The sequence below is a fragment of the Arenibacter troitsensis genome (genome assembly GCF_900177645.1).
GTDB classification, from domain to species: domain Bacteria; phylum Bacteroidota; class Bacteroidia; order Flavobacteriales; family Flavobacteriaceae; genus Arenibacter; species Arenibacter troitsensis.
Genome location: NZ_FXAO01000005.1, coordinates 201814 through 259484, shown reverse-complemented (window position 1 = coordinate 259484; position 57671 = coordinate 201814). Strand labels below are relative to the sequence as shown.

Genomic DNA, 57671 nt, shown 5'->3' with positions numbered 1-57671 from the left:
CGCCACGGTGTTGGATTTTACTATTGGCTATTTACATTGGACCTTTTTGGGAGTCATTAGTGTGGCCATATTTTTCTTTTTGGAATTTTTTGGATTGATAAAATTGTCCAAAATGGCCATTGCCATGTATTTGGGTGGTTTTCTTCTCACAGAAGGCCTTATATTTTATAGGGGGATGGCCGCATGGTTGGGTTGGCCCCTGTTTGAAGATTATTCACAATTCCTGGCCTTTGGAAGTCTATTAATTCCGCTAGCCCTAATTTTGGTCCTATGGCCCAACAAAGTCAGTTGGGAAAAGACGGAAGATTAATGGTTCTTGGTCCTGTGTTGATAGATGTTCATGTATAGCATGGTGGACATTTTCTGTGCCCTATTTTTTGCTATCCAGGCCACTTCCCCTTCAAAAAGCTCATCAATAGTGGCAAACCATTCGTTAAGCCAAAGTCCAAAATGTTCCGGGGTAATGGTATGGTTCATTTTCTTGTCCACCTCTTGGTGAACGGCAATAGGGTTGCCTATATATTTACGTTTTAAGAGTAATTGACTCTCCCAAAAATCGGTCAATAATTCCAAGTGACTGTCCCAGTCTTTGATTATGCCATTAAAAATGGGCCCCAATATTTGATGCTCCCTAATCTTGGCGTAAAAACTAACCACCAATAGGTTCACATCCTGTCTCTCCTTAATTTCCGATTTTAATAGCATAAGTTTAATCTAACTCTTTAAGGAATACCGTAAAGGTAGTCCGTTGAATTTGTATTTTACAATAATTGGTTATGTGGAATAGGTATTGGCAATCGTTCAAACCCACACAGGCATTCCATAATTTCTTGTGCTTTCATGTTTGTGGATTACTTTGATCCGTAATCATTTTCCGTTATAACCTTAAAAACTAAATTATGTAGCTCCGCATTGACGGGAATTTGGCATGCCAATCTACTTTGGGCGCAGGCATCGTCAAGATGGGACAAGGTCTGTTTTTCTTCTTGTTGCATTTTCGAACTTAAATATCCTTCAAGAATTTGTATATGACAAGTTCCGCACCATGCCCTTCCCTTACAGTCTCCCCATTCCTGCAAATATTTGTCAAAAAGAAGTTCCATGAGGCTATGGTATTCGTTTTGCCCACAAGCGGCGGAATTGGTGTGTCCAAATTCGTCGATATAAGTAAAAGTGTAGGGTTCCGGCTTCATTAATTTTAAATAAGAATCCCTACAATGGTCAAGATACTGAAAATGACGCTCAAAACTAATAGGTTAAAGGTAGTTTTAGAGCTTAATCTAGCCAAAACCGCAGCGTTATAGGCCATGCATAAAATTGTTACCAAGAAGAGCAAGGTCAATTTGATCGCCTCGGGCATAGGGTTCATTAGGACTACCATGGCAGCCACAGATCCAATACAACTTTGCCCAATAATGGCAATGGTGGAATACCCTGTCTGTTCCCTTTTAAATTCGTTTAGCAGTTGATTGTAAAGTCTCATAATCATCATATTTTAGTGTTATTCCCAAAACCTATCTGTGGTGTTTTCCAAAAATTTGGTTTCCTTATGATGTTCTAAAATAAATTGCAATTGCTGTTCGTTGGCCACCTTCTGAATTTCATTGAACAGTACCCTTTCCTCAAAACGTATATGTTGTTCCAGTTCTTCCTCTATGTGGTTTAGGGACTTTTTTAATTCGGTGGTGCTATGGAAAAGGCGATCCAGCCTACGATGTTGCGCAATGGCTTTTTTTACCATAATATGGTTATTTCCAAGTATGGGGAAAATGTGTTTTTCTTCCTCTTCGAAATGTGGGGTCAAATAGGTTTTGAAAAACCAATCGGCATAAGTTTTTATCCGATCAACGGATACTCCTTTGGAAAGACCGGTCCTAATTTTCCAGGATAGCAATAAACCTTGATGGTGTTCCCTGCTCAATGGTTGTATGGCTTTATGTCTTTTTATGGGTTTAACTTTCATATCCAGTTGTTTAATTATGGTTAGGGCCAATTTTAAAGGTCATCCTATTCATGTTTGTATAGTAGAGGTTGGCGGTATTGTAATCCAATGAGGCACGGCGGGGGAAGACTATTTAAAGTATTGTGCCGCACCTTATTGGTTACAAAATGGGTTGTCTGGTAGGCTCTAAGCACTTAACTCCTTTTCCAGCGCAATAGCTTTTGGAAAGAGAATGTTATTCTCTAAATGTATGTGCCTATGTAGGTCTTCTTCAAACTCCTGTAATAGGGAAAATGCGACTCTATAGGTGTTGCAGGCATCGGCAGGTGGATTGTAGTTGTTGCTCAACCCATCAATAAGTCGAAATCGGTCCCCTTCATTTTCATGTTCCTGCATCATCATGTGTATGGGGTTTTGAATGGTGCCAAAATGTTGTTCCGCCAGGACATTACCGTATTGTTTGCTCTGTATCATTTTGTGTACGGCAGGGAAGACGATGAGTTCCTCTTTTTTCATGTGCATGGCCAGTTCACCTGCGCATTTATTAAAATGCTCCGTAATTTCAAAAAGCTCTGGATGCCGGTCGCCATGTACCCGGCATAGTTTTGCTAAATATTGGTTTAAAATTGGTATTTGTGCCTCAACGTATCTATGATGTTTTTTCTCTATATAGTCTGCCAAGAGGTCTAAAGGCCATGTTTTAAAATCGATATTGTCATCATTGGTTTGGTGCTGTACCGTTTCAATTTCCTGTAAGAGAAGATTAGGGTCCAGCTTACTATTTTCCGCTACCTCTACAATACTCCGGTTTCCCTTGCAACAAAAATCTATTTTATGATTTTTAAATACCTGGGCCGTACGATAGTTCTCTGCTACTATTTCGCCAATATTCTTGGTCATTAAATTTTCCATAGTTATTAATTGTTAAAATTTATAATTGAATCCGTTGCCATAATGGCAACTGCTTTAAAATCCTTTATTATGGTAAGACTATGTTTCAATCCTGCAGGAACCAACATGGTAGATCCTTTCCTCAGTATGTAATTAGTGTCCTTGGTTTTAAGTATGGCTTTGCCTTCTTGGACAACAATGACCGCTTCATGGGAGCTACTGTGTTCTGGCATACCCGTATCCGCCACGGCCTCAATTTGTAATACTTTTAGATTTTCACCTACCTGTAGGTGTGTCAATTGTGGTCTGTTCAATACTTCCATATTGTTCATTTTTATGATTAATTCCCCAGTTTTGTTTTTCTGTTTCCGTCCATAAGCTTGGAAAGAATTTGCGTTGCTGATATTTTGGATGGAGGTATTTTTTCCAATCCGAACCACCAGTAGCCTGTTTGTTTTCGCCTTGTTTGTCCAAATAGTGTTCGGCAGTGCTTAAATGGACCATGGGCCAATCAATATTGTACAGCTTGTCGAAGGTGCGAAGCCTGTTCCTAAGTGCATCCGGGACATAGGGTAGTTGATCCAACTTATCTTCCAAGGTATGGCCCATGACAGTTTTGGCAGTTTCCGTCAAGCTGGAGAGATATTTTTCCTCAAAAAGTTGAAGTGTCAAGGTCTTTTTGCCAGTTTTGGGATCTGTTCCGGCATCTTTCCAATAAATATGTTCAAAACATTCCCTTAAATCGGGATTGCTGGAACGTTCTTTTTTAAATCTATGGCTAATTAGGTTTGCCAGGGAGGTGCAATGCAATTCTATAAACCGGAATTGAGCAGATTGAAAACCACTGGCAGGGGTCAAAGTTTTTCTAAAGGTGTTGTAATCCTCATAGTCCATACCAACCTTCATGATATCAAAAGAACTGATCAGCATGGAGGTATAATGTATAAGTCGGTCCACTTTGTCTATAAGAAAGCGGGTAGTTGGTGCTTTTTCTTCTACTACCTGCTGTAATTCATGCAGCATCATCTTTAGGTATAATTCGGTCACCTGATGGTACATTATAAAAATGGACTCATCCTTAAAATGGGTTCGCGGTCTTTGAAGGGAAAGCAGGGTTTCTACTTCTACATAATCCCAATAGGTAATTGGTTTTGCATGAAGTAGGCCCTCCAGATACGTGTCGGGATTTTCCCCAAGGGCCTGGTATTTTTCTACTAATTTCTTGGTAATGTTTAACATGGATAGATTATTGTTGATTTAATGGTATAATGGACAACACGGTTCGCTAGTTAAAGATTTTAAGACCTTTTTATCTTTTATTTATGTAAAATTTTATCGTTTTAGGTGGGTTAGACCAATTTCCAATCCTGTTGCCAATTCATAGAGACTGGTATTTTGTAACATTATCTTTAGATTGTCCCTGATACCCACAAATTTATCATGAACGGGACAAGGTTGCCTGGCATCACATTGTTCCAGACCCAGACCACAGCCACTGAATATTTTGTCACCGTCTATGGCATGTACTATATCGTGTAATTTTATAGTGTCTATTTTAGATTCCTCGATCTGAAATCCCCCTGTTGGGCCCTTGTGGGAATCTATGATCCCGTTTTTGGCCAAGGATTGCAATATTTTAGCGGTAAATGCCACAGGCGAATCTACCTCTTCCGCTATCTCTTTAAGGCTTACGCGCTCCTGCCGCATAGATTTTACAGCTATGTAGATGGTTGCTTTAATTCCGTACTCGCAGGCCTTTGAAAACATATTGTTTTATATATTAAATCGTTACAAATATAATGCTTATTCTTATTTCGGACAAATTTATCCTAAATAATGTTCATGACACTTTTTTAATCAGGGTCAATGGGTTTTAATACTAATGCTCCCCGTAACCTATATTGTCCATTTTCCCTTTAAATACCCTATACTGAATAAATATATAGGCAATTAGGAGGATAACGGCAAATATAAACCAATTTATGCCTACTGAAAGGCCATATTCATCTGCCGCTACATTGTAAACGGTCAAAGATGGATTTACTGTATTGGTAGACGGTAGGAGCTTTGGAAAAATAGACGCTGCGGTGGAGGCAAAACCTCCAAGGATAAAAAGGGAGGAGAATATAAAGCCCGTTCCATCCTTTTTAAAGGTCCTAATCAGAAATAGTCCGAAAAGGCCAATGAGGGTCAATATTGGAAAAATCCACAGCCATGGCGTTTCAATAAAATTATGAAAGGGCTTTGGGGCTATAACATGCCAAACAACCAGGGATAGGACTACCAGAGCGAGTAGGACGAAATTGAGTCTAAAAATAACGGTTCTTAAGGTATTGTTGAGGTCAGAATTGGTCTTGTAAATGATCCAATTGGCGCCATGGATGGTTAGTATGACCACCCCGACCAGCCCCAATAAAATGGTGAACCAATCAATAATTCCAAGATGTTCTGCGGTTGGACTGAAAGTGGGATTCCACAAAGGGAGAAAAAAATAATGGGCCTCGTGGGCAGAGACACCGTTTTCTACCATGCCCAAATTTACGCCCCTAACAACATTGCCCAAGGCAATGCCAAAGAAAAGGGCCAAGAGGAAACTGGCTATTCCAAAGGCTTTGTCCCAGACTGCCTCCCATAATCTGTTATGGATCTGACCTCTTAGTTCCAAGCCTATCGCCCTAAAGATAAGCAGCCACAGAATCATGATCAAGGGCAGGTAGAACCCGCTAAATGAAGAGGCATATAAGGTAGGGAAAGCAAAGAAAAGAACACCTCCCGAGGCGATGAGCCAAACCTCGTTGGCATCCCAGAACGGGCCAATGGCATTGGTAATGGCCTTTTTGTCCTTTTCTTTTTTTGCGAAAAATAAATGTACTATTCCCGCTCCAAAATCATAACCATCCAAAACTACATAGATGGCCAACATACTCATTAAAACAATGTACCAGAATAATTCCATAGTTAAGCTTCTGCGGTTACAGGTCCTTTATTTATAATTTTACCTACAAGTATTAAAAATAGCATTCCCAAAAGAAGATATAATCCAATAAATCCCAATAAGGTGAACAAGGTATTTCCGGAGGATACCGTTGGGGAAATTCCTTCAGAAGTGCGCATTAGGTTATATACCAACCAGGGCTGTCTCCCCAATTCCGCAGTATACCAACCAGTGGTATTGGCAATATAGGGAAAGGGGAGGAAGAATAGCAGGGACCACAAAATCCATTTGGTACTGTATAATTTTTTACGCCATAGCTGAAAGGCTCCCAACGCCATTATCCCTATAAATAAGGTGCCCAGACCTACCATAATGTGATAGGCATAATATAATCCAGGTATATTGGTGGGGTAGTTTTCCGGTTCAAATTCGTTCAATCCTCTTATTTCTGCATCCCATTTTTGATAGGTTAAAAAGCTTAGTACATTGGGAACTGCAATTTTGTTGTCCAATTTTTTGTCGACCACGTTGGGCTGCCCAATCAACACAATTTCCGATCCGCCATCCTGGGTTTCAAATAATCCTTCCATGGCCGCAAAAGTAACAGGCTGATGTTCCACCACATTTTTTGCTGCCCAATCTCCCGTTGGGAAGGCTACCAATACAGAGGATATAAGCCCAAATATTACCCCGGTCTTAACAAATAGCTTACCAAAACTACTGTGCTTGTCGTTCAAAATATAAAATGCCCCAATGGAGGCCATTACAAATGATGCGGTTACCAAACTGGCCAATTGATTGTGCAAATAGGAGGGCAAGAGCCAAGGATTAGTGAACAAGGCACTAAAATTATTCAAAACAAATTTGCCATTGCTCAATATTTCATATCCTACAGGATGCTGCATCCAGGAATGGGTGGCAATGATTAAAAAACCACTGGCCCAGGAACCTAAAAAGACCAGGAAACCTGTTACAAAGTGCAATTTGTGTCCCAATAATTTCTCGCCGAACAAAAACAGACCCAAAAAGGAGGATTCAAGAAAAAAGGAGAACATTCCTTCCATGGCCAAGGTCTGCCCAATGATTCCCCCCGTCAATTCGGAAAACTTGGCCCAATTGGTCCCAAATTGAAATTCCATCGGTATTCCGGTAACCACCCCCATGGCAAAATTAAGGGCAAAGATCCGCATCCAGAATTTGGCGGCATCATTGTAATGATCAATTCGGGTTCTGAGGAATTTCCACTTAAAATAAACGATGATCAGGGAGAGGCCCATGGTGAGTTGTGGAAACAAATAGTGGAAGGTGATAGTAAAGGCAAATTGCATTCTATCATAAAAGAGCATATCCTCCATGAAAAAAACTTAAGGTTTATTTTGCCTTAAAATTAAATAACAAAAAATTAAATTAGGTAACTGTGGTTATATTATTACTTATTTAAATTGAATAAAAACAAATAGGTCCAATACCTGACAATTGTCATCTTTTTATGAATTAAATATGCACTATATTTGTGCAGTATTTTAAATATTGCAGTCTTTCGTCATGAGGGATGGCATCAATTTAAAAATCAATAATGAAACATTTAATCCTATTTGTAGCGATAATCATGCTGGTAAAGCCACTTTGGCCTTTAGCTGAGTATGCTGTAAATTACGATTATATTGTGGAGAATCTTTGTGAAAATAGGGCCACCCCTTCCTTACATTGCGATGGTAAATGTTATTTGGCAAAACAATTGGCCAAAGAATCGGAGGGAAGCGATAAAAATCCGTTTGAAGGCAAACGGTTCAATTTGGAAATCCAGTACCTTTCTTCATTCGACTCATTATTCGTTCTTGGATCGGCCAATGAATACGACGATACCGTTCAAAATAATTATAAGGGAATCCAAACTTTGATTCCCGGACTATATACTACAGATATTGCACAGCCACCTGAGCTGGGATAATTCAATTACCGTCAATGGACAGCTAAGTCCTTTTTGCTGACCCATGACGTCTTAAAGGAATTGTATTATCTAAATAAATCAAATGAACATTTATAAATGTATCCATAAGGTGTGTACAATACTTATGGAAACAAGCAGATCTATATGCATTTGGGTGTTGTTGTTGGTGATATTTATTTTTCCCATTAACATTGGTGCACAGGAATTGGTCTTGCCAAAGGATTCGATCATAACGATCAATTTGGACGAAGTTATACTTATTTCGGCCAAAAAGACTTTGGATTACCACCGCCAGCCCAAACCCCTCTCTACCTTGGACGAGTATTTGGAATCCTCTAAAAAGGTAGATATGGTGAAACGTGGAGCTTATGCCTGGGAACCGACTCTGAACAATATGTTTTCGGAACGTCTTTCGGTAACTATTGATGGGATGAGAATTTTTGGTGCATGTACGGACAAGATGGACCCCGTAACTTCCTATGTGGATGTGTCCAATTTATCACAGGCGCATATAGCTTCCGGACAGCAGGGCACCGAACACGGAAATACCATTGGTGGGGCCATTAATTTGGAGCTGGACAGGGGTAATTTTAAGGAAACAGGACTATATGGTGGAGTGGAGATGGGTTTTGAGAGCAACAACCAAATGGGTGTTGTTGGGGCCGAACTTAATTATTCCAATTCCAATTTCTACGTGGATACGGATGTTATTTATCGCAAGGCAGAAAATTATTTTGCCGGGGGCGATGAAGAAGTGGAGTTCTCCCAATTTGAGAAATATAATTTCTCCGCCAATGGGGGCTATAAAATTGCCGAAGATCAAGCACTGACAGCTAGTCTTATTTACGATGAGGCCAGGGATGTAGGTTATCCTGCATTGACTATGGACGTTTCCTTGGCAAGGGCCATCATTGCCTCTGTGGGCTTTGAGCAGGATGCTTTATGGGGCAGTTTAAACAATTGGAAATCCAAGCTGTATTTTAATAAGGTAACCCATGTCATGGACGATACCAAACGGCCAGACGTACCCATCCATATGGATATGCCCGGTTGGAGCGATACCTATGGCTTTTATTCCCAAGCAGCATTACAGGCCAAAAAACATCAATTTTTATTTAAGGTAGACGGGTATTACAATAAGTCCTTGGCAGAAATGACAATGTACCCCAATGACCCAAACGAGTTGCCCATGTTTATGCTAACCTGGCCCGATGTACGTACGGCCAATGCTGGGGTCTATGCGGAGGATGAGCTGGATCTAAATGGTAGTTTTCTTAAAATAGCGACTAGGATGACCGTTCAGAACCAGAATGTTGCGGACGAGTTTGGGCTGAATAGTCTAAAGATTTTTTATCCGGAGATGGAGAAATCCAAAACAAGGTTTCTAAAAAGTATTTCTGGGCAATGGCACAAAATGTGGATGCCTTGGCATTTCAATGCCGGACTTTCCTATGGGGATAGAGCTCCTTCCGTGACCGAAGGCTATGGGTTTTATTTGTTCAACAGTTTTGATAACCATGACTATATTGGGGATCCAGGCCTTGCCAACGAAAAATCTATGGAGGCCAATACCAAGATCTCTTGGGAAAAATCCAAGCTAAAGCTAAGTGCCGAGGCTAATTTTTTCCACATCGCCGATTATATCATTGGGGAAATTGATCCTTCCCTGAGTGTGATGACCATAGGGGCAGAGGGGGTAAAGATTTACAAGAACTTGGAGTATGCCAATTTGTTCAACACTTCCTTGGATATGGAGTACGCCATTCTACCGGAACTGAAATGGTCCGGATTGATCTCCTATCATCGTGGTACGGACAACAATGGTGACAATATACCTTTTATAAGTCCATTTTCTTACCGATCCGGTCTTCAGTTTGACAATAGGTCATTTTCAGCGGCCTTTAGAATTACCGGAGCTGGGAAACAAGTGAACTACAACCCCGAATTCGGGGAAGATCAAACACAGGCCTATACGGTTTGTTCCTTGACCTTTGGCAAGACTTTTAAGTTTAACAACGATTCCATGTACGCGAAGTTCGGGGTAGAGAATATTTTTGACGAAAACTACTCCACCTATACCGATTGGAAAAATATCCCAAGAATGGGGCGAAACTTTTTTTTAACACTTTCTTATTCAATTAATTAATAACAATATTCATATGAAAACAATAAAACTAGGTCTAGTAACAATATTAGCTGCTGTAGGGATGATATCATGCTCATCCGATGGGGACGATTCACCAAAAAATGATGTTAATCCTTTGGCCGAATTTAACTTGATAGCAAATATTGAGGCCAATGGCCATAGTTTGGAACTGTATTCCGAGGGGAAAACGGGTTTTACCACCGGATACAACGAACTTTTTGTGCGTATAAAAAATAATGCGGATGATACGTATTATACCAATCCTGAAATTACATGGCTGCCTGTAATGCATATGATGAGTATGAATCATTCCTGTCCAATATCCGAACTAAGCATTTCAGATGATTACGACACGGTGGCTACGGGATATATCGTATTCCAGATGCCTGGAAATACCGATGAATTTTGGGACATAACGTTTACCTATGAGGTAGAGGGACAGGAATTTTCGGTGACGGAGACCATAGACGTTACAGCACCAAGCGATGGTAAACAAGCGGTTTCTTCATTTATGGGAAGTGATGATGTAAGGTACGTTTTGGCAATGGTAGAACCAACAGATCCAAAGGTTGCCGTTAACGATATAAAGGCCATGTTGTTTAAAATGGAAAGTATGATGAGCTTTCCCATCGTGGAAAACTATTCCGTGGCACTTGATCCACGTATGCCTAGTATGGGCAACCACAGTTCCCCCAACAATGAAGATTTAACCTATGACGCTGTTACCAAAGCGTATAACGGAAAACTGTCCTTGACCATGACAGGATATTGGAAACTTAATCTAAAATTGTTGAACAGTACAGGAGAAGTATTAAAAGGTGAGGATATTACCGACGAGAACGAAGCAAGTAGTCTATACTTTGAATTGGAATTTTAAATAGTACTAGCTTATAGGATATAAAAAAGGCTGCCCATTGGGCAGCCTTTTTGTATTGTAAACTCTTGGTGTTTAAAAATGGTAGCGAACAAATGCTTCCATGGCAGCGTAATGTGCCAATCCCAATTCATCGTATTTGGTAGCAGTTTCTTTGTTCCTGTCCTCTGCACGTTGCCAAAATTCCCGTGAATCCGATCCTTGGAATACCACTCCGTCTTTTTGGGACTGGTGTTTGAAAATTCCATAACGCTTGGCCAAAACCTGGCTTGGACTCATAGGTACAGCCATTTCAATATCCTCTATATCCCATTCTTGCCATGCTCCACGGTACAACCATAACCAACAATCCTTCATGTAGGATTTAGTCTTAAGGCGTTTTAGGGCTTCAAAAATTATGTCCAAACACACCTTGTGGGTACCATGTGGGTCTGCCAAATCGCCGGCGGCATAGATTTGGTGAGGTTTAATTTTTTCTATCAAATCCATGGTAATTTTGATATCTTCCTCTCCCGGAGGATTCTTCTCAATGGTACCGGTTTCGTAGAAAGGCAGATCGTTAAAATGTATCTGTTCGTCCGTAAGTCCAACGTAATAACTAGTTGCCCTAGCCTCACTTCTACGAATAAGACCCTTTATGTTTCTTACTTCTTCAATGTCTATTTCACTGGTCTTTTTGTTCTTGATGAACTCCGTTGCCTTTTTGTATATCTCAATGGATTTTCTGTTGTCCAGACCAAAGGAGCGGTTGTAATCGATCACGAAATCCGAGAATCGCAGTGCTTCGTCATCGGCTACGGCTATATTTCCGGAAGTCTGATAAGCTACATGCACTTCATGGCCTTGGTTTTGTAGGCGCATGAACGTACCTCCCATACTAATGATATCATCATCTGGGTGCGGACTAAAAATAAGTACGCGTTTTTTGGCCGGATTTGCTCTTTCCGGTCTGTTGCTGTCATCGGCATTTGGCTTTCCTCCAGGCCAACCGGTAATGGTATGTTGTAGTTTATTAAAAATTCTAATGTTGATATCGTAGGCATCCCCAACTTCCGTCAACAAATCGCTCATCCCGTTTTCAATATAGTCCGCCTCGGTCAACATTAAGACTGGTTTCTCCAATCGCAACGCCAGTCCAACTACGGCTTTCTTGATCATTTTTTCATTCCACTCTACTTTCTCAACGATCCATGGGGTACTTACCCTGGTAAGTTTTGAGGATGATCCATTGTCAAGGATAAAAACACTGTTTGGATGTTCCTGTAAGTAGGATGCCGGTACCTGTTCGGTAATAGGTCCCTCAACAGAAGCTTTAATGATAGAGGATTTTCCTTCCCCCCAAGCCATAAGGATAACTTGCTTGGCCTGCATTATTTGCTTTATACCAAGTGTAATGGCCGTTTTTGGAGTATTGTACAATCCTTGAAAATCTTTACTGGCTGCCACCCTGGTAATATGGTCCAAAGTAACCAGTCTGGTCTTGGAGTTGGGGAGCGATCCGGATTCGTTAAAACCTATATGTCCATTGCCACCTATACCCAAGATCTGTAGATCGATGCCACCCAAAGCATCTATTTTGGCTTCATACTCCTTACAATAATCCGCAATATCCTTTTTCTCCAAAGTGCCATCGGGAATATGATAATTTTCTGGTTCAATGTCCACATGGTTAAAGAGCAATTCCTTCATAAAACGCACATAACTTTGTATGGCGTCCGGTTCCATGGGGTAATATTCATCCAGGTTGAAGGCTATTACATTTTTAAAGCTAAGGTTTTCTTCCTTGTGCAAACGTACGAGTTCTGCATACAGTCTTTTTGGTGTGGAACCCGTGGCAAGCCCAAGTACGCACATCTCCTTGGCCTTTTGTTTTTTCTTTATTAATGTCGCAATTTCAGCTGCTGCTGCCTTGGACGCAACCTCGGAAGACTCGAAGATTACCGTGTTGATTTTTTCAAACCGTTTTTCAAAACTGGTAACCTTGTCGATTTTACTTTTAATCATGGAGAGCTAGATTTTTTGTTCATTTTTGGTTGAATCGATAAAAGTAGTACAAAGTATTTAAATGGCTAAAAAAGATAAGGAATTTTAATCAAGTTTAAGAATAAAACATATTTTGTGATACTTTTTTAAACTTGCATAAATTGGTAAGTGCAATACTTTTAAAATTAATATCTTGGTAAATTATTTACTTAAGAGACCTGTGGTCAAAAAAATTGTCGCAATGCCGCCAATAGAGTAATGTTTTATTTTTAAAAATTATATCAATGAGTTTGACTTTAGAAAATACATGGAGATGGTACGGGCCCAAAGATCCTGTTTCTTTAATGGATATTAAACAGTCCGGAGCTACAGGAGTGGTTACTGCCCTACATCATATTGCCAATGGGGAAATATGGCCCGTGGAGGAAATTAAAAAGAGAAAGGCGGAGATCGAGGCGGTGGGCTTGACCTGGTCTGTGGTAGAAAGTGTTCCCATTCATGAAAGTATTAAGACGCAACAAGGCAATTTCCAAAAGTACGTGGAAAACTATAAGACCACCATCACCAATTTAGGATCCTGTGGGATTGATACTATCTGTTATAATTTTATGCCAGTATTGGATTGGACGCGTACCAACTTGGATTATGGGTTGGAGGACGGGTCTACCGCTTTGAGATTTGAAAAGGACGCCTTTGCCGCCTTTGAACTCTTTTTATTAAAACGTCCGGGGGCCGAAAAATCGTATACCGTGGAAGAGCAGAAAGCGGCCAAGGAATATTTGGAAAAAACTTCGGAGAAGGATCAAAAGAAATTGGTCAAGAATATTATAGCTGGATTGCCTGGGGCGGAAGAAGGATATAGCTTAAAGGAGTTCAATCAGATTTTGGCAACCTATGACCAAATTGGAGCAAAGGAACTGAAGCAACATCTGTTTTCCTTTTTACAAAGCATTATTCCAATTGCCGAAGAGGCAGGGGTGCGTATGTGCATACATCCAGATGACCCTCCATATCCCATTCTGGGATTGCCAAGGGTGGTAAGTACGGAGCAGGACATTCTAGATCTTTATAATGCAGTGGATAGTCCCAACAACGGACTCACTTTTTGTACGGGGTCTTTTGGGGTTAGGGCCGATAATGATTTGGTAGGCATGGTGAAGCGCTTGGGGCATCGCATACATTTTATGCACCTGAGAAGTACGCAGCGGGATGAAAAAGGTAATTTTCACGAAGCCGATCATTTGGCCGGGGATGTAGACATGTACGGGGTGCTAAAAGCTTTGGTGGAAGAGCAACAGAAGAGAAGTGCTGCAGGAAGAAAGGATTTGAGGATGCCGATGCGGCCAGATCACGGTCATAAAATGTTGGATGACCTTAAGAAGAAAACAAACCCTGGCTATTCTGCCATAGGAAGGCTTAGGGGTCTTGCAGAGTTAAGGGGGCTGGAATTGGGAATAAGGAGGTCCCTATAAAAAAGTGAACCTTCCTTTTCTGGATAAACTATATTTGATTTTATAAAAAAAACCTCTGATTTTCAACGATCGGAGGTTTTAATTTTATAATGTGCCTTAGGCAGGCAGATGACGGGTATTGTCATTAGCCCCGTATTCTTTTAATGAGGGCCAATGTTTCCCTTACCGATTGCTCCAAGCCACTGTAATCCTTGTTTTCCACTACCGCTTTACTAATGAGGTTGGAACCCATACCTACACAGGTAACGCCTGCATTGAACCATCCTTTTAAATTGGATTCTTCCAAGGTTACACCGCCGGTTGGCATAACACTGGTCCATGGTTGCGGTCCTTTAATGGCTTTTACAAAGTCTGGTCCAAAATTGGCGCCAGGGAATAATTTTATAATTTCGCAGCCCATTTCTTCGGCTTTGTTAATTTCCGTAAGGGAACCACACCCCGGACTCCATAATACTTTTCTTCTGTTACAGGCAATGGCAATATCTTCGCGCAGGGAAGGGGTTACAATGAAATTGGCTCCCATTTGCATATAAAGTGATGCCGCTGCCGCATCGGTAACCGACCCTACACCTACGGCCATTTCCGGTAATTCCTTTATAACGAATTTATTTAGTTCGGCAAAAACTTCATGGGCGAAATCCCCCCTTGCCGTAAATTCTATTAATCGGGCACCACCATTATAGCAGGCTGTTAATATTTTTTTTCCCAAGTCCACATCAGGATGATAGAATAAGGGTACAAGACCCGTTTCTTTCATTAATGCAGCTACTTCAATTCTAGAAAACTGTGACATAAGTTATAATTGTTTTACCGACTTACTTTTCCAGAGGAATTTCCTCCTGCCAATTGCTCAATTTCGTCAAGTGTGGCCAAGTTGAAATCACCTGTAATCGTATGCTTGATACAGCAGGCAGCTGCAGCAAAATCTATTGTTTGTTGATTATCTATTCTATCCTGTAAGAGGCCGTATATCAAGCCTCCCATAAAGGCATCGCCACTACCTACCCGGTCAACTACAGGGGTAACCTCCCTTATTTTTGCGTAGTGTATTTTTTTTCCGTCATATAAAATTCCACCTATTTTTTGATGGGAGGCATTTACGGAATAACGTAAAGTTGTAGCTACATAACTTAGGTCTGGAGAACCTTTGTACAGTAGGTCGTACAGTTCCGGTAAGGAATCCATATCCTGATAGTCCGGGTCCTGTGTCTCTTGGCCAGTCATAAAAAAGGCCGTGTCCAAATCCCCTAGTATTACATTGCTGTACTTTAAGAGTTCGGGCATAATATCTTTTGGCTCTTTTCCATATTTCCATAATTTGGAACGATAATTCAAGTCCGATGAAATGGTAATCCCCATTTTATGGGCTGCCTTGACCGCTTCTAAACATACGGCCGCAGCCTTAGCGGAAATTGCAGGGGTAACCCCGCTCCAGTGAAACCAATCGGCATCCTTGAATACCGCTTTCCAATCTATGCTATTCGGCTCTATTTCCGCAATGGCACTATTGGCCCTATCATAAACCACTTTGCTTCCCCTGGTACCGGCACCCGTTTCCAAAAAATAAATGCCAAGACGGTCTCCCCCAAATTGTATGTTGGTAGTGGCCACATTGTGTTTTCTAATTTCCTGAAGGGCGCATTCTCCTATGTCATTTTTCGGTAAACGTGTAACGAATTCGGCGTTAAAACCATAATTGGCCAAGGATACCGCTACGTTAAACTCCCCGCCACCGTAGGTAGCATTAAAATTGGTGGCTTGTGAAAAACGAAGGTGTCTTTCGGTTGAGAGTCTTAGCAGGATTTCCCCGAAAGTAATAACTTTCTTCATACTAATTTTTTTGTTTGCTGGATAAATGTACCAAAGTAAAACGAAAACCCGAAAAGAAAATACATTTAGACATTTATAACTATTATCCTATTTTTTGTTTTGGGAATAATCCTGAATGTTAAATAAAAGTATAATCTGGAGGTAAGTTAAAGAAAAATGCATCAATTTGCTGATTTTCGACCAATTTGGAATGCTGATTGATAATACTGATATTTTCTGGATATTACCTTTAACAAATAAGGAGAGTCCTACAATCAAACAATTTTAAAGAACAAATGAAAACTATAGTATTTATATTTTGTTGCCTTTTTATCTTTGAAGGCTGTGCCTCCCAGTCCTCGCCTGAACTGATCAATTCCGAAATGGAGGTTGTTACCTCCGAAACCCTTAGGTATTACCTATATTACCCAGGTAATTATGAGGTAAATCCGGAAGAGAAGTTTCCCCTGTTGCTATTTTTACATGGCGGGGGGGAGTCTGGCGGAAATTTAAAATCCGTGAAACGAAATGGCCCTCCAAAACTTATTTCTGGAGGCAAGAAATTTCCTTTTCTCATCTTGGCACCACAGAATCCAGAAGAAAAAATGTGGTGGAACACAAGGGCCGTTAACCGCCTCTTGGATAGTATCGTTGCCACCAATAAAGTGGACGAAAATAGAATATACCTAACCGGTCTTAGTAGGGGTGGGGGTGCTGCGTGGGAAATGGCTGTCCAATATCCTGATAAATTTGCCGCTTTGGCCGTGGTTTGTGGAATGACTCCTGTGCCCTATGCCTCCTGGATAAATAAAAATTTGCCCATTAGGGTCTTTCATGGTGACCAGGATAAGTCGATCCCCATAACGGAATCCATTGAAATGGTGGCCAAATTAAAGGAGATGGGATACAATGTGGATTTTACCATTTACAAGGGTGTAGGTCATAATGCCTGGGACAGGGCCTATGAAAACGATGAACTATATGACTGGTTTTTGGCCCAGAAAAAGCAGGTCCCCATTGAAAATTAACATTTTAACGCGCGTAGAACTTTATTCAAATCTAGGATAATTGAATTCAATTGTTGTATTTTTCAAGACTGAACCATTTTTGCATTTTATGACCCGAAATATGTGCCTTAGGCTTTCTCTTTATAATCTTTTTTTATTGATGGCAATTATCCTATTTTCTTGCTCAGATATAAAGGGTCAGAAAAGCGACCATAAATATACCAATGATCTTATAAATGAGACTAGCCCCTATTTATTGCAGCATGCCCATAATCCTGTAAATTGGAGGCCTTGGAGCCCAAATGCTTTGGAAGATGCCAAAAAACAGGACAAGCTGGTATTGGTAAGCGTTGGTTATTCTTCCTGCCATTGGTGCCACGTCATGGAGGAGGAGACCTTTGAAGATGAGGAAGTGGCTAAATTGATGAATGAAAACTTTATAAATATTAAAGTGGATAGGGAGGAAAGACCCGATGTAGACCATGTTTATATGACCGCTTTGCAGCTTATTAAAGGGAACGGAGGTTGGCCTCTGAACGTAATTACCCTGCCCAATGGCAAGCCCATTTATGGGGGCACTTACCATACTAAGGAACAGTGGAACCAAGTTTTGTCGCAGGTAAGCAAACTATACAGGGAGGATCCCAAAAAGGCCAATGAATATGCCGATATGGTGGCCAAAGGCATTCAGGAAGTTAATATTATAAAACCGGTCTCCGACTTGGGGATGTTGACTCCTGAGGTCTTAAAAAATAGCATTGATAAATGGAAGGACAGTTGGGACCTGAAATGGGGAGGAAATAAAGGGTCGCAGAAATTTATGATTCCTGTAAATCTGGATTTCTTGTTGGATTATGCCGTTTTAACTGAGGATAATGAAGCTAAGGTTTTTGTTAAAACCACTTTGGATCGAATTGCTTGGGGAGGTGTTTATGATCATATTGCGGGCGGATTCTATAGGTATAGTACCGATGCGCAATGGAAGGTGCCACACTTTGAGAAAATGCTCTATGACAATGCGCAATTATTGAGCCTTTATTCCAAAGCCTATAAGGTGTTTAAGGAACCTATGTATAAGAAGGTTGTAGAAGAGACTATTGCTTTTTTGGATAGGGAGATGAAAAATCCAGAGGGTGGCTATTATGCAGCCATTGATGCAGATAGTGAAGGGGAGGAAGGTAAATTTTACGTTTGGAAAGAAGAGGAGTTAAAGTCGGTTTTGGGATCCGATTTCGAAACTTTTGCCAAATATTACAATATTAAGCGCTCCAACATTTGGGAAAATGATTCCTATGTTCTTTTTAGGACTACCGGTGACGAAGATTTTGTTAAGGAGAACGATATCTCCTGGGAGGAGTGGGCAGAATATCAGGAACGTTGGCAAAAGAAAATTTTGACGGCAAGGAACAAAAGAATTAGGCCCAATACCGATGACAAAATCATTACCTCATGGAACGCTTTGTTGATCAATGGGTTTGTGGATGCCTACAATGTTTTTCAGGAAACTGCCTATTTGGAAAAAGCCGAGGAGGTATTCCGATTTATTGAAAAAAATAGTCTGGACAAAGATCGATTGATCCATACCTATAAAAAAGGAAGTAAAAAAAGCGACGGATTTTTGGAAGATTATTCCTTTTTGGCCAATGCTTCCTTAAAATTGTACAGTACAACAATGTCCGTTTCTTATTTGGACTTTGCCAAAAAAATGAATCAAATAGCCAAGGACAAATTCGCGGATGAAAATTCAGGGATGTTCAGCTTTAACTCCAACGATGAATTAATTGCCAAAATAATTAAAACCGATGATGGGGTATTGCCTTCACCCAATGCAATTATGGCAGAAAACCTGTTTCTTTTGGGACATATAGATTATGATAAGGAAGCTACTCAAAAAGCAAGGGCCATGCTTTCCTCCATGATTTCGGTGTTGGAGGAAAGCGCTTATAATTATTCCAAATGGAATTCCCTGCTGTTAAAAACGGCATATCCCTTTTATGAAATTGCTGTTGTAGGCACGGATGCCAAACAGTTGTTAGCTGAATTACAACAGCAAAATTTGCCCAATACCTTAATTGTGGGCAGTGATAGGCATAGTAATATGCCCTTGTTCAAAGGGCGTTATGCGGATGATGGGACCTATATTTACGTTTGTCAGGATCATACCTGTAAGCTTCCGGTAGCTACCACTAAGGAAGCTTTGGAGCAATTGAAGAATTTTTAAGGATAGGATTTCCATTTTTAAGGGGTGGACTAAAAGTCACAGTTCTGGAAATTAATCCTGAATTCATATTTGTGTTAGGTGTGCAGGCCTATAATATTTTATCAATTATCCTTTGTTTTGTGTCAAATTACATGAATTTTCGGGTTGTTCGGATAAAAAATTTTAATTTAATATTGATTTAAACTTATATTGAGCTTCAAAATTAATTCTCTTTAGTATGCAGATAAAAGAATCATCAACTATTTATGATGTTATTATAGTTGGGTCCGGTGCCGGTGGTGGTATGGCCACAAAAGTATTGTCCGAGGCAGGGTTAAAAGTGGCCGTGGTAGAAGCGGGTCCATTTTTTGATCCTAAAAATCCGGAACAAATTACACAGTTGAAATGGCCATATGAATCTCCCCGCAGAGGCGCAAGTACAACCAGGGCATTTGGGGAATATGATGCTGCATATGGCGGTTGGGAAATTGAAGGGGAACCTTATACCCAAAAAAATGGATCAAAATTTAATTGGTTCAGATCGCGTATGTTGGGGGGTAGAACAAATCACTGGGGACGCATCTCTTTGCGTTTCAGTCAACGCGATTTTAAACACAAGGATATTGATGGTCTTGGAGAAAACTGGCCTATTGGCTATGAGGATGTAAAACCTTACTATGACAAGGTAGACAAGTTAATTGGTGTTTTTGGGTCTAAAGAAGGCTTGGAGAATGAGCCGGACGGGTTTTTTCTTCCTGCGCCAAAACCTAGATTACATGAGCTGTATTATATAGATGGTGCTAGGAAATCCAATATTCCTGTCATCCCTTCAAGGATGTCCATGGTTACAAAAAAGATTAACAACGATCGCGGGGTCTGCTTTTATTGTGGACAATGTGGTAGATCTTGTCAGATATATGCCGATTTTTCATCAGGGAGTTGTTTAATCTTCCCTGCGCAAAAAAATGGTGGTCAAATAGACCTTTTTGTGAACGCCATGGTGCGGGAGGTAACTACCAATGATGAAGGTAAGGCTACAGGGGTGCTTTATGTTAATAAGGAAGATAGAAAGGAATATGGATTAAAGGGAAAAATTGTGGTGCTTGCGGCATCGGCCTGTAGTACCGCAAGAATCCTGTTAAATTCCAAAAGCAAGCAGCATCCGGCCGGACTGGGCAATAGTAGCGGTGTGGTAGGGAAATACCTGCACGACTCCACTGGGGGAGGAATGACCGGATTTGTCCCTGAATTGATGAATAGAAAGACATACAACGAAGATGGTGTAGGAGGGATGCATGTCTATACTCCTTGGTGGTTGGACAATAAGAAGCTCGATTTCGCCAGAGGTTATCACATAGAAATATGGGGTGGAATGGGGATGCCAAGCTACGGTTTCGGATTTAACCCCAATGCCATGAACGAGTTCTTTGGTGAAAAAGTTGGTGGCTATGGCAATGTCCTTAGGGAGGACGTAAAGAAATACTACGGGGCAATGATCGGTTTTGCAGGTCGTGGCGAATCCATTGCCATGGAAAGCAACTATTGTGAAATAGATCCAGGAAAAGTGGATGAATTTGGTATTCCAGTATTGCGCTTTAACTACCAGTGGTCAGATCACGAACGTTTACAAGCCAAGCATATGCAGGAAACCTTTGCGGAAATAATCCACAACATGGGCGGACAGGTTATAGGCAAACCGGCAGGAAAGGATAGGGATTATGGTCTGCTTAATCCAGGAGAAATAATCCACGAAGTAGGTACCACAAGGATGGGAGATGATCCTAGAACTTCTGTTGTTAATAAATGGGAGCAAATGCACGATGTGGATAATGTATTTATTGTTGATGCGGGCCCCTTTGTTTCCCAAGCGGATAAGAACCCTACATGGACCATCTTGGCACTTGCCTGGAGAACATCAGATTATATAGTTGAGCAATTGAAAAAACAAAATATCTAGTATTATGGATAGAAGAAAAAGTATAAAATCCATTATTCTTGGAGGTGTAGCAGGTGGATTGGCAATAAATGGATGTAAGCCTGGAACAGAAGGGGAAGCTGGAGCTGCAGAAGCCCTGGTTCAGGAAGAAAAACATTTCGGGAGGACCCCAGAGGAAAAGGAGTTGTTGAAAAAACTCTACGCAGAACAGTTTTTTAATGAACATGAAATGGCAACTTTGGGTGTTTTATGCGCCTTAATTTTGCCCGCCAACGGAACCTATGGTAGTGCTACCGATGCGGGAGTTCCCGATTTTATTGAATTCATGGCCAAGGATATCCCTGCCTATCAGACGCCCTTGCAAGGTGGTTTAATGTGGTTGGACCATAAAAGTAATAAGGATTACGGAGTGGAATTTAAAACGGCTACCGAGGCACAGCAGAAAGAGATTTTGGATGCCATTGCCTTTCCGGACAAGGAAAATCCAACATACGAGCAACAATTCTTTTCCCTGATTCGCAATTTAACCGTTACCGGATACTATACTTCCAAGGAAGGTATTGAGGATTTGGGGTATAAAGGTAATTCCCCTAATGTTTGGGACGGAGTACCGGAAGATGTTTTGGCCAAGCATGGAAAATCCTATGATCCCGAATGGCTTGCCAAATGTGTGGACCAAAGTAAGCGCAACGATATGGCAGAATGGGATGACGAAGGTAATTTACTTACCTAGACGTCAGGAAGTGGCATTGGAATTTAAGTAATTAAATAAAATATGAAAAAATTACAGCTCCTAGGGTTATTTTTAATAGCCATGATTTTTTTCGGAACTACTAATGTAACGGCCCAAGAGGTGGGGTTGCAATTGTATAGCCTAAGAAATCAGTTTAAGGAAGATATTCCAAGCACCTTAAAATTAATAAATGACTGGGGTATTACTGTTGTGGAAGGAGGGGATAGCTACGGAATGCCCGAGGAGGAGTTTAAGGGGCTGCTTGCCAAAAACAATTTAAAAGTCGTTAGTATAGGTGCCGGATTCAACGAATTGGCAAATGCACCGGAGCAGGTTGTAAAAAAGGCCAAAAGTTACGGTGCTACTTATGTGATGTGTGCGTGGATTCCACACGATGGCAACAATTTTGGTATAGAGGATACCCAAAAGGCTGTTGAGGTATTCAATAGCGCAGGAAAGATTCTAAGGGATAACGGATTACAATTGGCGTATCACGCCCATGGATTTGAATTCAGGCCCTATAAGGATGGGACCTTATTTGATTATATGGCGGAGCATGCCAAGTATTTCGATTTTGAAATGGATGTGTATTGGGTACATCACGGAGGTGAGGATCCCCTTAAATTACTTAGAAAGTACCCCTCCAAATTCATTTTATTGCATTTAAAGGATATGGAAAAAGGAACCAAGAAAGATAATACCGGTCACGCGGATGTGGAAACCAATGTGGTTTTGGGAACAGGAGAAGTGGATATTGCCGGTGTTGTGGCCGAAGCCAAAAAAATGGGCATAAAGTATATGTTCATCGAGGACGAATGTTCCAGGGTGGTGGATCAGGTTCCCAAGAGTTTAAGGTATTTGGAAGGTTTAAAATAATTAAGTTTCCATTTATGGATATAGACCATAAAGGCCTCCGCTAGGAGGCCTTTTGTTTGTTCCTAGGGTTTTAAAAAAAGGAATGGGCCGTATTTTTAAAGGTCACTTACAAGGAATTGACCCTTGTAATGACATTTTATCAATTGTTGATGGTTTTGTATCAAAATACATGAATTTTCAGGTTGTTTGGATAAAAAATTCTAATTTAATTTCGTTTTTAAATTTATATTGAAGTTCATAATTAATTCATTCCAAAATGCAGATAAAAGAATCCTCAGAAATTTATGATGTTATAATCGTTGGTTCGGGTGCAGGTGGCGGTATGGCCACAAAGCAATTGGCCGATGCCGGACTCAATGTTGCAGTGGTCGAGGCTGGGCCATTTTTTGATCCGGCAGATCCGAAAACCATGAATCAGTTAAAATGGAATTATGAATCTCCAAGAAGGGGTGCCAATACAACTAGGGCTTTTGGAGAATTTGATGCTGCATATGGTGGTTGGGAAATAGAAGGGGAGCCATATACCCATGAACCCGGTACCGAATTCCATTGGTTCCGGTCACATATGCTGGGAGGACGTACCAACCATTGGGGTAGGATTTCCCTGCGATTTGGTCCAAAGGATTTTAAGGGCAAGACCAGGGACGGTCATGGTGACGACTGGCCTATAGGGTATGAGGATGTGAAACCCTATTATGACAAAGTAGATAAACTAATAGGGGTGTTTGGTACCAACGAAGGTTTGGAGAATGATCCCGATGGGTTTTTCTTGCCTCCGCCAAAACCAAGATTACACGAGATTTTCTATATAAATGGGGCCAAAAAGGCAGGAATACCTACTATTCCTGGAAGGCTTTCCATGCTTACAAAAAGAATTAATACAGAACGTGGTGTTTGTTTTTACTGCGGACAATGTTCACGATCCTGTTCGGTCTATGCCGATTTCTCATCGGGAAGTTGTTTAATATTCCCTGCCCAAAAAAATGGTGGACGAATTAAATTATATGTCAATTGTGTAGTGCGGGAAGTTACTACTAATGAAGAGGGTAAGGCAACAGGTGTTTCCTACATTAGTAAGGACGATAGAAAGGAGTACAAATTAAGGGGCAAGGTTGTGGTTTTGGCAGCTTCCGCCTGTAGTTCGGCCCGTATTCTCTTGAATTCGAAAAGTAAACAACATCCTAACGGATTAGGTAATAGCAGTGACCTCGTTGGTAAATACTTGCACGATTCCACTGGAGCCAGTAGAGCTGCTTTTGTTCCGGCATTGATGAACAGAAAGGTATCGTATAATGAAGACGGGGTAGGCAGTAACCATGTTTACTCCCCTTGGTGGGGAGATAACTCCAAGTTGGATTTTCCTAGGGGGTATCATATTGAAGTTGGTGGGGGCATGAAGATGCCAGGCTATGGCTTCAGTTTTAATCCCAATGAATTCAATAAATTTTTTGGACTCAAAGTGGGTGGATATGGGGATAGTTTACGAGACGATGTAAAAAAGTATTACGGTTCCGTATTAGGGGTTGCCGGAAGGGGCGAATCTATTGCCCGCAAGGAAAATTACTGTGAAATAGATCCTACCACCGTGGATCAATTTGGTATTCCCGTATTGAAGTTTAATTATAAATGGTCCGATTTAGAGTTAAAACAGGCTAAGCATATGCAGGACACCTTTGAGGAGATTTTCCACAATATAGGGGCAGAGCCTTTAGGGGATAAGCCAGGAAAAGATCGCGATTATGGACTGGAAGCGCCAGGGCGTATTATCCATGAAGTAGGGACCACCAGAATGGGCAATGATCCGAAAACATCGGTTACTAATAAATTTAATCAGTTGCACGATGTGGACAATGTATTTATTGTGGATGCCGGACCTTTTACCTCCCAAGCGGATAAGAACTGTACCTGGACCATTTTGGCATTGTCTTGGCGCGCCAGTGATTATATTATAGAACAATTAAAACAGCAAAATATCTAGACCATGGATAGAAGAAAGAGTATACAAACAATAATTCTCGGTGCAGGTGCCTCTGCCTTGGCCTTTCATGGGTGTAAGACCGATGGGCCCGATACGGCAAAGGAAGCCGTAGCCGCGGCAGAAAACACCCATTATTTTGGTCGTACCCCTGAGGAGTTGGAGCTGATTGAAAAATTAAATGCAGAACAGCTTTTTACGGAACACGAAATGGAAACCATAGCGGTATTGAGTACCGTAATACTTCCTCCCAGGGAGCCTAATGGAGGCCCCATAGAGGCGGAGGTGCCAGAATTTATAGAGTTTATGGGCAAGGATATCCCTGAGTTGCAGTTGACCCTTAAAGGGGGTCTAATGTGGTTGGACCATAAGAGCAATAGCGATTTCGGAACCGAGTTTAAGCTGGCTACATTGGATCAGCAAAAGCAGATATTGGATACCATCTGTTATCACGATATAGAAAAACCGTTGGACGTTCAACCCCTCGAAATACAATTTTTCTATCTAATGCGAGGATTAACCATTTGTGGCTATTATTCCTCCAAGGTAGGAATTGCCGAATTGGGCTATAAGGGAAATACGCCCAATGTGTGGGATGGTGTTCCGGACGATGTGTTGGCACAGCATGGGGTATCCTACGATCCTGAATGGGTAGCCAAATGTATCGATCAAAGTACGAGAAACGAGATCGCTACTTGGGATGAAAACGGCAAGCTCTTAACCTAATACCATTATTTTTGGTAATTGGGAGATTTCATTAATTTTTCAATATCCTCTGAAGAATAAAATAAGCCCCCATTTCGGGGGTTTTTTGTTTATTTGTTGTGGGGGACCATATGTACCCCTAAGATTAATAGGGTAATAATTGCTACAGGAAGATATGAATTGGAAGTGTACAGTTTTTAATGGAATGGCCATTTTGGCAATGGCGCTTCATTTTGGGTGTAAGGAGACGACTGTAAACAAGGATTTACGGAATGATGTTGAAACCGAATTGGAGGTTGGGGATATCAAAAAAATAAAAATCGAAAAGAAAGAAGAAGAGCAAATACCAAAACTAAAATCCCTTGACGGCCTTGCGGATACTCTGTTTGTAAGGTTGGCAGATTATAGTGATGATTTTGCATACGACCTTCGTTATGCCACAGAAAATAATTTTTTAAAGGCCAAGGTCTACGATTGTGCGGAATGTTACACCAGGGTTAAAACGGCCAGGGCACTGCTTTTGGCCAATAAGGAATTTATGGACAAAGGATTTAAAATTAAGTTTTTCGACTGTTATAGACCCAATGACGTACAATATAAAATGTGGGCCATTGTGCCCAACCCACAATATGTAGCCAATCCTGTTAAGGGATCAATCCATAATAAAGGCGGTGCTGTAGATATTACGTTGACCACCTTGGAGGGGGAAGAATTGGATATGGGAACGGATTTTGATTTTTTTGGAAAAAGGGCCTACCATGACAATTTGGATTTGCCCAGGAATATCCTGGATAATAGGCTGCTGTTAAAGGAAACCATGGAAAAACATGGATTTTGGTCCATTAGAACGGAGTGGTGGCATTACAATTTAGGTATTGCCTCCAATGATAAAGTAGCCAATTTTAAATGGGATTGTGATTGAAATTGTTTAAGTGATTCAAAGATCATTTATGTAACTCCATGTGAAATCTAGACTTCACTTGAACAGAGCGAAGAATGAGCGACGAGAAGTCTCAAATATTAGGCTACTTAATTGTAGCTATAGAATGCTGCGTACTGCCCTTATAATTTATGACAATAAACAACAATTTTTTCACCTTCCGGATTAGTGGTAAAAAACAAATACGCTTCCCCTCCATCCTTAATTTTAAACCTTTTTCTTATTTCTGCCACGCTGATCGGAAAATTCCGAATGGTAATATTTGCTTTTTTTACGTCCAGTTTTTGTAATTCTTTTTTATTGAAGGGAATGGACCTTACAACTTTGAACCTCCTGCCGGGAAAATCCAATAATTGATCGTGGGTGTATAAATGGGAGTGATCATGTAACTTGTGCATATTGAATTTATCGCCTAGGGTTTTAAAAGCCCCAGACTTTAGTATGGCCGAATTGGGCTCGTATAAATACTCCAAGGGATCGGAGTAGTTGGAGATCGCTAATTTTTCATCTTCAAGGGAAAAGCTGAACTGTTCCATTGCCGATCCGTTTAGGTTTACCGTTTTTACCAATACCTCATTTTTATAGCCTCGTTCCAATATCCATAGTATTTCCTTCACTTCATTTTTAACCGCAACAATATGTATTTCCTTAACGAAGTGCAACTCCCGTAGGCCAGCCGATAGGTCTAGAAGTGGCGAGGTTTTTATCATAATATTGTTCGCCTTGGCCAAAATAATATCTAGATTATCCGGTACATTCGGAATACAATCGGACAGCAAAAAAACCTTTCCTTTGGCATCATGTCTACGGGAGGGGTCAATAAATACCCAATCGAAATCGACTTCCGAGCTTTTTAAAAAATCTATGCCATCCATGGCATGGCAATGGATATTGGTCCTGCCCAAGGTCTTAAAATTATGTGTGGCTATTTGGGACAGATCCTTGTTAATTTCACAATGATGCACCTGTCCTATGTTGAAACTGAAAAAATAACTGTCAACCCCAAAGCCGCCGGTCATGTCCAACAGCGCTTTCCCACTTATCATCCCGGCCTTGTATTGGGCGGTGTTTTCTGAGGATGTCTGTTCTATATTTAGTTTGTTGGGGTAGTAGATATTGTCTGAGCGGTACCAAGTTGGGAGTTTGTCCTTGCACTTGTTCTTGGCTTCGATTTGTTCTGTGATTTCCTTGTTGGTAACACCATCCAAATTTAAAGGCTTTAATAAAAGGGCAATAGGATCCGTTCCTAAATTTTCGCTTATAAAATTTTGAATTTGAGATGTTAATATGTTCTTGTTCAAGGTGGGATTATAAATTTTTTGTAAGCGATTTTACAATTTTATTCTCGGAGAAAAATTCCTTAAGGATTACCTTTATGGCCGTATAGCCCGGAACCGCTATAATCATTCCGGTTACTCCCAAGAGCAATCCTCCAATGATGATGATGAGGAAAATTTCCAAGGGGTGCGATTTTACGCTGCTAGAGAATATAAAAGGCTGGGAGAAAAAGTTGTCTACCAATTGGCCTATAATAAACCCAATCATTACATAACCGGTTTTGGGCAAAATAACGCTACTAAAATCGGCTCCCACATTACTGGTCATGGTTAAAACCGCCATTAAAATCCCTCCAATAATGGGGCCTATATAAGGGATAAGGTTGAGAAGGGCACAGAGAAAGGCGATTACTATGGCATTTTCGATTCCAAAAACGAAAAGGACAATGGAATAAATGACAAAGAGGATCAAGATTTGGAACACCAGGCCTACAAAGTACCGGGATAGCAAATTTTTGATGGTTTCCATGGAATGTTGAAATCTATTTTCCTTATTGTCAGGGATTAGGGTGAGTATGGATTCTTCAAAAAGTTTACTGTCCTTTAAAAAAAAGAAGGCTATAAAGAGTACGGAAAACAGTCCTACGCTAAGACTCCCCAATATGCCGATTATGGAGTTTAGGAAATCTGGAAGTATTCCAAAGTTAAGATTGGAAAATAAATGTGAATCTTTAATGCTTTGTTCCAAATCCTCGGATTTAACTCCGATATATTGCAGTAACTGGCGGTACAAGTCCTCCAAATTGGTCTGTAAGGCATCGATGTTGAGAAGGGATAGGTTCTGACCCTGTTGAATAAGTAAGGGCACAAATAGGGCAATGACGCCCGCAACTACCCCAACAAGGAATATCATAGTTATGATTACCGCCACGGTATTGTTGAATTTTAACTTCTGACGAAAAAATAAAACAATGGGGCGGCCTATCAAACTGGCAACTGCCGCTATGGCTATGTATATTAAAACCGCACTAATTTTATACAGGAAAGCAAGAAGGATTGCTATGGCTAGAATAACGCCCAGAGCCCTTAGAATACCTTCTGCAATGGTCTTTGATGTCATATTTTAACTTTTAAAAACATAGGAGATTATATTGGCCCCCATTTGTAAAGCCTTAAGACGTACATCTTGGGGGTCGTTATGCACTTCTGGGTCTTCCCATCCGTCCCCAAGGTCGCTTTCAAATGTAAAAAGAAGGATAAGGCGGTTCTGTTCAAAGATGCCAAACGCCTGCGGCCTTTTGCCATCATGCTCATGTATCTTGGGCAATCCTTTTGGAAATTGGAATTGTTGGCTAAATATGGGGTGGTCCGTACCTAATTCCGTGAGTTCCTTTTCCGGAAATACTTTGGCGAGTTCTTTGCGCAGGTAGGGTTCCATGCCATAATTGTCATCTATGTGTAAAAATCCTCCTGCCAATAAATAGGTTCTTAAGTTTTCAGCTTCCTCTTCGGAAAAGAATATGTTTCCATGCCCAGTCATATGTATAAATGGATATTGAAAAATATTGGAGCTGCCTACCTCCACGGTTTGCGGCTTGGGCGCTATGGTAGTCCTTAGTTGTTGGTTGCAGAATTTAATTAGGTTGGGAAGTCCTGTTGGGTTGGCGTACCAATCACCGCCACCCCCATATTTTAATGTGGCAATTTCCTGAGCATATGCACTTTCTGCCAAATAAAAATTGAAAATCAATAATATTATAACTAGCTGCTTCATGTACACTCGGACTATTAGGGTATTCAAATTTAAGAATATTAACCAGTTAAAAAACTAAAAGGGCTACGGATAACATTCCTTGTTTTGGTAAAAAATAAATTAACTAGTAGTATACCTTCCCAAGAAATCTGCTAACCGCGTATTATAGATTAATTAGGGCAATGGTGGTACAGGCCACTATGGCCGCGGTTTCCGTACGCAATCTTGTGTTTCCCAAAGCAACCGCTTCAAATCCGTTGTCCAAGGCCAACTGTATCTCTTCAGAAGAAAAATCGCCTTCAGGGCCAATTAATATGGTAGTATTTTTCTTGGCCACTGCACAATGGGACAGTTCCTTTTTTTTGTCTTCCTCGCAATGGGCTATGTACAATTCCCCATTCTTGGGTAGGGCCATATATTCTTTAAAGGAAATGGCAGGATTTAACTGAGGCAAATAGGATTGGAGCGATTGTTTCATGGCGGCTTGGATCACCTTCTCCATTCTGTCCATTTTAATGACCTTTCTCTCGGAATGGTCACAAATAATGGGGGTAATTTGATGAACTCCAATTTCCGTAGCTTTCTCCAAAAACCATTCAAAGCGGTCGTTGAGTTTTGTTGGAGCCACTGCCATATGCAGTTGATATGGTTTTGGCGGTACCTGGGTTTGTGAAATTATTTTTGCCCTACATTTTTTATGGTCGGGAACAAGTATTTCGGCTTCAAACCAAAGCCCTTTTCCATTGGTGATCTGCAAAATATCGCCCGAACTTTTTCGCAAAACTTTGGAAATATGCCGACTTTCATCGGGTGGAAAAATAAATTGTTCGGTCTTGGCTTCTAATTCGGGATGGTAGAAAAGTTGCATGCGCTAGTAGTGATATTTACAGTTCGTTCAATTTTTGTTTGGCGTGTTCCAGTCCTAATTCAATGTAATTTAATAATTGCTCCTCGGTGGCAATTCCCTCTTGGGAAACATAGACAAATTCCTTCATGGGGCGTTTTGCAAAATCCATGGGCCTTACATGTTCTGTACTTAGGATCCTATCCATTTTACTGGAGACGACCCTTACCATAAGATTTTCTTTTATAATACCTACGGTCATTTTGCCACAGTACAAAAAGGCAATTCCTCCAAACATTTTCTTTTCGGTAATATTTGTTCGGACGTCTTGGGGCTGCAATTCAAAACTAGCCCTGATTCTCTGTGCAAATTGTTCGTCGTATGCCATATTATTTTAAATTTTCAAGATACGAATTCCAAAAATGCTTGAACCGGATTCCGGATTAACCGGAAATTTAAATCAAGTAATCAGTAAGCCCTTGAACTGCCTACGTTTTTATTGGATTACATATCTTGCCTTGGCAGTAATACTTTGATCTACAAAGTCCATTTCTTTGTATTTTAAATATCCTACAATGCCGATCATGGCTGCATTATCCGTGCAATATTCAAATTTAGGGATGTAGGTATTCCATCCCCATTTTTCCTCTGCTTTTTTAAGGGCCTGTCTAATGCCCGAATTTGCAGATACTCCACCCCCAATGGCTACTTGTGTTATTCCAGTCTGCTTTGCGGCCTTCTTTATTTTATCCATTAGTATGTTGATGATGGTATATTGGATGGAGGCACAGATATCGTTCAAATTTTCGGCAATAAAATTGGGGTTGTTTTTTGTTTCTCGTTGTATGAAGTACAGAATACTCGTCTTTAGACCGCTAAAACTAAAGTTTAGTCCATCTACCTTGGGTTTGGGAAAAGGGAAAGCTTTGGGGTTTCCCAACTGTGCATATTTGTCTACCAAGGGTCCACCTGGATACGGTAGTCCCAATATTTTTGCACTCTTGTCATAGGCTTCGCCTACTGCATCATCCAAGGATTCGCCTAAAATTTCCATGTCGAAGTAATCCTTTACCAGTACTATTTGCGTATGTCCTCCACTAATGGTCATTGCCAAAAAGGGAAAGGAGGGCATTTTATAATTTTCTTCCTCAATAAAGTGCGATAAAATATGGGCTTGCATATGGTTTACCTCAATTAAAGGAATACCCAATCCCAAGGATAGGGATTTGGCAAAAGAGGTTCCTACCAATAAAGATCCCATAAGTCCTGGTCCGCGTGTAAAAGCTATGGCGGATAACTGTTTTTTATCGATATTTGCTTTGGCTAATGCTTGGTGCACCACAGGGACTATGTTTTGTTGGTGTGCCCGTGAGGCAAGTTCGGGAACAACCCCGCCGTATTCCTCATGTATTTTTTGCGTGGCCACAATATTGCTTAGTTTCCTATTGTTGCACAATACGGCGGCAGAAGTGTCATCGCACGAGGATTCAATGGCTAAAATATAAATAGTTTTATTATCCACTTTGTTTGGAATAAAATTTGAATGTACAAAGGTAAAACATAAAGCCCTATCAAAAAATTAAGAAAAATTCTGGTCAGAGTATTTTTGGTGCTCGTTCTTATTTGCGTTTTGGGCAGTGTTATACTTTCCTTGCCATTTGTCCAGACCCGTTTTGCCAAGTATGCTACCGCGGAGATCAATAAGGAATTTGGTACCAATATTAATATAGATCGTTTAAGGATTTCATTAATTTCATGGGATACCTCGCTTAAAGGGGTTTATATTGAGGATTATAAACAGGATACCCTGTTCTATATAGATAATCTAAGTACCTCCATCCTTAACGTTCGCAATTTGGTGAACGGTAAATTGGAATTTGGCGATATAGCCATTGAGCGACTCAATTTTAAGTTGAGGACCTATCAGGATGACCAGAGTACCAATCTTGAGGTATTTATTGACAAGTTGGATGATAAAAAACCTAGGGCCCCAGGTACGCCCCCCTTTTATTTTTCTTCCTCAGATGTAGAAATAAGCGATAGTAAATTTAGGCTCATAGACGAAAATAGGGAGACTGCCGAAATGTTGAATTTTGTGGATCTTAATATTTCCGCTTCCGATTTTACCATTGTTGGTCCGGATGTTACATCCAATATTGAAAAAATGTCCTTCAATAGTAAAAGAGGGGTGGTAGTTAATGAAATGGCCACCGAATTTAAGTATACCAAACAGCAGATGCGTTTTGACTCCCTGAGCATCAAAACCCCTCAATCCCATTTATCTGGCAAGGTGATATTCAATTATGAACGGGAAGATTTTAAGGACTTTTTGAATAAGGTAAGGATTGATGCCGAATTCGTGGAATCTACGGTGGCCTTAAATGAAGTGAACTTACTCTATAATGAATTTGGGAGTGATATTGTAGTTTCGTTCTCCACTATGGTTGATGGGGTGCTGAACGATTTGAATACGAACGATCTGTTTTTAACAACGGATAATACGGGAATTCGTGGAGATTTTAATTTCAAGAACCTGTTTACGAAGGATGTCGGCTTTGAGCTAGAGGCCAATATGAAGAACGTTACCTCCAGTTACTATGAGCTCAGGGCCTTGCTCCCCAATATTCTTGACGTGTTGCCCTCCTCGATTCAGAAATTGGGTCAGTTTACGGTTAGGGGAGATGCCCTTATCACGGAATCTTCCATAAATACCAAGGCCAACATCAATACCCTTATTGGAAGTAGTTATGTGGACCTGGAACTTACCGATATTGATCATATAGACGATGCCTCCTATAAGGGTTTTGTGTCTTTGATCGATTTTGATCTTGGAAATTTAATCGAATCCGCTAAGGTGGGTATTACAAATCTGGATTTTAATGTGGAAGGCAAGGGGATGGTCATGGAATATTTAAACACCGAGGTAATAGGGCAGGTGTATTCCATAAATTTTAATGGCTACGACTATAAGGATGTCAACGTGTCCGGTATAATTAAAGAGCAGCTTTTTGATGGTTCCCTGCTGTGCAGTGATGAAAATATTCAATTTAGCTTTAAGGGATTGGCCGATTTTGCGGAAAACAGGAATAATTTCAATTTTATCGCTTCGGTAGACTATGCAGATCTTAAAAGGATAAATTTTATAAATGATAGTGTGTCCATTTTTAAGGGTGATATAAATATGGATATCAGTGGTAATTCCTTGGACAATATTGTTGGGGATATAAAATTTACCAAAACCAATTACCAGAACAAGAACGAGACCTACTATTTTGAGGATTTTAAGGTCTCGTCTACCTTTGAAAACGACAGTACCCGAATTATCGATATTAATTCGCCCGATATTATTACCGGTTATTTGAAGGGTAATTTTAAAGTCAAGGAGCTCGGTAGGTTGCTGCAAAATTCCTTGGGAAGTATTTACACCAATTATAGACCGTTCAATATATCGGCAAATCAGCGACTGGCATTCAATTTCAAAATTTACAACAAGATTGTGGATGTGTTTTTTCCAGAGGTGAAGTTTGATCCCAATACTTTTATTAGGGGCAATATCATTGCCGATGAAGGGGATTTTAAACTAACGTTCAAATCGCCCAGTATAGTGGCCTATGGTAATGAATTGGATAGTATAGACGTTAAGATAGACAACAAAAACCCATTATTCAATACCTACGTTTCTATTGGGGATCTGGCAACTCCCTATTATGATGTAAAAGATTTTAATCTGATCAATACTACCTTAAAGGATACCCTGTTTTTTAGAACGGAATTTAAAGGGGGTAGTGAATATAATGATAGTTACAATCTCAATTTCTACCATACCTTCAACAAGGAGAACAAATCTGTTATTGGTCTAAAAACTTCCGATATTAGTTTTAAGGGAAACAAATGGATACTCAATAAGGATGGGAACAATAAGAATAAGGTAATCCTCAATAAAACCTTGGATAGCATTACCATTGAGGAAGTGGTAATGAACAATAATGAACAGGAACAGATTCGTTTAAGGGGGCAATTGGCCGATTCTACTTATAAGGATGTTGAGCTGCAATTTAAGATAGTAACCCTTGGTAAGATTACGCCCGCTATAGATAGTCTTAAGTTGCATGGGGAGGTGAACGGTACCTTGAACGTGTTACAGAAAGACAATGTTTACCTGCCGTCCTCCAATTTGAATATCAAGAACTTTGGGGTCAACAATATAACCTTGGGAGATTTGGCGATAGGTATAGTGGGCAATAGGGATTTGACAGATTTTGTGGTAAACACTACCTTAGTGGATAAGGGGGCCGAGAAGCTCAGTATAGTTGGGAATATCTCCAATCGGGAAGAAATTCCCCAGGCAAATCTCATAGTGGATTTCAATAAGTTCAATTTAGAGCCGTTTAGTCCGTTGGGCGAGGGTATCATCACCAATATTAGGGGGCTGTTGCAGGGAAGTGCCATTCTTAAGGGGCCAATTAATAATCCTAATTGGAGTGGTGTACTCTCTTTGAATGAAGCTGGTATTGCCATTCCATATTTAAATGTAGATTACAGTTTTGCGCCATACTCCAGGGTAAAATTATCCGACCAAACCTTTAATTTTCAGAAGATCAAACTTACCGATGTGGATATGAAGACCAAGGCAACCTTGGATGGTACCATTACACATAGGCTATTTAAGGATTGGAGTTTGGATTTGGATGTAGATACCAACAATGATCGTTTTCTAATACTTAATACGCCATTTAAGGAAGAGGTATTGTACTATGGTGCCGGTTATTTAAATGGTACGGGAAGAATATTTGGACCTACCAATGCCCTTACTATCAATGTAGATGGGGAAACGGCACGCGGTACGTCCTTAAAAATCCCAATAAGTGATGTGGTTAGCGTTGGAGATTTTTCATTTATCAATTTTGTAGGTAAGAAAGTCGAGGAAACGGAAAAGGGCCAAAGGGTTTTAAAGGAGGTGGAGGGTCTTGAGCTGGCCTTTAACCTGGATGTTACCCCGGATGCGGAGGTTGAGATCGTTGTAGATACCAAAACTGGCAGTTCCTTAAAGGGGACAGGTGCGGGAATTTTGTTTATTGAAATCAATACCAACGGTAAATTTAACATGTACGGTGACTTTGTGGTAGTAACTGGGCAGTTTCGCTATAAGTTTGGTGGTATTGTGGACAAGACTTTTAAAGTGAAACCAGGAGGTAACATTACATGGGAAAGGGAGCCCTTGGCGGCACAGTTAAATATGGAAGCCGTTTATTCCTTAAATGCAAACCCCGCTCCGCTTTTGGATAATCCTGGATATACAAGACGTATACCCACCGATGTAGTGGTAAGGCTAACCGGTGAATTGGAAAGTCCGGTTATAGATTGGAGGATAGAGTTCCCGGGTACCAATTCCATTGTTAAATCCGAATTGGAATACAGATTGCAGGATCCTACCATTGCCGAAAAAAATGCCCTTTTTCTATTGGCACAAGGCTCTTTTGTAAATGAACAGACGAGTATAAACCAACAGGCCGTTACGGGAAACCTACTTCAATCTGCCTCCGGGATACTCAACTCCTTATTGGCGGGCGACAACGACAAATTAAATTTTGGATTGTCTTATGAACAAGGAATTTTGGATAGGAGCACGGATATTCAGACAGAGAATAGGCTAGGGGTAACCCTGTCTACCCAGATCAGTGACAGGGTCTTGCTCAATGGAAGGGTAGGGGTCCCCGTTGGTGGCGTATCGGAAACGGTGGTTGCTGGAGATGTGGAAGTGCAGATTTTGTTGAACGAAGAAGGTACCCTAAGTGCCAAAATTTTCAATAGGGAAAATGAAATCCAACAATTTTTGGCAGATCGTCAGGGATATACACAGGGTGTCGGACTTTCCTATCAAGTGGACTTCGATAGCTTTAAAGAGCTATTGCGTAAAATTCTAGGCAAGAAATAAAGGTCGATTTTGGTTCTTTTGGGTTGTCTTGTCCAATTTCGAAATAATCACTTTTCCTGAGTAATTGATTATGAATTTAACAATTTCCAAGAAATTATTCAACGAAAACGTTGGAGTGGTCCGTTGTTGTCAAATTAAAGCCAAAGTCGGGTAATTATTGAAATAAGTTTGCTAGTTTTGTTTTTTTAAAATTTTTATGGCTTCAGCAATAAAAAAAATTGGTGTTTTTACATCAGGAGGAGACTCACCGGGAATGAATGCTGCTATTAGGGCAGTAGTACGTACATGTGCCTACTTAAAGGTTGAATGCGTTGGTATCTATAGAGGATATGAAGGCATGATGGAGGGCGATTTTAAGGTAATGGATGCGCGTAGTGTGAACAACATTATAAACAAGGGAGGTACCATCCTTAAATCTGCCCGTTGTTTGCCTTTTAGGACCAAGGAAGGTCGGCAAGTGGCTTACGACCAATTAAAAAAAGCAGGTATAGATGCATTTGTAGTAATTGGGGGCGATGGTAGCTTTACGGGTGCCTTAACCTTTAATAAGGAATTTGATTTTCCTGTAATCGGAATCCCTGGTACTATAGATAACGATATTTTTGGCACTACTTATACCTTAGGATTTGACACGGCCTTGAATACCGCTGTAGAATGTATAGATAAGATTAGGGATACCGCCAGTTCGCACAACAGGCTATTCTTTGTAGAGGTTATGGGTCGTGATGTAGGCCACATTGCCTTAAATGCAGGAGTTGGTGCAGGAGCGGAAGAGATTTTGATTCCTGAGGAAAATTTGGGACTTGAAAGATTGTTGGAATCTTTGAAGCGCAGTAAGCAATCCGGAAAATCATCCAGTATTGTGGTGGTAGCGGAAGGCGACAAAACCGGTAAGAATGTTTTCGAGCTAAAAGAATATGTAGAGGAACATCTGCCCATATATGATGTGCGTGTATCCGTTTTGGGACATATGCAAAGAGGTGGGGCACCATCCTGTTTTGATCGTGTACTGGCCAGTAGAATGGGTGTTAAGGCGGTAGAGGCATTATTGGAAGGAAAGACCAACTTAATGGTGGGTATACAGGATAATACAATTACCCTGACACCGATCAGTAAGGCAATAAAAGGACATACAAAAATTGATAAGGAGCTTATGAGGGTTTCCGATATCATGACAACATAATTTTAAACATTAAAAACAATAGAAATGTCAAACTTGAAAATAGGGATTAACGGTTTCGGTAGAATTGGAAGATTGGTCTTCAGGGCTACCGTAGAAAGGGATAATGTAGATGTAGTTGCTATTAACGATTTGCTGGATGTGGAACATCTTGCTTATTTGTTGGAATATGATTCGGTTCATGGAAAATTTAATGGTACCGTTGAAGTAAAGGATGGTAATTTGGTAGTTAACGGTAAAACAGTTAGGATTACTGCTGAAAGAGATCCAAAGAATTTGAAGTGGGATGAGGTTGGTGCCGATATCGTTGCTGAATGTACCGGTATTTTCACTACTTTGGAAACGGCACAATATCACATAGATGGTGGGGCCAAAAAAGTGGTTATTTCAGCTCCTTCCAGCAATGCGCCTATGTTTGTAATGGGAGTTAACCATAAAGAGGTTAAAGCTTCCGATAAGATTGTTTCCAATGCTTCCTGTACTACCAACTGTTTGGCTCCAATGGCAAAAGTATTGAACGATAGTTTTGGTATAGAAGAGGCTTTAATGACTACGGTACACGCAACAACTGCTACTCAAATGACGGTTGATGGACCTTCCAGAAAAGATTGGAGAGGCGGTAGAAGTGCCCTATTGAACATTATTCCAGCATCAACCGGTGCGGCCAAGGCGGTAACCAAGGTTATTCCAGCATTGCAAGGTAAATTAACAGGAATGGCTTTCCGTGTTCCGACTGCCGATGTATCTGTAGTGGATTTAACGGTTCGTTTGGAGAAGGAGACCTCTTATGAGGAGATTAAAAAAGCATTTAAAAAGGCTTCTGAAGGAGAATTGAAAGGAATTTTGGGTTATACGGACGAAGCGGTTGTTTCCCAAGATTTTATAGGGGATGCCAGAACCAGTATTTTTGATGCCGAAGCTGGAATTGAGTTGAATTCGAAATTCTTTAAAGTAGTTTCTTGGTATGATAACGAGTCTGGATATTCCAATAAATTGGTAGACTTAGCCCAATACATCCATAAATTATAGTCTTAAAGGGTAATAATTAAAAGAATCCTGAGATTAAGTAATTTTTTGCTTATTTTCAGGATTCTTTATTAATAATCTTGTTATATGATATTGATTGTAGATAGTGGTGCAACAAAATCGGATTGGATTGCCTTGGATGACAAGGGTAACCAGTTGTTCATGACACAAACCTTGGGACTAAGTCCTGAAGTGTTGACGCGTCCTGTGATCGAAGACCGTTTGGCCAATAATTTTGAGCTTTCCAAGAACAGGGAAGATGTTACCCACTTGTATTTTTACGGGGCCGGATGTGGTACCGATAGGATGAAAAAGTTTTTAACGGAGATTTTTAATGAATTTTTTCCCAATGCCAAGGCCGAGGTTAAGGAAGATACTTATGCGGCCATTTTTGCTACAACAAAAATAGGGCAACACGGAATTGTGTGTATTTTAGGCACGGGTTCCAATTGCAGCTATTATGATGGGGAGAAATTGCATCAAAAGGTTACTTCTTTGGGATATATCCCTATGGATGATGGTAGTGGCAACTTTTTTGGAAGGAAATTGATCAGGGATTATTACTTTAATAAAATTCCAATGGACTTGGCCACAAAGTTTGCCAAGGAATACAATTTGGATGCCGATGTAATTAAGGAAAATCTATACAAGCAACCCAATCCAAATACCTATTTGGCCACATTCGCCAGATTTATTGTAGAAAATAAAAACCACCCCTATTGTAGAGGGGTGATAGATAAGGGCTTTCAGCAGTTTGTGAACAATTACATTATGCAGTTTGAGTTGGCCACAAAAGTTCCTGTAAGTTTTGTGGGCAGTATTGCATATTACCTTCGCGAAGAACTGGCTACAGTGGTGGAAAGAAATGATCTTATCCTAGGCGTAATTAGACAAAGACCAATTGAAGGTCTGGTAGAATTTCACAAAGGCTCTATTTAATAGCGATCATAGATATTTCAACATTTACAAATTTGGGAAGATTGGCTACTTCAACAGTTTCCCTAGCTGGAGCGGTATCAGCATCAAAGTAAGCGCCATATACTTCGTTTATTTGTGAAAATTGATGCATATCCTTTACGAAAATCGATGATTTAACGACATTTTCAAAAGTCATTCCTGCCTCGGTAAGAATGGCTTTTAAGTTTTGCATAGACTGCTCGGTTTCCTTTTTTATATCCCCTGACACCAAATTCCCTGTTTTTGGGTCTAAAGGAATTTGTCCTGAGATATACAAGGTGTTTCCTGCCAATACGGCTTGGTTGTAAGGTCCAATTGGAGCAGGTGCGTTTGTGGTGGTAATTATTTTTTTCATTTGTTTATAATAGGTTTTCGTATTAAGATTATTTGCCTCCGTTGGCTTGTAAATCAAGGAGGCACTCAGGTCCAAAACTGGGGATTGCCCCGTTTTTTGCCGTAAGCATTTTGGCCATTCCCCATCCAAATTGGAGTTCTGCCCGCATAAGGCAATTCTGTTCGTTACAATGGCTTTTGGCATCAGGGTCTTCGTGTTCGTTTACAGGCGGTGTACCCAGGTTTACCAATCCAAATAAATGTCCGGCCTCGTGGTTTAAGGTAGCCGTTTCTACGGTAGAGGTACTGATCAACGAACTCCTGGAAGCTAGTTTTCTAATGGTGCCTTCATAAATCACCATAGAGGTGTTGCGGTATACGGCCCCAAGGGTTACGAGATCCTCATCGGGATTGTCACTGCTGGCAGTGGCATCTGTAAAATAGATGTAGAGTCCTAAGGTGTCACCGTTGTTGTAAACTGTTCTGTTTTCCTTTTCCAAATCAAATATTTCGTCAATGGACAGACTGTCCTTTTTGGGAGAGTCCAATTCTTGGTAAATAATACTTATGTTGTCCTTGTAGGAACGCTCATTTAAAAGGGCTATAAAATTGGTAACGGCTGTTTCCGTAGGGGCATAATTGGTTACATAGGCAATTTCGATGACCAAGTTTTTAAACTTGGAGTCGGATAGTAAGTCGTTTGCAGAATCGCCCGGACCTTTTAAATTGGCCGTTTTATCTACCGTTAGGGTATTGCTGTCGCTGGAGTCTTTGGAACAACCTAGGAAAAAGATAAAGGCCAACAAAAGCCCTAGGGATAATTTTTTCATTATTGTCAGTTTTAATTAAAGGACTGATACTATAAAGATAACGACAAATATGGCACGGTATTACTCCAAAAGGGTAAGTCTGGCTAAATAGTCGTAATGCTTACCTTTGTTTACAAGCTCACAAGTTAAATTATTTGCGTTTGCCGCACGTTGCAAAGTATTATAGTCCAAATATAACCAATCCAAAGGTTCACTTTTCTCCCCCTTATATTCCATCTCAAAAGTGACTTCCCCATAGTAGTTTTGGTTATCCGGAATCCAATAGCCGCCATCCTCATCTTCATCGTACATATATATGATATCGCTGGAATCCAAGAGTATCTGCCCCTTAGGTTTTAAGAGCGACTTTAAATGAGTAAAGAATTGGTCTATGTTCTTTAATTTTCCCACTATCCCAATTCCGTTCATGAGCATTAACAGGGTGTCGTATTTTTGAAGCTTAAAATCCTGAATGTTTTTTAATACCGTATGTTCTATACCCCTTATTTTGCAAGTTTCAATGGCTCCGGGAGATTGGTCCAAGGCTGTAACAGCAAAGCCCTTTTTTTGCAAATAGAGGGAATGGCTACCTGCTCCACAGCCAATATCCAGAATGTTGCCCTTGCAAAGCTTTAGTGCCTTTTGTTCCAAAGGGGGCATTTTCTTAAAGTCTCTAAAGAGGTAGGGAATGGGTATTATGTCCTCCTCATCCAATGACGAATAGGTCTTTATGTCTTCAGAATATTTGCCGGATTGGTAATCCAAAAGTGCCTTGCCCAGAATGTCCTTAGCCATTTAAATTTGTTATTTACATGCAAATGTGGGACTTTTAACCAACTTTTAAAAGTTTATTCCATAATGGATGAGGTAATAAAGCAACTTCCCAAGCTGGCGCAGGAAAAACATAGTGGGAATAAGAAATTCTTTGGCAAACTTCGGAAAAAACCGCCAAAGGATTTGGACTATGTAATGCAGGAGCTACACGAGGCGGAGTTTAGGAAAACCGATTGTTTAAAATGTGCCAATTGTTGCAAGACAACAGGCCCTTTGTTTACCAATGCCGATATAGAGCGTATTGCCAAACATTTCCGAATGAAACCACAGAAATTTATTGATCAATTTTTGAGGGTGGACGAAGATAATGACTATGTGCTTCAAAGTGTGCCCTGTACGTTTTTGGGTGCCGATAATTACTGTTCCATTTACGAGGTAAGGCCTAAGGCCTGCCGTGAGTTTCCACATACGGATAGGAAAAAATTTCAGCAAATAAGTAACCTCACCTTAAAGAATGTGGCCATTTGTCCGGCTGCCTATAATATAGTGGAGGAAATGAAAAGAGCAATTAAGTTAAAGTAGGTCATTTTGAATATAAACCCTGTGGGTGAAAGGGTAGCTATAAATTACTTTTTTGTGGGGTATTTAATTACATACAACTATTTTGTAAATTTAGGGAATGGAAGCCATTTACAATTATTTTGAAACTATCCCTCCCGCACACCGAAGTATCATTTTGGTTTCAGGGATTGCATTTTTTTGGATACTGGAGTATATTATTCCTCTTTTTCAGTTAAAATATAGCAAGCTAAGACATGCTGGTATCAATATTTTTTTCACCCTGACCACCATCCTTGTAAATTTCCCCTTGGCTTTTTTATTGTTAAAAACCAGTGATTGGACCATAGCGAATAATTTTGGGATCCTGCAATGGTTACCGGTTATGCCTTTATGGTTAAAAGTTTTGTTGGGGGTAATGATCCTGGATTTTATAAGTGCATGGTTGGCCCATTGGGTAGAGCACAAGGTAAAGGTACTTTGGGGCTTTCATCTAATTCATCATACCGATCATGAAGTGGATACTACAACTGCTAATCGGCACCATCCAGGAGAAAGTGTGGTACGGTTTATTTTCACATGTTTCGGCACTTTTGTGGTTGGGGCGCCTATTGCCATTATTATGATATATCAGGCCCTTTCGGTTATTTTATCACAATTTAACCATGCCAATATTTCATTGCCCAAAAAGGTGGATGAGGTGTTGAGCTGGGTCATTGTTTCTCCAGATATGCACAAAGTGCACCACCACTATAAATTACCCTATACCGACAGCAATTATGGGAATATATTTTCTATTTGGGATAGGCTACTTGGGACCTTTATGAAATTGCCCAATAGTGAAATTGTCTATGGGGTGGATACCTATCCCAATGAACAGGAAAATTCAGACTTAGGGGCTTTATTGAAAATTCCGTTTAAGGCGTATAAATCCCCGGAAAAAACGGATGTAAAATCCACAGGTCAATTGTAGATCAAATATTTGGCCCTAATTTTCTGGAATTGGTCAATGTCTTTTTGCCAGGTTTTCTTTATTTGCTCTTGGGAGAGTCCAGCCTCGATCTGTTTCTGTAATTTTGTGGTACCGGCATGTTTGGTAAAGCCACTTGTGTTAAAAAATAGGCTTTTGTCCTTGGTGTTTTTGTAAGCATCCAATAGGTACTCCAAATTCACGGTATTCATTTTAGGAGTATTGGAGAGGTCTTTTCCAAAACAAATTTTGCCATTCTGTTTGGGGTCCTTCGATCCAAAATTAGGGGCAGGGGTATATTTAAAATTGTATTTTGTACTGTCCATAAAGGAGGCGCCGTAACGCTGAAACTGAAACTCTGTTCCACGACCTGCATTTACATTGGTCCCTTCAAACAATCCCAAACTGGGGTATAGATAAATGGAGGTGTTGTTGGGAAGGTTGGGGGATGGCCTAATAGGCAATATGTAATCTTTATGGTGATTGTAATTTTCCATCGGGATTACGGTCAGGTCCGCAATAACTTTGTTTTCCAACCAACCTTCTTTGTTGATCATATTGGCATATTCCCCAATAGTCATCCCATAGACCAAGGGAATATTGGTCATTCCTAAAAATCCCCTGTGTTCGGTTTCCATAGTGGGTCCATCCACATAGTGTCCGTTTGGATTGGGCCTATCCAATACAATTACCGGAATATTGTTTTCAGCACAAGCCTCCATGACCAATTGCATGGTAGCAATATAGGTGTAGAAACGTACCCCTACATCCTGAATGTCGAACAGAATAACATCAATATCCTGCAATTGAGCTTTGGAAGGCTTACGGTTTTTTCCGTAGAGGGAAATTATGGGAAGTCCGGTTTTTTCATCCTTTCCATCGCTAACCTTTTCCCCCGCATCGGCTTCTCCCCGAAATCCGTGTTCAGGAGCAAATACCAGTTTAATATTGATGCCCTTGGTTAAAAGGGAATCCACAGTATGGGTGTAGGACAAGGGTTGTATATCCTTAAAGATGACACTGGTCTGATTGGCTACAATTCCAACTCTTTTTCCTTCAAGTAAAGGGAGGTAGGTCCCGGTTCTATTGGCAGCTATGATTATAGGTGGATCGGTAGCTATAGTATCCCGTGCTACCACGGATTTAAGTTCCTTATTATTGGTTTTGGTGTGGTTTCCACAAGCAGAAAGTGTAAAAAACAATAATAAAACTGTATTTTTGAAAATGGAAAAAACTGCCATAAATTGAATTTAGAATTTTTTATTGCCAAACGCCTGGTTACAGGTAAAGAGCATAAAATTAGTATATCTGCACCAATAATAAAAATAGCTATTGCGGCAATTGCATTGGGGGTGATAATGATGTTGGTGGCCATTTCTACCGGGGTTGGTCTAAAGCATAAAATACGGGAAAAGATAGCTGCCTTTAATGGCCATATCCAGATATATAACTACGACAACAACACTTCCGATGTTTCCATGGTCCCTGTTTCCCTAGATCAGGAATTTTACCCGGAATTTAAGTCGGTCAGTGGCATACAGCATATTCAGGGAGTAGCTACCAAGGCCGGAATAATAAGAACAGAAGAGACATTTGAAGGCATTTTGGCCAAAGGTGTTGGGCCTGACTATAATTGGGATGTTTTTAAAGAGTTTTTGGTAGATGGTTCCCTGCCCAATTTTAAGGGGGAAATTAATAGTGAATCATTGATATCCCAGGTTTTGTCCAATCGTTTAAACTTAAAAACCGGTGACTCTTTCGTTGCTATATTCTTTAAGGAAGATGATGCATCCAAGATGCCCAATCAAAGAAAATTTACTATAACAGGTATTTACGACAGTGGTTTTGAAGAGTTGGATGGTTCCTATATTTTTATTGATCTGCGCCATATTCAACATATGAATAAATGGGCCGATAATGAAGTGGGGAACTTTGAGATTTTTGTGGACGATTTTGATGAAATGGACAATAAGGCCAAGGAAATTTATGGGAAGACCTTGTCCAATCTCGATACGCAGACCATAAAGGACAAGTATTACAGGATTTTCGAATGGCTTGGTCTTTTCGATTTTAATATAGCATTGATCATTGGCATAATGATCATCGTAGGGGGTATCAATATGATAACCGCGTTGCTCGTTTTAATATTGGAGCGGACCCAAATGATAGGTATTTTAAAAGCCTTGGGGTCATCCAATTGGAGTATTCGCAAGATATTTTTGTATAATGCCACTTATTTGATTGGTGTTGGACTTTTGTTGGGCAATATCATTGGTTTGGGCATTATAGGATTGCAGTTTAAATTCCGTATGTTCAAATTTCCCAACCCCAAGGAGTATTATATAGATTATATTCCGGTCCACCTTGATGTGATGACCGTGGTATTGCTCAATATTGGTGTTTTAATTTTATGTCTGTTGATGTTGCTTCTGCCGTCCTATATTATTACTAAAATATCACCGGTAAAGGCCATAAAGTTCGAATAGAATTTTGTATTTTTTTTGAATCTTGAATCAGTAACAAAGTGATAACTTTCCTCCTAAAAAGAAAAAATAGATGGTGAATCTAAAACTACAGGATCAAATAGTGAAAATAGATAAAGGGGAATTGGTAGGCTATGCAGTTGCCGGGCACGAGTATATTCACCAAAAGGGTAGTCCGGGATGGCGAAACTCGGATACCGAAATGTTTCCAATAATAGGCCCTACCAATGAAGCAAATTTTAGGGTTACTTCCGCTAAGGGTATAGCGGTCCAGGATCAACATGGTCTTTTAAGGGAAATGGCATACCAACTTGTGTCGCAAACCGATACCAAAGCCGTTTATAGAAAACAATATGCTTCAGGAACTTCAGTGAAGAACTCCAAATATCCCTCTAAATCCACAGAGGAATATTTGTCATGGCCTTACAACTTTGAATTTACGAAGTCCTTCGAGCTTATGGAAAACGGTTTAAAAGTTCAATTTAAAGTAATAACAGAGGAAGGTATGCCCTTTATGTTGGGATATCATCCGGCTTTTAAGCTATATTCCGATAACGTAACCATAAGAACAGCCAACCGCAGTATTGACCTACAGGAGGTACTCGAAGCTGGTAATAGGGCTTTGCCAGTTCTGGACTGCACGTCCCTTACCTTAATGGATAATGGCAAGCTTAGTATAAAAACCGAAGGCTTTGGAAATTTTATGTTGTGGACAGAGGTACCCAATATGCTGTGTATAGAGCCTATATCCTTTTATCCTTATGCGGTAGACCAAAAGGACTTACACCATGGATTTCAGACAGTGAACGGATCCGAAAAGATTTTTTCCGTAATTATTCAACCTAACATTTGATACAACAAGAATGACAGAAGCGTTACAATTACATTATGGTTATCTTTTTGAGCCAGAGTTGTTAGAGGAAATTAGAAAGGTGGGTAGCTATAAAAAAGTTAGTCAGGGCCAAACGTTAATGGAAATAGGTGATAATATCAAGACCATGCCCTTGTTGTTAAGTGGGGCTATTAAGGTCTTAAGGGAAGATGATGATGGCAACGAACTGTTGTTGTACTTCGTGGAAAAAGGGGACACCTGTGCCATGACTTTTTCCTGTTGCATGGGCGACAAAAAAAGTGGTATAAGGGCCGTTGCCGAAACCGATACGGAATTATTGATGATTCCGGTGGGGTACTTGGAAACTTGGATGGGCAAATATAAAACTTGGCAACAGTTTATCCTGGATAGTTACCACGCAAGAATGATGGAACTTATGGAGACCATAGATACACTTGCCTTTCTCAGAATGGATGAACGTTTATTAAAGCATCTGCAGGATAAGGCCAAAGTAACCCATGATGATGTATTGCATGCTACACATCAGGAAATAGCCTACGATCTCCACACCTCACGAGTGGTGGTGTCCAGGCTATTGAAAAAAATGGAAAATGAAGGCAAGATAGAGTTATATCGGAATCAGATAAAGGTGTTGGATTTGTAATTTTTTAAGGTTCGACACTTGTTATTGAGTAGTTTATGTGGTAAACTTGTCTTGGTAAAAGTAAAGAAATATGAGGATTGGTGGTTGTATTTATGTACTGGCCCTGTTCGTAATTTTGGCAGGCTGTGGACATCCTAACAAGAAACAGGAAATAGATATACCTCAGCCCAAGGAGATCGCCAAGGTTGCCGCCCTACCTAAGATTATAAAAACACCGATAGGAAACCCAAATTCCAAAGAGAAGGAACTTTTGGGTAAACTTCTTTTCTATGACCCCATCCTTTCGGGCGGCAAGGACATTGCTTGTGCCAGTTGCCATCATCCGGCCACTGGATATGCCGAGTTCTTGGATCTATCCATTGGGGCAAATGGTCAGGGCTTGGGAAGCAAGAGGACATTTAAGGAGCCCAATATAATTCCCCAAATGAAACGCAATTCCCCCACCATTTTAAACACGGTATTTAATGGTATACATGGGCAGGACGATTATGATCCAGAAAATGCTCCCATGTTTTGGGACGACCGTGTAAAGAGTTTGGAAAAACAGGCGTTGGAACCTATCAAGACTCTGGAAGAAATGAAGGGTGTCCATTTTTCAAAGTCTCAAATTTTAACCGAAGTGGCCTCCAGACTTGAATCCATTCCAGAATACAAAAGTCTTTTTGCGGAAGCTTTTGGTGAGGATGCACCAATAGACAGCATTCATATTGGAATGGCCATTGCCTCTTTTGAAAGAACCTTAGTGGCCAATAATTCACGTTTTGATCAATATATGGCAGGGGATTTGGACGCTATGTCCCACTCGGAAAAAGAAGGCTTGGAACTATTTAAATCGGTAGGTTGCATCAATTGCCATAATGGCCCCATGTTTTCGGACTATAAGTTGCACGTATTGGGAGTGCCGGAAAACAAAAAGCTTCCAGAACCGGATAGTGGATTTCAGGAAAGTTTTGCGTTTAGGACAGCTTCACTTAGAAACCTTCGTTTTACCGCGCCCTATATGCATAATGGTGTCTTTCAAAACTTAAAACAGGTTTTGGAATTCTATGAGGATATTTCATTTGGGAAAACACGAAATCCTTCAGTATCCAAAGAAATGTTCGATCCCTTTGTAAGGGAGCTTCAGCTTAGTGTTAAGGATATGTCCCTGATCATTTCTTTTTTAAATACCCTAAACGATGAAAATTTTGACAAGGAAATTCCCAAAAAGGTCCCAAGTGGATTGCCTGTAGGAGGAAATATTCAATAGTTGCTTTACGCCTTGTAGTTAATTGTACTTACAATCCTCTGGATCGGATTTTATGTAATATTTACGATAGTTGGAAGCTTTGGGGTCCATACAGCCCTTTAGGTTTTTTAATTCCACTTTTCTAAAATCTATGGGTTGTCCCTCTGCTTGAAGGGCAATAAAACCCTCCTTTAATAATTTACCGTCGATCTTCATGGCAGGATCATATCGGTTGGCAACACCTCCCCCTATTTGTGGTTTGGTGTATTCCAATACCTTGTCTCCATTTACTATATGGGTCACAATGGAATCTCCCAAAACAATGGCCTCGGCGCGTACCCATTGTTCTCCGAAATAAGTTTTGGAAGTGGAATTGATACAGTGTCTTGGATCAATTTTGCCTTCATATACTACATCTGTTCCCGGGGAACACATATTTCCAGTGGGCCGTGATTTGCCTTCTTCCAATCCGGCCAAAAATTGCATTTCCACAGAAATGGGCCAATCCTGCTCCTTGGGCATGGTTCTGGGATCCTGGGAATGGAACATTACCCCACTGTTTTTTATGGTGTAACTTGGGGCTCCCGGGTGAAGTTCCCCTACAAAACGATACTCTACCACTAGATGATAATAGGAGTAGGGGGTATTGTAGTACAGGTGTCCATATCGTTCATTAAAATCGCCCTCATATTTGTCATAGCGTACTTTTATAATACTATCCTCTACCCTGAAAGTGTCGCCATAATTGTCCCCAACTTCATAATGGTGAATTTTAGTGGTCCAATCATTGATGTCCTTTCCATTGAACATGGAAATCCAACCGTCGTTTTTTTCTTCAGTGACAGATTTTACAGTGCTGCACTGACATAGAAGTAAGGCTGCTATGAAACCACTTATTATCGCGGGGATTTTTTGCATATTCCAAGGATTTGATTTAATTAAGGGCACAAGATAAAATTTTTAATGTTTATTAGTACCAACTTCAATAGAAGTTATGTGTGTAAAAGCTAGAATTCTGTAACCTTCGTTACATTGGAATAAGCTATTTAATACTAAATTTGGTGAATGAGGAGATTTTTACCTTTCTTGGATTGGCTTCCAAGATATAACAAAACCCTTTTTGGAAAAGATTTGGTGGCGGGGATAACCGTGGGCATAATTTTAATTCCCCAGGGTATGGCCTATGCCATGATTGCCGGGCTTCCTCCAGTTTATGGCCTATATGCCTCTTTGTTCCCTATTTTAACATATGCCTTTTTGGGTACTTCAAGGCAGGTTGCCGTAGGTCCAGTGGCCATGGATTCGTTATTGGTAGCTGCAGGCTTGGGGACCTTGGCCATATCAGGAGTACAGAACTATATATTAATGGCGTTGTTCCTGTCGTTTATGGTAGGGGCATTTCAGTTGATATTTGGGTTTTTGCGAATGGGATTTCTGGTAAACTTTATGTCAAAACCCGTTATTAGTGGATTTACCTCCGCGGCGGCCGTAATCATTATTTTTAGTCAATTAAAACATTTGCTGGGAGCGGATATCATGAACAGCAATAAATTTCACGAACTGGTTATTAACGCATTTAGACACTTATCGGAAACCAATATTTATGATTTCTCCATCGGGATCATTGGAATACTGATCATTGCTTCATTTAAAAAATGGTTTGATAGGTTTCCGGCCATATTGTTGGTTGTGGTGTTAAGCACGCTGGTGGTCTACTTTTTTAATTTGGAAGCCTTTGATGTACAGGTCGTAGGTGAAGTTCCGGCCGGTCTACCCTCTTTTAATATTCATAGTTTTAGCATGGAAAGGGTTAGGGATATATGGCCAATTGCCCTAACATTGGCATTCGTTGGGTATTTGGAAACAATTTCCATTGGCAGGGCATTTGAAGAAAAAAATAAAGTAGAGACCATAGACCCCAACCAAGAGTTGATAGCTTTGGGGGCTTCCAATATGGTGGGTTCTTTTTTTCAGTCCTATTCGGTTACCGCAAGTTTTTCCCGTTCGGCCATAAATTACGAAGCGGGAGCCAAGAGTACAGTAGCCTCGGTGATAAGTGTTGTAATGGTAGCCCTAACACTATTATTTCTTACGCCTTTATTCTATAATTTGCCAAAGGCAGCACTGGCCTCCATTATTATGGTTTCCGTTTTTGGATTAATAGATATTTCCTATCCCAAAAAATTATGGTACCAAAGTAGGGATGAATTTATGGTTCTTTTGTTAACTTTTTTAATTACCCTTGGGGTTGGTATAGTAGAGGGTATTTTAATTGGGGTATTGTTGTCCTTGCTTTTAATGGTGTACAGGACCTCCAAGCCGCATTTTGCTGTGTTGGGAAATATTAAGGGTTCTGATTATTATAAAAATATTAGTCGTTTTGGTGATGAGGCCGAGGTTCGTCCAGATCTGTTGATCGTAAGGTTCGATTCCCAACTTTATTTTGGGAATTCGGGCTATTTTAAAAGTGAACTTTTCAAATTCATCAATGTTAAGGGCCGTTCCTTGAAAGCCGTGATTTTGAATGCCGAAGCCATTAATTATATTGATGCCAGTGCATCGGCCGTCTTGATCAATGTTATTGAAGAAATCCACAATAGGAATATCGAATTTTATATCGCTGGTGCTACCGGACCCATTCGAGATATAATATTCAAGAGTGGGATTATCAATAGTCTGCATAAGGAATATCTTTTTGTTAGGATAAAGGAAGCCGTAGCTTATCACGATGATCCCAATACCATTCCCTCACTCAGGGAAAAGGTGGCATATCAGAATCAAAGTAACTAAAGTTACACTCAGGGAGGTCTATAATATTTACCTTTGTAAAGGTGATTTTATAAAATATGTTTTGATTTATTTTTAATCACCCTATAAAAAATAGGAGTTGGAAATGAGCCATAACAGGTTTTGATACCTTGGGAACTACATCAAGGAGAGTATTTTTCAATGGTCAATGTGATGGCTTGTTTGTAACCCATAAAATAAAACAGATGAAAATAGAACAGATTTATACAGGATGCTTGGCGCAAGGTGCATATTATATAGAGAGCAAAGGAGAAGTGGCCATTATTGACCCCTTACGTGAAGTTGAGCCTTATATGAAACGGGCCAAGGCGGACAAAGCGACCATAAAATATATTTTTGAAACGCATTTTCACGCAGATTTTGTAAGTGGGCACATTACCCTGTCAAAAGAATCGGGTGCCCCTATAGTGTATGGTCCAACGGCAAAACCTTCCTTTGAGGCCATCATAGCAGAAGATGGTCAGGAGTTTAAGCTTGGGGATATTACCATTAAGGCATTGCATACCCCAGGACATACTATGGAAAGTACCACCTATTTGTTAAGGGATGAAAAGGGTAAGGATTATGCTATATTTTCTGGGGACACCTTGTTTTTAGGTGATGTAGGTAGACCAGATTTGGCGCAGAAGGCAGCCAATATGACCCAAGAGGATTTGGCCGGGCTGTTATATGATAGTCTTAGAAACAAAATTATGCCTTTGGCCGATGATGTGGTGGTTTATCCTGCCCATGGTGCCGGTTCGGCCTGTGGTAAGAACATGATGAAGGAAACCGTGGATACCTTGGGCAATCAAAAGAAAATGAATTATGCCCTACGTGCCAATATGACCAAGGAAGAATTTGTTAAGGAGGTTACGGAAGGGTTATTACCGCCACCAAAATATTTTCCGCTCAACGTAAAGATGAACAAAGAAGGGTATGAGGATATTGGGGAAGTATTGGATAGGGGTACTACCGCCTTGTCACCCGATGCTTTTGAGGAGGCTGCCAATGCTACGGATGCAGTAATTTTGGATGTTAGACATCAGGACGAGTTTGTAAAGGGATTTGTTCCGCGATCCATTTTTATTGGGTTGGACGGGAGTTTCGCCCCATGGGTTGGTGCCCTTATAGCCGATACCAAGCAGTCTATCTTATTGGTGGCTCCCGAGGGTAGGGAGGAAGAAGCAATTATACGATTGTCCAGGGTTGGCTTTGATGCCACTATTGGCTATTTAAAGGGAAGTTTCAAGGCCTGGAAAAACGCTGGAAAGGAATATGATACCATTACTTCCATTTCCGCCAAGGACTTGAAACAAACTTTGGATAATAAGGAAGTTCCTGTTTTTGATGTTAGAAAGGAATCGGAATACCTTTCCGAACACATGGAGAATGCCAACAACACCCCTTTGGATTTCTTAAATGACCATATGGCCGAGTTTCCAAAAGAGGATACCTTTTATGTACATTGTGCGGGAGGATACAGGTCCGTTATAGCGGCGTCCATTTTAAAAAGTAGGGGCATCCACAACCTGGTGGATATAGCCGGTGGCTTTGATCAAATTAAGGATTCGGGCTATAAGGTAACGGATTATGTTTGTCCCACTACGCTATAAAAGTGACATTTATCATATTTTATAGTTCCGTTTGTGTATATTTTAGCCGTCTAAATCTAAAATAAACACCTATGATTTTACAATACTTACCATTAGTAAATTGGAGCAACGGAATTATAATGATTTCTGTTTTTGGCGCTGTTTGTGTTGGTCTGGTTACCGCTGTTTTAATGTTGATGAACAGTGGTAAGAAATAATGGATAGGGAATTTCATTAATTTGAAATGCCCTGCCATCTTTCTTTATATGGAAAGTGGGGAAAAATGAATGGCCCTGTTAGGGTGTTTTCTTAAATACCACGACAGAATCCGTTTAGTATCCATATTTTCTTTTTGGAGTTCCAGGAAATTTTCCAGAGCGTCAATACAATTAATCTGTTCGTGGCGGGGTAAGAATCCATAGCCCTTATATTTGTTGTTGACTACCAGTACAAATGCTTCTTCATTTCCGTGTCTACCCTTTTCCCTGATCACTAAATTTTGGTTTTTGTCCTTCAATGCCTCAATAGCCCTTTGTACTTTGGCATTATAGTCCATGGGAGATTCCGTTCCCCTGCATATTCCATTGCACTGGCCAATACTGTAATGGGAGCAGCTGCTAATATTTTTCTGTAAGTGACAGAATTTGGGACATAAACCGTAATGCTTACATAAATCCTCCAAAAACAACCTACAGTCCGTTATGGTATTAAATGTGGATATTGGACTGGCCGTCAATTTTAGTTTGTTGTACGCTAAGTGTTGTACTCCGTTTCGATCTTCATAGGAGAAGATGGCGTATTCTGTTGAAGTACGTTTTTGACTTTGATTGTATAAGGGGAAATGTTGTTTAATGGCTGCAGACTCCATTAACAGTGCAACAAGCTCGTTCCCGGATAATTCAAAATCAATGTCGTGAGTGGCCTTGCACATTAATATTTCTTTGTTGGACTTGTCATAAAAATGTCCAAGAACCCGTTTTTTTATGTCTACGGCCTTGCCCACATATATTATTGCTCCCTTTGCATCTTTAAAATAATAGACGCCAGGGGAATTGGGCAGTCTTTCAAAAATTTCCTTGGGTAGCAATGGCGGTAAGGTAGCTTCTTGTGAGCGGGCGTTAAGAAAGGCTTTAAATACCTTTTCGGCACCATTGGTCCTTAGGAGTTTTTTAAAGAGAATTACAGTAGCCTGGGCGTCTCCCTTTGCCCTATGGCGATTCGTTAGGGGAATATTTAAAGAGGTGCATAATTTGCCCAAACTATAGGAATTTAAGCCTGGGATTAATTTACGGGACAATCGTACCGTGCATAATTTTTTGCGCGAAAAATTAATTCCGATATTCTGAAATTCATTTTTGATGACATTGTAGTCAAAATTTACACTATGGGCCACAAATATAGTGTCCTGCGTTATTTCCAATACCTTTGAAGCTATTTCTTCCCATGTTGGGGCATTGCGTACCAAATCATTGTCGATTCCCGTCAATCCTGTTATAAAGTAGGGGATTTCACATTCAGGATTGACCAGGGAAGTATATTCATCAATGACTTCATGACCATCAAATTTGAAAATGGAGATTTCCGTAATCTTATTTCCTTTAATCCCGTTTCCGGTGGTTTCAATGTCAATTATGCTATACATGTAATCAGGTGCTGGAAGTAACAGAACCTTAAAGTTATAGGAAAATGATCAAAAAATGAGCTTCAAAGGGTTAAATTTAAGGATGGTAGTTTATTTTTATGTTAGTCCAAATCCTTGATGACCTCTGTTAAAGCCTTATAGATAATAGGACCTGTTTCTGGGCCCAAGGAATTTTCTTCCCCATAGGTGTCGCTTTTATCATTGTAGAGATAAGGTTTTCCCGTATCCCATTCGCTTTTTGGTATGATGTACCCAATTTCGTCATTGGAAAGCCCTAGATAAAATTTGTACCTGTCGGAAATGAGCTCTTGCAGTGGGGGTATCTCCATGGGCTGTATGTTAAATTCGCGTCCTTCTGGAGCTTCTATGCCACCATATACAATTTCGGGATATATTTCCCCTGGGATACTCAAAAATAGGGCAGGGCCTATGCGAATGGCGCCCACCTCCGTCCTCGATTTGAAATATTCCGGCATGCCAATATGTATAAGGCCAATACCGCTGGCAATTTTAAAGGTAGTATTGTCCAATGGTGCCAACACGGTCTTTGCCCTCAACGAAATATTGGAATTGGCCAAAGTATCTCCTTTTTGTTTTAGGGCAGCCAAGGACATAAGTGCAATTTGATCGCCCAATGCCTTTGTCTTCTCAAAAGTGGGTTCAAAATATTCTTCACCGGTAAAGGGATTTTGAATACCCAAAGAAGGGTGTGGTGCCATTAGTCCGCCAATAGCTCCTGAAAAATAAACGGCCACCCCGCCAAGCCCTTCTTCTATCAATTCTTCACCGTTAAATACCCCGCTCTCCATGGCTTCCCGTATATAATGTGGAAAATCCGAACTGATCAATAAATTTTCTGACCAAAGTGTTTCCGGGTGGTTGGCCCAATTGATAAGGGTTCCCATGGTAGTATTGTTTTCGGCATCCAGGACCTGCATTAAATGTATTCCCGTGGCCTTAACAATAGGTTTTCGGGTATCTTTGATGAGTTTGCCATCTTCGCCGGATAGGTCTTCGGCGAAAACCAATTTAGCCGGACGTAAATTGTTGGCTGCCTCTGTAATGGCGGCTACCGTTTGGGATTTGACATATTCCATCATTTCTGGATTTACTCCGGAATTGAAGATGTTTTCACCCCAGATACCCACAAGGTCATTACTTTCATGGGTATGTGTAGAGGACAGTAAAGTGTAATCTATTCCCAACTTGGCTGGTATTCGTTTTCTGATGTCGATTACATCGCTATGTAAAAAACCAATGGCGTCCATAGAAATCATGGCTATCCTGGTATTGCCATCATCGATCACCATTACCCTGGACCAAACATCGTCATGAACTCCCTGGGCAGGTTTGGCATTGCTCATTCCTGCTATCCAGTAGGCATCAAATTTACCATTGTTATTGTTGTCGTTATAGGTGTCACCTTCAGCTTTGCTGTATTTGTTGTTTCCATTGGCGTCGTTCCAAGTATCTACAATGGTAGGGGTTATGGGTCTTTTGGAAAATCCGGCTTTTATGGGATGAGGGGTTTTGTTTTCAATTTTAAGATCGATGGAGTAGTCAGGATGGCGTTCGCGCCAATTGTACATCACTACCGAAGCTCCAACGATAATGAGTAGAAGTATACCTATCCCAAGTATTTTTAAGGCCTTTTTTAAAGTTTTCATAGTTTATGTTTTTATAGCTTGGTGTTCGTTAATTCATTGGCCATTTTGAAATTGAGCTCCATTAGGTAATCCCCCATACTGGGTCCGTACCATCCCATTAACCTAGCTTCATAGGTATCAAAATAATAATATTTTGGTGGTACGATATAGCCCAGATACTGGCCGTTAAAACTGCTGAGTACGGAATTGTAACCCTGAAGTTCCAGGGCATTTTTTAAATCCAAACCGTATTCCCCGCTCAGTTCATAGGGCAGGGCAAGCCAGATGAGGTTATTTAGTTTAAGGCCTTGAATCTGAATAGGGTTCATCTTGGGCATCAATTTGCTACCGAGGTAAGGGGAAAGACGTAAACGGTCCGAGATGTAAAGGAATTGCAACTTCGGGATTTCTATTTCCGACGATATCGCGGAAAAATCCATATGGGTACGATGTTCCATTTTGTTTAAAGCGGATAGGGCCGAATCGGCAAGGGTTTCACCGATATATTTGGCTTTTTCAAATTTCTCGCCCAGTCCTTTATTGGAATGACTTCCTACCGTTCCTGCAAAGAACATGGCTAGGTCAACCCCATTCTTTTCCAAATGCCGTTGAAAGTAACCTGGATAGTCACCGGTGTATTGTTCATTATCGGTGCCTATTACGGTAGCATGTGCGGAAAAAGCACCGATAGTAGCCTTTTTGCCATTTTCCTGAATAAAGGATAAAAGGTCCAATTTATCATTGACTCGCCCGGATTCGCCAATGATCCTATTCCGCACCAAATTGGGAACTTTAATATAGCCCGAAGAAAATTGTGCGGGCTGTTTGTCTGCCAAGGCCTGTAAAATGAGGGAGGAAAATTTTTGGGCGAGCCATGCTACTACTTCTGGTTGGTATTCCCCACCGAAACTTTTGCCTACATAACCAGGCATACAATTGCCAATACTTGAATGGGTGTGGGTAGCCCCAAAAAAAAGCTGTTTTCTGGAAATTTTACCCTTAAGCTTGTCGGTAACCTTATTTACAACATCTTCCGGTATTGCCACTAGATCGGCATTGATCAGAACAACGGTTTCATTGCCGACTTCAAGAGCAATTGCTTTGGCAAAAATGGAATCGTGCACACCGGTCGCAATTTTACCGCCGCCATAACCGGCCATTTTTATATTGTTAAATTCGCCTTTGGCGGGATCCGGAGTGTCGCTAGTGATTTTTGGAGTGATATTGGTCCTTGCAAATCCGGCAAGCAGCGGACCTTTGGCCTTGGTTTTATTTTTTACGGCTTCCTCTATTTTTGCAATAGTATTCCTGTAATACTCCGTTTCAAAATACGGCGTGGTATCTATTGTACTGGTTGCAAAAAAGAAAAGAATAACCAAGAGCAATATCAGTGCCCCAAAAAACTTGAGCAATCTCCGTAACCATTTTCCCATGATTATACTTAATTAAGTTTTTGTGGATCTAGAACAATGTATTTCACTGTTTTTCTGTTCCAGGTATATACGATATGTACTTTTCCATCGGGAGCTTGCATCATGGTGGGATATGAATATTCTTCCCCTTCCTTATCCGTATTTTCCCTTAAAGGTTCCAAGTCCAGAACGCGTTTCCAATTGGTGCCGTCCTTGGACAGGGCGAGGCTCAATGGCACCCGATCTCCCCAATTTTTTCCGGTAGGATTGTACACCAATAATTGGCGCCCATCTTTTAGGCTTACCCCATCTATACCAGAGTTTGGATTGGGCAAGGCGGTAGCCTTCATTTTGCTCCAGGTGCTGCCATAGTCCGCGGACCAATTCTCGGCAATGACCTCATTTTCAGTCCTACTCAAAAGCTGTAATTTTCCGTTTCCGTAATTCAAGACCACTGGTTGTATGGCACCCAACTCTTTCCCATCATTAAGGGGTTGGGTTTTGGACCAAGTCTTTCCGTTGTCGGAACTCAGTTCCAAGTGTACCTGCCAGCCTGCAACATCATCTTCAGTGCTGGATGGAGAGAGAATT

The 57671-nt window shown here is 40.5% G+C and carries 54 protein-coding genes (2 of these 54 only partly in view); 26 read left to right on the top strand and 28 right to left on the bottom strand.

Going from position 1 to position 57671, the window contains the following annotated elements; all coding sequences use genetic code 11:
• Nucleotides 1–310 carry the 3' end of a hypothetical protein gene (locus B9Y87_RS13005; protein ID WP_085499427.1) on the top strand. It extends 908 nt beyond the left edge of the window, so the window shows 310 of its 1218 coding nt (coding positions 909–1218); the start codon falls outside the window, past its left edge; the stop codon is at nucleotides 308–310.
• Here the strand turns inward: B9Y87_RS13005 and B9Y87_RS13000 are convergent.
• From B9Y87_RS13000 to B9Y87_RS12955, 10 genes are all read right to left on the bottom strand, one after another.
• A complete protein-coding gene (locus B9Y87_RS13000) occupies nucleotides 307–705 on the bottom strand; it encodes a group III truncated hemoglobin (protein WP_085499426.1) in 399 nt (132 codons plus the stop codon). The genes B9Y87_RS13005 and B9Y87_RS13000 overlap by 4 nt on opposite strands.
• A 146-nt stretch (nucleotides 706–851) precedes the next feature.
• On the bottom strand, nucleotides 852–1193 hold the full coding sequence (locus B9Y87_RS12995; protein ID WP_085499425.1) for a 2Fe-2S iron-sulfur cluster-binding protein: 342 nt from the start codon (nucleotides 1191–1193) through the stop codon (nucleotides 852–854).
• A 5-nt stretch (nucleotides 1194–1198) separates the two neighbouring features.
• On the bottom strand, nucleotides 1199–1483 hold the full coding sequence (locus B9Y87_RS12990) for a hypothetical protein (protein WP_245808706.1): 285 nt from the start codon (nucleotides 1481–1483) through the stop codon (nucleotides 1199–1201).
• Nucleotides 1484–1501: 18 nt separating this feature from the next.
• Nucleotides 1502–1963 (bottom strand): hemerythrin domain-containing protein, encoded by a 462-nt coding sequence (locus B9Y87_RS12985; RefSeq protein ID WP_085499609.1) that lies wholly within the window; start codon nucleotides 1961–1963, stop codon nucleotides 1502–1504.
• A 165-nt stretch (nucleotides 1964–2128) separates the two neighbouring features.
• Nucleotides 2129–2854 carry an iron-sulfur cluster repair di-iron protein gene (ric, locus tag B9Y87_RS12980; RefSeq protein WP_085499423.1) on the bottom strand — a complete coding sequence of 242 codons (726 nt, stop codon included), beginning with the start codon at nucleotides 2852–2854 and terminating at the stop codon, nucleotides 2129–2131.
• A 5-nt stretch (nucleotides 2855–2859) separates the two neighbouring features.
• Entirely contained in the window at nucleotides 2860–3156 is a 297-nt protein-coding gene (locus B9Y87_RS12975) for a cupin domain-containing protein (RefSeq protein WP_085499422.1), read from the bottom strand.
• On the bottom strand, nucleotides 3110–4072 hold the full coding sequence (locus tag B9Y87_RS12970) for a tryptophan 2,3-dioxygenase family protein (RefSeq protein ID WP_085499421.1): 963 nt from the start codon (nucleotides 4070–4072) through the stop codon (nucleotides 3110–3112). The genes B9Y87_RS12975 and B9Y87_RS12970 overlap by 47 nt, the downstream gene beginning before the upstream one ends.
• 93 nt (nucleotides 4073–4165) lie before the next feature.
• The gene (locus tag B9Y87_RS12965; RefSeq protein ID WP_085499420.1) at nucleotides 4166–4600 is read right to left on the bottom strand and encodes an RrF2 family transcriptional regulator; all 435 of its coding nucleotides are present in this window, start codon (nucleotides 4598–4600) and stop codon (nucleotides 4166–4168) included.
• Between the two features lie 112 nt (nucleotides 4601–4712).
• The gene (cydB, locus tag B9Y87_RS12960) at nucleotides 4713–5789 is read right to left on the bottom strand and encodes a cytochrome d ubiquinol oxidase subunit II (protein WP_085499419.1); all 1077 of its coding nucleotides are present in this window, start codon (nucleotides 5787–5789) and stop codon (nucleotides 4713–4715) included.
• A 2-nt stretch (nucleotides 5790–5791) separates the two neighbouring features.
• Complete coding sequence (locus B9Y87_RS12955) at nucleotides 5792–7123, bottom strand: cytochrome ubiquinol oxidase subunit I (RefSeq protein ID WP_085499418.1); 1332 nt, start codon at nucleotides 7121–7123, stop codon at nucleotides 5792–5794.
• A gap of 221 nt (nucleotides 7124–7344) precedes the next feature.
• On the opposite strand from B9Y87_RS12955, the gene B9Y87_RS12950 reads away from it, so the two are divergent.
• The 3 genes from B9Y87_RS12950 (at nucleotide 7345) to B9Y87_RS12940 (ending at nucleotide 10742) form a co-directional block, all read left to right on the top strand.
• Nucleotides 7345–7719 carry a hypothetical protein gene (locus B9Y87_RS12950; RefSeq protein ID WP_139827226.1) on the top strand — a complete coding sequence of 125 codons (375 nt, stop codon included), beginning with the start codon at nucleotides 7345–7347 and terminating at the stop codon, nucleotides 7717–7719.
• Between the two features lie 82 nt (nucleotides 7720–7801).
• Nucleotides 7802–9865, top strand: a complete 2064-nt coding sequence (locus tag B9Y87_RS12945; protein ID WP_245808705.1) for a TonB-copper family protein — start codon at nucleotides 7802–7804, stop codon at nucleotides 9863–9865.
• 13 nt (nucleotides 9866–9878) lie between these two features.
• Nucleotides 9879–10742, top strand: coding sequence for a hypothetical protein (locus tag B9Y87_RS12940; RefSeq protein ID WP_085499415.1), 864 nt, complete (start codon nucleotides 9879–9881; stop codon nucleotides 10740–10742).
• Nucleotides 10743–10814: 72 nt separating this feature from the next.
• Here B9Y87_RS12940 and nagB read toward each other — a convergent pair whose 3' ends face one another.
• Nucleotides 10815–12743 carry a glucosamine-6-phosphate deaminase gene (gene nagB, locus B9Y87_RS12935; RefSeq protein WP_085499414.1) on the bottom strand — a complete coding sequence of 643 codons (1929 nt, stop codon included), beginning with the start codon at nucleotides 12741–12743 and terminating at the stop codon, nucleotides 10815–10817.
• A gap of 263 nt (nucleotides 12744–13006) precedes the next feature.
• Here nagB and uxuA point away from each other — a divergent pair, with 263 nt between their 5' ends.
• Nucleotides 13007–14194 carry a mannonate dehydratase gene (uxuA, locus tag B9Y87_RS12930; RefSeq protein ID WP_217807520.1) on the top strand — a complete coding sequence of 396 codons (1188 nt, stop codon included), beginning with the start codon at nucleotides 13007–13009 and terminating at the stop codon, nucleotides 14192–14194.
• Between the two features lie 124 nt (nucleotides 14195–14318).
• Here the strand turns inward: uxuA and B9Y87_RS12925 are convergent, their stop codons facing one another.
• Together B9Y87_RS12925 and B9Y87_RS12920 are read right to left on the bottom strand one after the other, a co-directional pair.
• A complete protein-coding gene (locus tag B9Y87_RS12925; RefSeq protein ID WP_085499413.1) occupies nucleotides 14319–14987 on the bottom strand; it encodes a bifunctional 4-hydroxy-2-oxoglutarate aldolase/2-dehydro-3-deoxy-phosphogluconate aldolase in 669 nt (222 codons plus the stop codon).
• 14 nt (nucleotides 14988–15001) lie between these two features.
• The gene (locus B9Y87_RS12920; RefSeq protein ID WP_085499412.1) at nucleotides 15002–16024 is read right to left on the bottom strand and encodes a sugar kinase; all 1023 of its coding nucleotides are present in this window, start codon (nucleotides 16022–16024) and stop codon (nucleotides 15002–15004) included.
• A 275-nt stretch (nucleotides 16025–16299) separates the two neighbouring features.
• Between B9Y87_RS12920 and B9Y87_RS12915 the strand changes: the two genes are divergently transcribed.
• From B9Y87_RS12915 to B9Y87_RS12880, 8 genes are all read left to right on the top strand, one after another.
• On the top strand, nucleotides 16300–17031 hold the full coding sequence (locus B9Y87_RS12915; RefSeq protein ID WP_085499411.1) for a carboxylesterase family protein: 732 nt from the start codon (nucleotides 16300–16302) through the stop codon (nucleotides 17029–17031).
• Nucleotides 17032–17170: 139 nt separating this feature from the next.
• Nucleotides 17171–19231 (top strand): thioredoxin domain-containing protein, encoded by a 2061-nt coding sequence (locus tag B9Y87_RS12910; protein ID WP_245808704.1) that lies wholly within the window; start codon nucleotides 17171–17173, stop codon nucleotides 19229–19231.
• 217 nt (nucleotides 19232–19448) lie between these two features.
• Nucleotides 19449–21167, top strand: coding sequence for a GMC family oxidoreductase (locus B9Y87_RS12905; RefSeq protein ID WP_085499409.1), 1719 nt, complete (start codon nucleotides 19449–19451; stop codon nucleotides 21165–21167).
• A gap of 4 nt (nucleotides 21168–21171) precedes the next feature.
• Nucleotides 21172–21879, top strand: a complete 708-nt coding sequence (locus B9Y87_RS12900) for a gluconate 2-dehydrogenase subunit 3 family protein (RefSeq protein ID WP_031444999.1) — start codon at nucleotides 21172–21174, stop codon at nucleotides 21877–21879.
• A gap of 42 nt (nucleotides 21880–21921) precedes the next feature.
• The gene (locus B9Y87_RS12895; protein WP_139827225.1) at nucleotides 21922–22755 is read left to right on the top strand and encodes a sugar phosphate isomerase/epimerase family protein; all 834 of its coding nucleotides are present in this window, start codon (nucleotides 21922–21924) and stop codon (nucleotides 22753–22755) included.
• A gap of 256 nt (nucleotides 22756–23011) precedes the next feature.
• Nucleotides 23012–24733 carry a GMC family oxidoreductase gene (locus B9Y87_RS12890; RefSeq protein ID WP_085499408.1) on the top strand — a complete coding sequence of 574 codons (1722 nt, stop codon included), beginning with the start codon at nucleotides 23012–23014 and terminating at the stop codon, nucleotides 24731–24733.
• A 3-nt stretch (nucleotides 24734–24736) separates the two neighbouring features.
• On the top strand, nucleotides 24737–25456 hold the full coding sequence (locus B9Y87_RS12885) for a gluconate 2-dehydrogenase subunit 3 family protein (protein WP_085499407.1): 720 nt from the start codon (nucleotides 24737–24739) through the stop codon (nucleotides 25454–25456).
• Nucleotides 25457–25610: 154 nt separating this feature from the next.
• A complete protein-coding gene (locus tag B9Y87_RS12880; protein ID WP_245808703.1) occupies nucleotides 25611–26357 on the top strand; it encodes a M15 family metallopeptidase in 747 nt (248 codons plus the stop codon).
• A gap of 140 nt (nucleotides 26358–26497) precedes the next feature.
• Here the strand turns inward: B9Y87_RS12880 and B9Y87_RS12875 are convergent, their stop codons facing one another.
• From B9Y87_RS12875 to tsaD, 6 genes are all read right to left on the bottom strand, one after another.
• Nucleotides 26498–27676, bottom strand: a complete 1179-nt coding sequence (locus tag B9Y87_RS12875; protein ID WP_085499406.1) for a THUMP-like domain-containing protein — start codon at nucleotides 27674–27676, stop codon at nucleotides 26498–26500.
• Between the two features lie 7 nt (nucleotides 27677–27683).
• A complete protein-coding gene (locus B9Y87_RS12870; protein ID WP_085499405.1) occupies nucleotides 27684–28772 on the bottom strand; it encodes an AI-2E family transporter in 1089 nt (362 codons plus the stop codon).
• A gap of 3 nt (nucleotides 28773–28775) precedes the next feature.
• On the bottom strand, nucleotides 28776–29426 hold the full coding sequence (locus tag B9Y87_RS12865) for a DUF4159 domain-containing protein (RefSeq protein ID WP_085499404.1): 651 nt from the start codon (nucleotides 29424–29426) through the stop codon (nucleotides 28776–28778).
• Between the two features lie 142 nt (nucleotides 29427–29568).
• Complete coding sequence (locus B9Y87_RS12860; protein WP_085499403.1) at nucleotides 29569–30273, bottom strand: 16S rRNA (uracil(1498)-N(3))-methyltransferase; 705 nt, start codon at nucleotides 30271–30273, stop codon at nucleotides 29569–29571.
• Nucleotides 30274–30289: 16 nt separating this feature from the next.
• Complete coding sequence (locus B9Y87_RS12855) at nucleotides 30290–30637, bottom strand: TfoX/Sxy family protein (RefSeq protein ID WP_085499402.1); 348 nt, start codon at nucleotides 30635–30637, stop codon at nucleotides 30290–30292.
• Between the two features lie 108 nt (nucleotides 30638–30745).
• Nucleotides 30746–31771: a tRNA (adenosine(37)-N6)-threonylcarbamoyltransferase complex transferase subunit TsaD gene (gene tsaD, locus B9Y87_RS12850; RefSeq protein WP_085499401.1), complete on the bottom strand. Its 1026-nt coding sequence runs from the start codon at nucleotides 31769–31771 to the stop codon at nucleotides 30746–30748.
• A 108-nt stretch (nucleotides 31772–31879) separates the two neighbouring features.
• On the opposite strand from tsaD, the gene B9Y87_RS12845 reads away from it, so the two are divergent.
• From B9Y87_RS12845 to B9Y87_RS12830, 4 genes are all read left to right on the top strand, one after another.
• Entirely contained in the window at nucleotides 31880–36184 is a 4305-nt protein-coding gene (locus B9Y87_RS12845; protein WP_245808702.1) for a translocation/assembly module TamB domain-containing protein, read from the top strand.
• A 196-nt stretch (nucleotides 36185–36380) separates the two neighbouring features.
• Entirely contained in the window at nucleotides 36381–37367 is a 987-nt protein-coding gene (pfkA, locus tag B9Y87_RS12840) for a 6-phosphofructokinase (protein ID WP_031444987.1), read from the top strand.
• Nucleotides 37368–37391: 24 nt separating this feature from the next.
• Nucleotides 37392–38393, top strand: coding sequence for a type I glyceraldehyde-3-phosphate dehydrogenase (gene gap / locus B9Y87_RS12835; RefSeq protein ID WP_085499400.1), 1002 nt, complete (start codon nucleotides 37392–37394; stop codon nucleotides 38391–38393).
• 84 nt (nucleotides 38394–38477) lie between these two features.
• Entirely contained in the window at nucleotides 38478–39329 is an 852-nt protein-coding gene (locus B9Y87_RS12830; protein WP_085499399.1) for an N-acetylglucosamine kinase, read from the top strand.
• Here B9Y87_RS12830 and B9Y87_RS12825 read toward each other — a convergent pair.
• From B9Y87_RS12825 to B9Y87_RS12815, 3 genes are read right to left on the bottom strand one after another with little or no spacing between them, the layout of a single operon-like run.
• Nucleotides 39322–39702 carry a RidA family protein gene (locus B9Y87_RS12825; RefSeq protein WP_085499604.1) on the bottom strand — a complete coding sequence of 127 codons (381 nt, stop codon included), beginning with the start codon at nucleotides 39700–39702 and terminating at the stop codon, nucleotides 39322–39324. The genes B9Y87_RS12830 and B9Y87_RS12825 overlap by 8 nt on opposite strands.
• Before the next feature lie 28 nt (nucleotides 39703–39730).
• Nucleotides 39731–40510 carry a hypothetical protein gene (locus B9Y87_RS12820; RefSeq protein WP_085499398.1) on the bottom strand — a complete coding sequence of 260 codons (780 nt, stop codon included), beginning with the start codon at nucleotides 40508–40510 and terminating at the stop codon, nucleotides 39731–39733.
• Nucleotides 40511–40570: 60 nt separating this feature from the next.
• Complete coding sequence (locus B9Y87_RS12815) at nucleotides 40571–41284, bottom strand: class I SAM-dependent methyltransferase (RefSeq protein WP_085499397.1); 714 nt, start codon at nucleotides 41282–41284, stop codon at nucleotides 40571–40573.
• Nucleotides 41285–41347: 63 nt separating this feature from the next.
• On the opposite strand from B9Y87_RS12815, the gene B9Y87_RS12810 reads away from it, so the two are divergent.
• Together B9Y87_RS12810 and B9Y87_RS12805 are read left to right on the top strand one after the other, a co-directional pair.
• Entirely contained in the window at nucleotides 41348–41845 is a 498-nt protein-coding gene (locus B9Y87_RS12810) for a YkgJ family cysteine cluster protein (protein WP_085499396.1), read from the top strand.
• Between the two features lie 97 nt (nucleotides 41846–41942).
• Nucleotides 41943–42794 (top strand): sterol desaturase family protein, encoded by an 852-nt coding sequence (locus B9Y87_RS12805; protein WP_085499395.1) that lies wholly within the window; start codon nucleotides 41943–41945, stop codon nucleotides 42792–42794.
• On the opposite strand, the gene B9Y87_RS12800 is transcribed toward B9Y87_RS12805, so the two are convergent.
• Nucleotides 42785–44032, bottom strand: coding sequence for an exo-beta-N-acetylmuramidase NamZ family protein (locus tag B9Y87_RS12800; RefSeq protein WP_085499394.1), 1248 nt, complete (start codon nucleotides 44030–44032; stop codon nucleotides 42785–42787). The genes B9Y87_RS12805 and B9Y87_RS12800 overlap by 10 nt on opposite strands.
• A 3-nt stretch (nucleotides 44033–44035) precedes the next feature.
• Between B9Y87_RS12800 and B9Y87_RS12795 the strand changes: the two genes are divergently transcribed.
• The 4 genes from B9Y87_RS12795 to B9Y87_RS12780 all read left to right on the top strand — a co-directional run bounded on the left by B9Y87_RS12795 (nucleotide 44036) and on the right by B9Y87_RS12780 (nucleotide 48019).
• The gene (locus B9Y87_RS12795) at nucleotides 44036–45277 is read left to right on the top strand and encodes an ABC transporter permease (protein WP_085499393.1); all 1242 of its coding nucleotides are present in this window, start codon (nucleotides 44036–44038) and stop codon (nucleotides 45275–45277) included.
• Between the two features lie 70 nt (nucleotides 45278–45347).
• Nucleotides 45348–46127: an aldose epimerase family protein gene (locus tag B9Y87_RS12790; RefSeq protein WP_085499392.1), complete on the top strand. Its 780-nt coding sequence runs from the start codon at nucleotides 45348–45350 to the stop codon at nucleotides 46125–46127.
• Between the two features lie 10 nt (nucleotides 46128–46137).
• The gene (locus tag B9Y87_RS12785) at nucleotides 46138–46770 is read left to right on the top strand and encodes a Crp/Fnr family transcriptional regulator (protein ID WP_085499391.1); all 633 of its coding nucleotides are present in this window, start codon (nucleotides 46138–46140) and stop codon (nucleotides 46768–46770) included.
• Between the two features lie 70 nt (nucleotides 46771–46840).
• On the top strand, nucleotides 46841–48019 hold the full coding sequence (locus B9Y87_RS12780; RefSeq protein WP_085499390.1) for a cytochrome-c peroxidase: 1179 nt from the start codon (nucleotides 46841–46843) through the stop codon (nucleotides 48017–48019).
• A gap of 18 nt (nucleotides 48020–48037) precedes the next feature.
• Here B9Y87_RS12780 and B9Y87_RS12775 read toward each other — a convergent pair whose 3' ends face one another.
• Nucleotides 48038–48916, bottom strand: coding sequence for a 3-keto-disaccharide hydrolase (locus B9Y87_RS12775; protein ID WP_085499389.1), 879 nt, complete (start codon nucleotides 48914–48916; stop codon nucleotides 48038–48040).
• A 147-nt stretch (nucleotides 48917–49063) separates the two neighbouring features.
• On the opposite strand from B9Y87_RS12775, the gene B9Y87_RS12770 reads away from it, so the two are divergent.
• The 3 genes from B9Y87_RS12770 to B9Y87_RS22315 all read left to right on the top strand — a co-directional run bounded on the left by B9Y87_RS12770 (nucleotide 49064) and on the right by B9Y87_RS22315 (nucleotide 52598).
• Nucleotides 49064–50788: a SulP family inorganic anion transporter gene (locus B9Y87_RS12770; protein ID WP_085499388.1), complete on the top strand. Its 1725-nt coding sequence runs from the start codon at nucleotides 49064–49066 to the stop codon at nucleotides 50786–50788.
• A 203-nt stretch (nucleotides 50789–50991) separates the two neighbouring features.
• Nucleotides 50992–52401, top strand: coding sequence for an MBL fold metallo-hydrolase (locus B9Y87_RS12765; protein ID WP_085499603.1), 1410 nt, complete (start codon nucleotides 50992–50994; stop codon nucleotides 52399–52401).
• 71 nt (nucleotides 52402–52472) lie between these two features.
• Nucleotides 52473–52598 carry a hypothetical protein gene (locus tag B9Y87_RS22315; RefSeq protein WP_262483180.1) on the top strand — a complete coding sequence of 42 codons (126 nt, stop codon included), beginning with the start codon at nucleotides 52473–52475 and terminating at the stop codon, nucleotides 52596–52598.
• Nucleotides 52599–52642: 44 nt separating this feature from the next.
• Here the strand turns inward: B9Y87_RS22315 and B9Y87_RS12760 are convergent, their stop codons facing one another.
• The 4 genes from B9Y87_RS12760 to B9Y87_RS12745 form a co-directional block, all read right to left on the bottom strand.
• Entirely contained in the window at nucleotides 52643–54022 is a 1380-nt protein-coding gene (locus B9Y87_RS12760; RefSeq protein ID WP_085499387.1) for an exonuclease domain-containing protein, read from the bottom strand.
• A gap of 101 nt (nucleotides 54023–54123) precedes the next feature.
• Nucleotides 54124–55689, bottom strand: coding sequence for a hypothetical protein (locus B9Y87_RS12755; protein ID WP_085499386.1), 1566 nt, complete (start codon nucleotides 55687–55689; stop codon nucleotides 54124–54126).
• An 11-nt stretch (nucleotides 55690–55700) separates the two neighbouring features.
• Nucleotides 55701–57101 (bottom strand): neutral/alkaline non-lysosomal ceramidase N-terminal domain-containing protein, encoded by a 1401-nt coding sequence (locus B9Y87_RS12750; protein ID WP_085499385.1) that lies wholly within the window; start codon nucleotides 57099–57101, stop codon nucleotides 55701–55703.
• An 8-nt stretch (nucleotides 57102–57109) separates the two neighbouring features.
• Nucleotides 57110–57671, bottom strand: the 3' portion of a protein-coding gene (locus tag B9Y87_RS12745; protein ID WP_139827224.1) for a sialidase family protein. The gene runs 518 nt beyond the window's last position; only the last 562 of its 1080 coding nucleotides appear in the window; its start codon lies beyond the right edge, outside the window; it ends in the stop codon at nucleotides 57110–57112.

What these genes read in the sequence shown, in the direction of transcription:
- B9Y87_RS13000 (WP_085499426.1), bottom strand. Translation starts at nt 705, where the DNA reads ATGCTATTAAAATCGGAAATTAAGGAGAGACAGGATGTGAACCTATTG.
- B9Y87_RS12995 (WP_085499425.1), bottom strand. Translation starts at nt 1,193, where the DNA reads ATGAAGCCGGAACCCTACACTTTTACTTATATCGACGAATTTGGACAC.
- B9Y87_RS12990 (WP_245808706.1), bottom strand. Translation starts at nt 1,483, where the DNA reads ATGAGACTTTACAATCAACTGCTAAACGAATTTAAAAGGGAACAGACA.
- B9Y87_RS12985 (WP_085499609.1), bottom strand. Translation starts at nt 1,963, where the DNA reads ATGAAAGTTAAACCCATAAAAAGACATAAAGCCATACAACCATTGAGC.
- ric (WP_085499423.1), bottom strand. Translation starts at nt 2,854, where the DNA reads ATGGAAAATTTAATGACCAAGAATATTGGCGAAATAGTAGCAGAGAAC.
- B9Y87_RS12975 (WP_085499422.1), bottom strand. Translation starts at nt 3,156, where the DNA reads ATGGAAGTATTGAACAGACCACAATTGACACACCTACAGGTAGGTGAA.
- B9Y87_RS12970 (WP_085499421.1), bottom strand. Translation starts at nt 4,072, where the DNA reads ATGTTAAACATTACCAAGAAATTAGTAGAAAAATACCAGGCCCTTGGG.
- B9Y87_RS12965 (WP_085499420.1), bottom strand. Translation starts at nt 4,600, where the DNA reads ATGTTTTCAAAGGCCTGCGAGTACGGAATTAAAGCAACCATCTACATA.
- cydB (WP_085499419.1), bottom strand. Translation starts at nt 5,789, where the DNA reads ATGGAATTATTCTGGTACATTGTTTTAATGAGTATGTTGGCCATCTAT.
- B9Y87_RS12955 (WP_085499418.1), bottom strand. Translation starts at nt 7,123, where the DNA reads ATGGAGGATATGCTCTTTTATGATAGAATGCAATTTGCCTTTACTATC.
- B9Y87_RS12950 (WP_139827226.1), top strand. Translation starts at nt 7,345, where the DNA reads ATGAAACATTTAATCCTATTTGTAGCGATAATCATGCTGGTAAAGCCA.
- B9Y87_RS12945 (WP_245808705.1), top strand. Translation starts at nt 7,802, where the DNA reads ATGAACATTTATAAATGTATCCATAAGGTGTGTACAATACTTATGGAA.
- B9Y87_RS12940 (WP_085499415.1), top strand. Translation starts at nt 9,879, where the DNA reads ATGAAAACAATAAAACTAGGTCTAGTAACAATATTAGCTGCTGTAGGG.
- nagB (WP_085499414.1), bottom strand. Translation starts at nt 12,743, where the DNA reads ATGATTAAAAGTAAAATCGACAAGGTTACCAGTTTTGAAAAACGGTTT.
- uxuA (WP_217807520.1), top strand. Translation starts at nt 13,007, where the DNA reads ATGAGTTTGACTTTAGAAAATACATGGAGATGGTACGGGCCCAAAGAT.
- B9Y87_RS12925 (WP_085499413.1), bottom strand. Translation starts at nt 14,987, where the DNA reads ATGTCACAGTTTTCTAGAATTGAAGTAGCTGCATTAATGAAAGAAACG.
- B9Y87_RS12920 (WP_085499412.1), bottom strand. Translation starts at nt 16,024, where the DNA reads ATGAAGAAAGTTATTACTTTCGGGGAAATCCTGCTAAGACTCTCAACC.
- B9Y87_RS12915 (WP_085499411.1), top strand. Translation starts at nt 16,300, where the DNA reads ATGAAAACTATAGTATTTATATTTTGTTGCCTTTTTATCTTTGAAGGC.
- B9Y87_RS12910 (WP_245808704.1), top strand. Translation starts at nt 17,171, where the DNA reads ATGGCAATTATCCTATTTTCTTGCTCAGATATAAAGGGTCAGAAAAGC.
- B9Y87_RS12905 (WP_085499409.1), top strand. Translation starts at nt 19,449, where the DNA reads ATGCAGATAAAAGAATCATCAACTATTTATGATGTTATTATAGTTGGG.
- B9Y87_RS12900 (WP_031444999.1), top strand. Translation starts at nt 21,172, where the DNA reads ATGGATAGAAGAAAAAGTATAAAATCCATTATTCTTGGAGGTGTAGCA.
- B9Y87_RS12895 (WP_139827225.1), top strand. Translation starts at nt 21,922, where the DNA reads ATGAAAAAATTACAGCTCCTAGGGTTATTTTTAATAGCCATGATTTTT.
- B9Y87_RS12890 (WP_085499408.1), top strand. Translation starts at nt 23,012, where the DNA reads ATGCAGATAAAAGAATCCTCAGAAATTTATGATGTTATAATCGTTGGT.
- B9Y87_RS12885 (WP_085499407.1), top strand. Translation starts at nt 24,737, where the DNA reads ATGGATAGAAGAAAGAGTATACAAACAATAATTCTCGGTGCAGGTGCC.
- B9Y87_RS12880 (WP_245808703.1), top strand. Translation starts at nt 25,611, where the DNA reads ATGAATTGGAAGTGTACAGTTTTTAATGGAATGGCCATTTTGGCAATG.
- B9Y87_RS12870 (WP_085499405.1), bottom strand. Translation starts at nt 28,772, where the DNA reads ATGACATCAAAGACCATTGCAGAAGGTATTCTAAGGGCTCTGGGCGTT.
- B9Y87_RS12865 (WP_085499404.1), bottom strand. Translation starts at nt 29,426, where the DNA reads ATGAAGCAGCTAGTTATAATATTATTGATTTTCAATTTTTATTTGGCA.
- B9Y87_RS12860 (WP_085499403.1), bottom strand. Translation starts at nt 30,273, where the DNA reads ATGCAACTTTTCTACCATCCCGAATTAGAAGCCAAGACCGAACAATTT.
- B9Y87_RS12855 (WP_085499402.1), bottom strand. Translation starts at nt 30,637, where the DNA reads ATGGCATACGACGAACAATTTGCACAGAGAATCAGGGCTAGTTTTGAA.
- pfkA (WP_031444987.1), top strand. Translation starts at nt 36,381, where the DNA reads ATGGCTTCAGCAATAAAAAAAATTGGTGTTTTTACATCAGGAGGAGAC.
- gap (WP_085499400.1), top strand. Translation starts at nt 37,392, where the DNA reads ATGTCAAACTTGAAAATAGGGATTAACGGTTTCGGTAGAATTGGAAGA.
- B9Y87_RS12830 (WP_085499399.1), top strand. Translation starts at nt 38,478, where the DNA reads ATGATATTGATTGTAGATAGTGGTGCAACAAAATCGGATTGGATTGCC.
- B9Y87_RS12825 (WP_085499604.1), bottom strand. Translation starts at nt 39,702, where the DNA reads ATGAAAAAAATAATTACCACCACAAACGCACCTGCTCCAATTGGACCT.
- B9Y87_RS12820 (WP_085499398.1), bottom strand. Translation starts at nt 40,510, where the DNA reads ATGAAAAAATTATCCCTAGGGCTTTTGTTGGCCTTTATCTTTTTCCTA.
- B9Y87_RS12815 (WP_085499397.1), bottom strand. Translation starts at nt 41,284, where the DNA reads ATGGCTAAGGACATTCTGGGCAAGGCACTTTTGGATTACCAATCCGGC.
- B9Y87_RS12810 (WP_085499396.1), top strand. Translation starts at nt 41,348, where the DNA reads ATGGATGAGGTAATAAAGCAACTTCCCAAGCTGGCGCAGGAAAAACAT.
- B9Y87_RS12805 (WP_085499395.1), top strand. Translation starts at nt 41,943, where the DNA reads ATGGAAGCCATTTACAATTATTTTGAAACTATCCCTCCCGCACACCGA.
- B9Y87_RS12800 (WP_085499394.1), bottom strand. Translation starts at nt 44,032, where the DNA reads ATGGCAGTTTTTTCCATTTTCAAAAATACAGTTTTATTATTGTTTTTT.
- B9Y87_RS12790 (WP_085499392.1), top strand. Translation starts at nt 45,348, where the DNA reads ATGGTGAATCTAAAACTACAGGATCAAATAGTGAAAATAGATAAAGGG.
- B9Y87_RS12785 (WP_085499391.1), top strand. Translation starts at nt 46,138, where the DNA reads ATGACAGAAGCGTTACAATTACATTATGGTTATCTTTTTGAGCCAGAG.
- B9Y87_RS12780 (WP_085499390.1), top strand. Translation starts at nt 46,841, where the DNA reads ATGAGGATTGGTGGTTGTATTTATGTACTGGCCCTGTTCGTAATTTTG.
- B9Y87_RS12775 (WP_085499389.1), bottom strand. Translation starts at nt 48,916, where the DNA reads ATGCAAAAAATCCCCGCGATAATAAGTGGTTTCATAGCAGCCTTACTT.
- B9Y87_RS12770 (WP_085499388.1), top strand. Translation starts at nt 49,064, where the DNA reads ATGAGGAGATTTTTACCTTTCTTGGATTGGCTTCCAAGATATAACAAA.
- B9Y87_RS12765 (WP_085499603.1), top strand. Translation starts at nt 50,992, where the DNA reads ATGAAAATAGAACAGATTTATACAGGATGCTTGGCGCAAGGTGCATAT.
- B9Y87_RS22315 (WP_262483180.1), top strand. Translation starts at nt 52,473, where the DNA reads ATGATTTTACAATACTTACCATTAGTAAATTGGAGCAACGGAATTATA.
- B9Y87_RS12760 (WP_085499387.1), bottom strand. Translation starts at nt 54,022, where the DNA reads ATGTATAGCATAATTGACATTGAAACCACCGGAAACGGGATTAAAGGA.
- B9Y87_RS12755 (WP_085499386.1), bottom strand. Translation starts at nt 55,689, where the DNA reads ATGAAAACTTTAAAAAAGGCCTTAAAAATACTTGGGATAGGTATACTT.
- B9Y87_RS12750 (WP_085499385.1), bottom strand. Translation starts at nt 57,101, where the DNA reads ATGGGAAAATGGTTACGGAGATTGCTCAAGTTTTTTGGGGCACTGATA.